At 61.8% G+C, this 56112-nt stretch carries 54 protein-coding genes and 3 pseudogenes (1 of these 57 only partly in view); 40 read left to right on the top strand and 17 right to left on the bottom strand.

Annotation, left to right across the window (positions count from 1 at the left end):
- The 9 genes from CXK91_RS06950 to CXK91_RS06910 form a co-directional block, all read left to right on the top strand.
- Positions 1-466, top strand: partial view of a GMC family oxidoreductase gene (locus CXK91_RS06950; protein WP_103455439.1) — the 3' portion only. It extends 1112 nt beyond the left edge of the window; the window shows 466 of its 1578 coding nt (coding positions 1113-1578); its start codon lies beyond the left edge, outside the window; it ends in the stop codon at positions 464-466.
- Positions 467-490: 24 nt separating this feature from the next.
- The gene (locus tag CXK91_RS06945) at positions 491-1480 is read left to right on the top strand and encodes a thiamine pyrophosphate-dependent dehydrogenase E1 component subunit alpha (protein ID WP_103455438.1); all 990 of its coding nucleotides are present in this window, start codon (positions 491-493) and stop codon (positions 1478-1480) included.
- Positions 1481-1725: 245 nt separating this feature from the next.
- Positions 1726-2796: a 2,3-butanediol dehydrogenase gene (locus CXK91_RS06940; RefSeq protein ID WP_103455541.1), complete on the top strand. Its 1071-nt coding sequence runs from the start codon at positions 1726-1728 to the stop codon at positions 2794-2796.
- A 13-nt stretch (positions 2797-2809) separates the two neighbouring features.
- Positions 2810-3832, top strand: coding sequence for an alpha-ketoacid dehydrogenase subunit beta (locus CXK91_RS06935; RefSeq protein WP_080950569.1), 1023 nt, complete (start codon positions 2810-2812; stop codon positions 3830-3832).
- Positions 3833-3837: 5 nt separating this feature from the next.
- Positions 3838-4071: a lipoyl domain-containing protein gene (locus CXK91_RS06930; protein ID WP_023444395.1), complete on the top strand. Its 234-nt coding sequence runs from the start codon at positions 3838-3840 to the stop codon at positions 4069-4071.
- A gap of 2 nt (positions 4072-4073) precedes the next feature.
- Positions 4074-4775: a 2-oxo acid dehydrogenase subunit E2 gene (locus CXK91_RS06925; RefSeq protein ID WP_103455437.1), complete on the top strand. Its 702-nt coding sequence runs from the start codon at positions 4074-4076 to the stop codon at positions 4773-4775.
- Positions 4772-5539, top strand: coding sequence for a lipoate--protein ligase family protein (locus CXK91_RS06920; protein WP_103455436.1), 768 nt, complete (start codon positions 4772-4774; stop codon positions 5537-5539). The genes CXK91_RS06925 and CXK91_RS06920 overlap by 4 nt, the downstream gene beginning before the upstream one ends.
- Positions 5540-5920: 381 nt before the next feature.
- Entirely contained in the window at positions 5921-8053 is a 2133-nt protein-coding gene (locus CXK91_RS06915; protein WP_103455435.1) for a PQQ-dependent dehydrogenase, methanol/ethanol family, read from the top strand.
- A 159-nt stretch (positions 8054-8212) separates the two neighbouring features.
- Positions 8213-9481 carry a carbohydrate porin gene (locus CXK91_RS06910; RefSeq protein ID WP_103455434.1) on the top strand — a complete coding sequence of 423 codons (1269 nt, stop codon included), beginning with the start codon at positions 8213-8215 and terminating at the stop codon, positions 9479-9481.
- A gap of 60 nt (positions 9482-9541) precedes the next feature.
- On the opposite strand, the gene CXK91_RS06905 is transcribed toward CXK91_RS06910, so the two are convergent.
- Both CXK91_RS06905 and CXK91_RS06900 read right to left on the bottom strand, forming a co-directional pair.
- Positions 9542-10129 (bottom strand): glutathione S-transferase family protein, encoded by a 588-nt coding sequence (locus tag CXK91_RS06905; protein WP_103455433.1) that lies wholly within the window; start codon positions 10127-10129, stop codon positions 9542-9544.
- Positions 10126-10554: a VOC family protein gene (locus CXK91_RS06900; protein WP_103455432.1), complete on the bottom strand. Its 429-nt coding sequence runs from the start codon at positions 10552-10554 to the stop codon at positions 10126-10128. Before CXK91_RS06900 ends, CXK91_RS06905 begins: the two co-directional genes overlap by 4 nt.
- Before the next feature lie 113 nt (positions 10555-10667).
- On the opposite strand from CXK91_RS06900, the gene CXK91_RS06895 reads away from it, so the two are divergent.
- On the top strand, positions 10668-11570 hold the full coding sequence (locus CXK91_RS06895; protein ID WP_103455431.1) for a LysR family transcriptional regulator: 903 nt from the start codon (positions 10668-10670) through the stop codon (positions 11568-11570).
- Positions 11571-11721: 151 nt separating this feature from the next.
- Here the strand turns inward: CXK91_RS06895 and CXK91_RS06890 are convergent, their stop codons facing one another.
- Positions 11722-12102: a winged helix-turn-helix transcriptional regulator gene (locus tag CXK91_RS06890; protein ID WP_103455430.1), complete on the bottom strand. Its 381-nt coding sequence runs from the start codon at positions 12100-12102 to the stop codon at positions 11722-11724.
- Positions 12103-12259: 157 nt separating this feature from the next.
- On the opposite strand from CXK91_RS06890, the gene CXK91_RS06885 reads away from it, so the two are divergent.
- From CXK91_RS06885 to CXK91_RS06855, 7 genes and pseudogenes are all read left to right on the top strand, one after another.
- A complete protein-coding gene (locus CXK91_RS06885; protein ID WP_103455429.1) occupies positions 12260-12721 on the top strand; it encodes a nuclear transport factor 2 family protein in 462 nt (153 codons plus the stop codon).
- A gap of 55 nt (positions 12722-12776) precedes the next feature.
- On the top strand, positions 12777-14033 hold the full coding sequence (locus tag CXK91_RS06880) for a multidrug effflux MFS transporter (protein ID WP_103455428.1): 1257 nt from the start codon (positions 12777-12779) through the stop codon (positions 14031-14033).
- A gap of 244 nt (positions 14034-14277) precedes the next feature.
- Positions 14278-15186, top strand: coding sequence for an ABC transporter substrate-binding protein (locus tag CXK91_RS06875; RefSeq protein ID WP_103455427.1), 909 nt, complete (start codon positions 14278-14280; stop codon positions 15184-15186).
- Complete coding sequence (locus CXK91_RS06870; RefSeq protein WP_103455426.1) at positions 15186-16187, top strand: FecCD family ABC transporter permease; 1002 nt, start codon at positions 15186-15188, stop codon at positions 16185-16187. The genes CXK91_RS06875 and CXK91_RS06870 overlap by 1 nt, the downstream gene beginning before the upstream one ends.
- The gene (locus CXK91_RS06865) at positions 16184-17242 is read left to right on the top strand and encodes a FecCD family ABC transporter permease (RefSeq protein ID WP_103455425.1); all 1059 of its coding nucleotides are present in this window, start codon (positions 16184-16186) and stop codon (positions 17240-17242) included. Before CXK91_RS06870 ends, CXK91_RS06865 begins: the two co-directional genes overlap by 4 nt.
- The gene (locus CXK91_RS06860; RefSeq protein WP_103455424.1) at positions 17239-18078 is read left to right on the top strand and encodes an ABC transporter ATP-binding protein; all 840 of its coding nucleotides are present in this window, start codon (positions 17239-17241) and stop codon (positions 18076-18078) included. The genes CXK91_RS06865 and CXK91_RS06860 overlap by 4 nt, the downstream gene beginning before the upstream one ends.
- A gap of 97 nt (positions 18079-18175) precedes the next feature.
- Positions 18176-18664: pseudogene (locus CXK91_RS06855) on the top strand (LysR substrate-binding domain-containing protein); the annotation flags it as partial.
- 61 nt (positions 18665-18725) lie between these two features.
- On the opposite strand, the gene CXK91_RS06850 reads toward CXK91_RS06855, so the two are convergent.
- From CXK91_RS06850 to CXK91_RS06840, 3 genes are read right to left on the bottom strand one after another with little or no spacing between them, the layout of a single operon-like run.
- Complete coding sequence (locus tag CXK91_RS06850; RefSeq protein WP_103455423.1) at positions 18726-19172, bottom strand: cyclophilin-like fold protein; 447 nt, start codon at positions 19170-19172, stop codon at positions 18726-18728.
- Between the two features lie 16 nt (positions 19173-19188).
- The gene (locus tag CXK91_RS06845; RefSeq protein ID WP_181003921.1) at positions 19189-20418 is read right to left on the bottom strand and encodes an MFS transporter; all 1230 of its coding nucleotides are present in this window, start codon (positions 20416-20418) and stop codon (positions 19189-19191) included.
- Between the two features lie 17 nt (positions 20419-20435).
- Positions 20436-21464, bottom strand: a complete 1029-nt coding sequence (locus CXK91_RS06840; RefSeq protein ID WP_103455422.1) for an alpha/beta hydrolase — start codon at positions 21462-21464, stop codon at positions 20436-20438.
- A gap of 181 nt (positions 21465-21645) precedes the next feature.
- Here CXK91_RS06840 and CXK91_RS06835 point away from each other — a divergent pair, with 181 nt between their 5' ends.
- Entirely contained in the window at positions 21646-22539 is an 894-nt protein-coding gene (locus CXK91_RS06835; protein WP_103455421.1) for a LysR family transcriptional regulator, read from the top strand.
- 185 nt (positions 22540-22724) lie between these two features.
- The gene (locus tag CXK91_RS06830; RefSeq protein ID WP_103455420.1) at positions 22725-23117 is read left to right on the top strand and encodes a VOC family protein; all 393 of its coding nucleotides are present in this window, start codon (positions 22725-22727) and stop codon (positions 23115-23117) included.
- 79 nt (positions 23118-23196) lie between these two features.
- Here CXK91_RS06830 and CXK91_RS06825 read toward each other — a convergent pair whose 3' ends face one another.
- The 6 genes from CXK91_RS06825 to CXK91_RS06800 form a co-directional block, all read right to left on the bottom strand.
- Positions 23197-24423 carry a c-type cytochrome gene (locus CXK91_RS06825; protein ID WP_103455419.1) on the bottom strand — a complete coding sequence of 409 codons (1227 nt, stop codon included), beginning with the start codon at positions 24421-24423 and terminating at the stop codon, positions 23197-23199.
- Positions 24420-26183, bottom strand: a complete 1764-nt coding sequence (locus CXK91_RS06820; protein ID WP_103455539.1) for a GMC family oxidoreductase — start codon at positions 26181-26183, stop codon at positions 24420-24422. The genes CXK91_RS06825 and CXK91_RS06820 overlap by 4 nt, the downstream gene beginning before the upstream one ends.
- A 5-nt stretch (positions 26184-26188) precedes the next feature.
- Positions 26189-26929: a gluconate 2-dehydrogenase subunit 3 family protein gene (locus CXK91_RS06815; RefSeq protein ID WP_103455418.1), complete on the bottom strand. Its 741-nt coding sequence runs from the start codon at positions 26927-26929 to the stop codon at positions 26189-26191.
- Positions 26930-27376: 447 nt separating this feature from the next.
- Positions 27377-29050 carry a gamma-glutamyltransferase gene (gene ggt, locus CXK91_RS06810; protein ID WP_103455417.1) on the bottom strand — a complete coding sequence of 558 codons (1674 nt, stop codon included), beginning with the start codon at positions 29048-29050 and terminating at the stop codon, positions 27377-27379.
- 208 nt (positions 29051-29258) lie between these two features.
- Positions 29259-29960, bottom strand: coding sequence for an SDR family NAD(P)-dependent oxidoreductase (locus CXK91_RS06805; protein ID WP_103455416.1), 702 nt, complete (start codon positions 29958-29960; stop codon positions 29259-29261).
- Between the two features lie 17 nt (positions 29961-29977).
- Positions 29978-31285: an ABC1 kinase family protein gene (locus tag CXK91_RS06800; RefSeq protein WP_103455415.1), complete on the bottom strand. Its 1308-nt coding sequence runs from the start codon at positions 31283-31285 to the stop codon at positions 29978-29980.
- A 433-nt stretch (positions 31286-31718) separates the two neighbouring features.
- On the opposite strand from CXK91_RS06800, the gene CXK91_RS06795 reads away from it, so the two are divergent.
- The 8 genes from CXK91_RS06795 to CXK91_RS06760 all read left to right on the top strand — a co-directional run bounded on the left by CXK91_RS06795 (position 31719) and on the right by CXK91_RS06760 (position 38503).
- Positions 31719-33245, top strand: coding sequence for an ATPase domain-containing protein (locus CXK91_RS06795; RefSeq protein ID WP_103455414.1), 1527 nt, complete (start codon positions 31719-31721; stop codon positions 33243-33245).
- Positions 33229-34926 carry a response regulator gene (locus CXK91_RS06790; protein WP_181003920.1) on the top strand — a complete coding sequence of 566 codons (1698 nt, stop codon included), beginning with the start codon at positions 33229-33231 and terminating at the stop codon, positions 34924-34926. The genes CXK91_RS06795 and CXK91_RS06790 overlap by 17 nt, the downstream gene beginning before the upstream one ends.
- Positions 34927-34991: 65 nt before the next feature.
- A complete protein-coding gene (locus CXK91_RS06785; protein WP_103455413.1) occupies positions 34992-35495 on the top strand; it encodes a GNAT family N-acetyltransferase in 504 nt (167 codons plus the stop codon).
- 98 nt (positions 35496-35593) lie between these two features.
- Positions 35594-35983 carry a GFA family protein gene (locus CXK91_RS06780; protein WP_103455412.1) on the top strand — a complete coding sequence of 130 codons (390 nt, stop codon included), beginning with the start codon at positions 35594-35596 and terminating at the stop codon, positions 35981-35983.
- Positions 35984-36003: 20 nt separating this feature from the next.
- A complete protein-coding gene (locus CXK91_RS06775) occupies positions 36004-36540 on the top strand; it encodes a GrpB family protein (protein WP_058063992.1) in 537 nt (178 codons plus the stop codon).
- Positions 36541-36645: 105 nt separating this feature from the next.
- Positions 36646-37326 (top strand): hypothetical protein, encoded by a 681-nt coding sequence (locus CXK91_RS06770; protein ID WP_103455411.1) that lies wholly within the window; start codon positions 36646-36648, stop codon positions 37324-37326.
- A 241-nt stretch (positions 37327-37567) separates the two neighbouring features.
- Complete coding sequence (locus tag CXK91_RS06765) at positions 37568-37975, top strand: RidA family protein (protein ID WP_103455410.1); 408 nt, start codon at positions 37568-37570, stop codon at positions 37973-37975.
- Between the two features lie 12 nt (positions 37976-37987).
- On the top strand, positions 37988-38503 hold the full coding sequence (locus CXK91_RS06760; RefSeq protein WP_103455409.1) for a DUF523 domain-containing protein: 516 nt from the start codon (positions 37988-37990) through the stop codon (positions 38501-38503).
- Here the strand turns inward: CXK91_RS06760 and CXK91_RS06755 are convergent.
- The 3 genes and pseudogenes from CXK91_RS06755 to CXK91_RS06745 all read right to left on the bottom strand — a co-directional run bounded on the left by CXK91_RS06755 (position 38436) and on the right by CXK91_RS06745 (position 40374).
- Positions 38436-38872, bottom strand: a pseudogene (locus CXK91_RS06755) (hypothetical protein). The gene CXK91_RS06760 and the pseudogene CXK91_RS06755 sit on opposite strands and share 68 nt — an antisense overlap.
- 44 nt (positions 38873-38916) lie before the next feature.
- Positions 38917-39075 (bottom strand): annotated as a pseudogene (locus CXK91_RS22890) (YggS family pyridoxal phosphate-dependent enzyme); the annotation flags it as partial.
- Positions 39076-39126: 51 nt separating this feature from the next.
- Positions 39127-40374 carry a benzoate/H(+) symporter BenE family transporter gene (locus CXK91_RS06745; RefSeq protein ID WP_103455408.1) on the bottom strand — a complete coding sequence of 416 codons (1248 nt, stop codon included), beginning with the start codon at positions 40372-40374 and terminating at the stop codon, positions 39127-39129.
- A 510-nt stretch (positions 40375-40884) separates the two neighbouring features.
- Between CXK91_RS06745 and CXK91_RS06740 the strand changes: the two genes are divergently transcribed.
- The 9 genes from CXK91_RS06740 (at position 40885) to CXK91_RS06700 (ending at position 48911) form a co-directional block, all read left to right on the top strand.
- Positions 40885-42384 (top strand): PLP-dependent aminotransferase family protein, encoded by a 1500-nt coding sequence (locus CXK91_RS06740; RefSeq protein WP_103455407.1) that lies wholly within the window; start codon positions 40885-40887, stop codon positions 42382-42384.
- Positions 42385-42739: 355 nt separating this feature from the next.
- A complete protein-coding gene (locus tag CXK91_RS06735) occupies positions 42740-43720 on the top strand; it encodes an isopenicillin N synthase family dioxygenase (RefSeq protein WP_103455406.1) in 981 nt (326 codons plus the stop codon).
- A complete protein-coding gene (locus CXK91_RS06730; protein ID WP_103455405.1) occupies positions 43713-44462 on the top strand; it encodes an alpha/beta fold hydrolase in 750 nt (249 codons plus the stop codon). The genes CXK91_RS06735 and CXK91_RS06730 overlap by 8 nt, the downstream gene beginning before the upstream one ends.
- Before the next feature lie 50 nt (positions 44463-44512).
- On the top strand, positions 44513-45490 hold the full coding sequence (locus CXK91_RS06725) for an ABC transporter substrate-binding protein (protein WP_103455404.1): 978 nt from the start codon (positions 44513-44515) through the stop codon (positions 45488-45490).
- A gap of 4 nt (positions 45491-45494) precedes the next feature.
- Positions 45495-46298, top strand: coding sequence for an ABC transporter ATP-binding protein (locus CXK91_RS06720; protein ID WP_103455403.1), 804 nt, complete (start codon positions 45495-45497; stop codon positions 46296-46298).
- Positions 46285-47079, top strand: coding sequence for an ABC transporter permease (locus CXK91_RS06715; protein WP_103455402.1), 795 nt, complete (start codon positions 46285-46287; stop codon positions 47077-47079). The genes CXK91_RS06720 and CXK91_RS06715 overlap by 14 nt, the downstream gene beginning before the upstream one ends.
- Positions 47080-47115: 36 nt before the next feature.
- On the top strand, positions 47116-47586 hold the full coding sequence (locus CXK91_RS06710) for a nucleoside deaminase (RefSeq protein ID WP_103455401.1): 471 nt from the start codon (positions 47116-47118) through the stop codon (positions 47584-47586).
- A 121-nt stretch (positions 47587-47707) separates the two neighbouring features.
- Entirely contained in the window at positions 47708-48445 is a 738-nt protein-coding gene (locus CXK91_RS06705) for an SDR family oxidoreductase (protein ID WP_103455400.1), read from the top strand.
- Between the two features lie 10 nt (positions 48446-48455).
- Positions 48456-48911, top strand: coding sequence for a carboxymuconolactone decarboxylase family protein (locus CXK91_RS06700; RefSeq protein WP_103455399.1), 456 nt, complete (start codon positions 48456-48458; stop codon positions 48909-48911).
- A gap of 1 nt (position 48912) precedes the next feature.
- Here the strand turns inward: CXK91_RS06700 and CXK91_RS06695 are convergent, their stop codons facing one another.
- Entirely contained in the window at positions 48913-49833 is a 921-nt protein-coding gene (locus CXK91_RS06695) for an AraC family transcriptional regulator (RefSeq protein WP_103455398.1), read from the bottom strand.
- A 249-nt stretch (positions 49834-50082) separates the two neighbouring features.
- Here CXK91_RS06695 and CXK91_RS06690 point away from each other — a divergent pair, with 249 nt between their 5' ends.
- The 3 genes from CXK91_RS06690 to CXK91_RS06680 all read left to right on the top strand — a co-directional run bounded on the left by CXK91_RS06690 (position 50083) and on the right by CXK91_RS06680 (position 53750).
- Positions 50083-51639 (top strand): ABC transporter ATP-binding protein, encoded by a 1557-nt coding sequence (locus tag CXK91_RS06690; protein WP_103455397.1) that lies wholly within the window; start codon positions 50083-50085, stop codon positions 51637-51639.
- A gap of 12 nt (positions 51640-51651) precedes the next feature.
- Complete coding sequence (locus CXK91_RS06685) at positions 51652-52758, top strand: ABC transporter permease (protein ID WP_103455396.1); 1107 nt, start codon at positions 51652-51654, stop codon at positions 52756-52758.
- Between the two features lie 65 nt (positions 52759-52823).
- On the top strand, positions 52824-53750 hold the full coding sequence (locus CXK91_RS06680) for an ABC transporter permease (RefSeq protein WP_103455395.1): 927 nt from the start codon (positions 52824-52826) through the stop codon (positions 53748-53750).
- A gap of 948 nt (positions 53751-54698) precedes the next feature.
- Here CXK91_RS06680 and CXK91_RS06670 read toward each other — a convergent pair.
- Complete coding sequence (locus CXK91_RS06670) at positions 54699-55424, bottom strand: SIMPL domain-containing protein (protein ID WP_103455537.1); 726 nt, start codon at positions 55422-55424, stop codon at positions 54699-54701.
- 465 nt (positions 55425-55889) lie between these two features.
- Here CXK91_RS06670 and CXK91_RS06665 point away from each other — a divergent pair, with 465 nt between their 5' ends.
- Positions 55890-56069, top strand: coding sequence for a periplasmic nitrate reductase, NapE protein (locus CXK91_RS06665; RefSeq protein WP_103455394.1), 180 nt, complete (start codon positions 55890-55892; stop codon positions 56067-56069).
- The last annotated feature ends 43 nt before the right edge of the window (positions 56070-56112 follow it).

Genomic DNA, 56112 nt, shown 5'->3' with positions numbered 1-56112 from the left:
GTTCACCTCGCGGATGGAAAAGTACAACCACATGTCCGGGGTCTGGCTGTGCGGCGAAGACCTGCCGCTGGAGAACAACCGCATCACCCTGCATGACAGCGAAAAGGATCAGTACGGCCTGCCGATTCCGGTGGTGACCAAGAGCGATCACCCGATGGATGCCGCCATGCGCAAGCACGGCGTTGCCGCCACCGCCAAGTGCTATGAGGCCGCCGGCGCCACCGACATCATCGAGCTGCCGCCCTACCCGGCCAGCCACAACATGGGCACCAACCGCATGAGCGCCAAGGCCCGCGACGGCGTGGTGAACAAGTGGGGCCAGAGCCATGACATCCCCAACCTGTTCGTCTCCGATGGCAGCCAGTTCACCACCAGCGGCGGCCAGAACCCCACCCTCACCATTGTCGCGCTGGCCCTGCGCCAGGCCGAGCAGATCGGCCGGCTGCTCAACGAACGCGCGATCTGACCATAACCTCAAGGGAGTCCACCCATGACCCAGCCCAACAACTCGCAGCGCCTGTGGATGTACGAGCAGATGCTGACCAGCCGCTACATGGAGGAATCCATCGAGCGCATCTACATGGAAGGCAAGACGCCGGTGTTCAACATGGCCAAGGGGCCGATCCCCGGTGAGATGCATCTTTCCAACGGCCAGGAACCCTGCGCCGTGGGTGTCTGCGCCCACCTCGATGCCGGCGACATCGTTACCGCCACCCACCGCCCGCACCACATCGCCGTGGCCAAGGGCGTGGACCTCAACGAGATGATGGCCGAGATCTTCGGCAAGGCCACCGGCCTGTCCGGCGGACGCGGCGGGCACATGCACCTGTTCGATGGCCGGGTGAATTTCTCCTGCTCGGGGATCATCGCCGAGGGCATGGGCCCGGCGGTCGGCGCGGCGCTGTCGCGGCAGATGCAAGGCAAGCCCGGTGTGGCCGTGTCCTTTATCGGCGAGGGCGCGGCCAACCAGGGCGCCTTCCACGAAACGCTGAACCTCGCCGCGCTGTGGAAGCTGCCGGTGGTGTTCGTCATCGAGGACAACGCCTGGGGCATCTCGGTGGCCAAGGCCAGCGCCACCTGCATCGCGCAGCACCACGTGCGCGCGGCGGCCTACGGCATGCCTGGCGTGTTCGTCGAGAACAACGACCCGGACGGCGTGTTCCGCGCCGCCGGTGAAGCCATCGAGCGCGCCCGTGCCGGTGGCGGCCCGACCCTCATCGAGATCGAAACCTACCGCCTGGCCGGCCACTTCATGGGCGACGGCGAAACCTATCGCCCCGAAGGCGAGAAGGACGGCCTGATGAAAAAGGATCCGATTCCCGGCTACCGCCAGCGCCTGATCGACGAAGGCGTGATGAGCGAAGCCCAGGCCGAAGACATCGCCGCACGCGCCCGCGGCCGCATCGACGAAGCCGTGCAGTTCGCCCGCGAGAGCCCTTATCCGCGCCCGGAAGAAGCGCTGGAGAAGGTCTTCGTGTAGTCCCGCGAACCGTGACCGTGGCTCAGATAGCGCGCGGCGTTGGCGGGTTGCTCCCGCTCAAAGCGTCAAGAGGCTCGCGCCGAGGGCAGCCCACCCACAGAAGCCAAGGCCAGCACCAACCGCTTCTGTAGGAGGCGCGCCCCCGCGGCGATGCAGGCCGCGGGTACCCAACGCTCCGGAGTGAGCTCGCAAACATGTCCCAGCCAGAACAACAAGAGGAACGCCCGATGAACATTCAAACCACCATGACCGCCGCCGTCTGGCACGGCCGCAAGGACATCCGCCTGGAACAGGTCCCGCTGCCCGGCGCACCAAAGCCAGGCTGGGTGCAGATCCGCGTGCACTGGTGCGGAATCTGTGGCTCCGATCTGCACGAATACCTCGCCGGCCCGGTGTTCATTCCGGTGGATGCGCCGCACCCGCTCACCGGCATCAAGGGCCAGTGCATCCTCGGCCACGAGTTCTGCGGCGAGATCGTCGCCACGGGTGAAGGCGTCGAGGGCTACGCGCCGGGCGACAAGGTCGCCGCCGATGCCTGCCAGCACTGCGGCCAGTGCCGCTTCTGCAAGACCGGGCAGTACAACCTCTGCGAGCAGCTGGCCTTCACCGGGCTGATGAACAACGGCGCCTTCGCCGAATTCGTCAACGTGCCGGCAGAGCTGCTCTACCGCCTGCCGGAAGGCTTTCCGCTGGAGGCCGGTGCGCTGATCGAACCGTTGGCCGTCGGCATGCACGCGGTGAAAAAGGCCGGCAGTCTCTTGGGCGAAACCGTGGTGGTGGTCGGCGCCGGCACCATCGGCCTGTGCACCATCATGTGCGCCAAGGCCGCTGGTGCCGGCCAGGTGATTGCCCTGGAAATGTCCGCGGCGCGCAAGGCCAAGGCGCTGGAAGTCGGTGCCAATCGGGTCATCGACCCCAGCGACTGCGACGCCATCGCCGAAATCAAGGCGCTCACCGGCGGCTACGGTGCCGGCGTCTCCTTCGAGTGCATCGGCCACAAGGCCACCGCAAAGCTCGCCATCGACGTGATCCGCAAGGCCGGTCGCTGCGTGATGGTCGGCATCTTCGAGGAACCCTCGGAGTTCAACTTCTTCGAGATCGTCGCTACCGAGAAACAGGTAATCGGCTCGCTCGCCTATGCCGGCGAATTCGCCGATGTCATCGCCCTGATCACCGACGGGCGCATCGACGTCACGCCGCTGATCACCGGCCGCATCGGCCTGGACAACATCCTCGAGCAGGGCTTCGAGGAGCTGGCCAACCACAAGGACCGCAACGTCAAGATCATCGTCAGCCCCACCGCACTGGCCGGCTGAGCAGGAGAACCCCATGACCACAGCAGTAAAGGAAAGAAAGCTCACCGTCGCCCGCGCCATGGCCGAAGCCGTGGCGCAGGAGATGCGCCTGGACCCGAAGGTGTTCGTGATGGGCGAGGACATCGGCCAGCTCGGCGGCGTATTCGGCAACACCCGCGGGCTGTATGACGAGTTCGGCAAGACGCGCATCCGCGACACGCCGATCTCCGAGACCGCCTTTATCGGTGCCGCCGTGGGCGCTGCCTCGGACGGCATGCGGCCGATCGTCGAGCTGATGTTCGTCGACTTCTTCGGCGTCTGCATGGACGCCATCTACAACCTGATGGCCAAAAACACCTACTTCTCCGGCGGCAAGGTGCCGGTGCCGATGGTGTTGATGGCCTCCACCGGCGCCGGTTACTCGGACGCCGCCCAGCACTCGCAGTGCCTGTACGGCACCTTCGCCCACCTGCCGGGCATGAAGGTCGTGGTACCGAGCAACGCCTACGACGCCAAGGGCCTGATGACCGCGGCGATTCGCGACGACAACCCGGTGGTGTACCTCTTCCACAAGTCACTGCAGGGCATGGGCTGGCTGGGCACCGAAAAAGGCGCCACGGTGCCGGTGCCGGAAGAGCCCTACATCGTCGAGATCGGCAAGGCCAAGACGGTGCGCGAGGGCCGCGACGTCAGCCTGGTCAGCCTCGGCGCCGGCGTGCATCACGCCCTGCGCGCCGCCGCGCAGCTGGAGAAGGACGGCGTCAGCGCCGAGGTCATCGACCTGCGCAGCCTGGTGCCGCTGGACCGCGAGCACGTCATCGCCTCGGTACGCAAAACCGGCCGGCTGATCGTCATCGACGAGGACTATCACAGCTTCGGCGTCAGCGGCGAAATCATCGCCAGCGTCGTCGAGCACGACATCGGCATGCTCAAGGCGCGCCCGCAGCGGGTGGCCTTCCCCGACATCCCCATCCCCTTCACCCCGGTCATGGAGCAATGGGCCCTGCCCAACGCGGACAAGATCGTGGCCGCCTACCACGCCATGCATAAGGAATGACTTTTATGAGTACCCCCATCGTGATTGCAGACGACCTCTGGGAAGGCGACGCCGAAGCGGTGATCACCTCCTGGCTGGTCAGCGACGGCGCCGAAGTGGCCGCCGGTGACCTGGTCGCCGAGGTCATGTCGGAAAAGGCCCAGTTCGAGATCGAAGCGCCGGCTGCCGGCGTGCTGAAGATCATCGAGGAAGAAGACGCGGTGATCGCCAAGGGTGCGGTCATCGGCCAGGTGGAATAGCCATGACTCGACTGGAACTCCTGCCCGAGCGCGCGCCCGAACGGGTGCCGCTCAAGGGCATGCGCAAGATGATCGCGGCGAAGATGCACGAAAGCCTGCAGACCACCGCGCAGCTCACTCACCACAGCGAATGCCGGCTGGATGCGCTGAAAACCCGTCGCGCCGAGCTAAAGGCCGAGGGCAGCGCGGTGTCCGTGCAGGACCTGTTGCTGCTCAAGGTGATCGAGACGCTGCAGGCCCATCCCGGCCTCAATGCCACGCTGGAAGACGAGGTGATCCACCAGCACGCGGCGGTGCATCTGGGCCTCGCCATCCCGCTGCCGGGCGATCTATTGGTCGCCCCAGCGCTGTTCAACGCCGAACAGCTCGATGGTGAAGGCTTGTGCCAGGCGCGCAAGGCGCTGGTGGACAAGGCTCTGGCCGGCAAACTGTCGGTCAAGGAGCTGACCGGCGCCACCTTCACCGTCTCCAACCTGGGGCTGTCGCGGGTGCATCACTTCACGCCGATCCTCAATCCGCCACAGGTGGCCATTCTGGGGGTCGGTGGCATTCAGCGGCGGCTGGAACTCGGGCCGAGCGGCGAACTGGTGGAAGTCGAGTGGATGGGCCTGTCGCTAACCTTCGATCACCGCGCCGTTAATGGCTCGCCCGCGGCGGAGTTTCTCGATGATCTCTGCCGGCGCATCGAGGAGTACGCGGCATGAACGGCGTCGCCCGGTTCAGCGTGGGCGCCGGCCTGAATGCCGAGCGGGCCTTGTTGCAGCGCGTCTGCGACGGCCTGTTCGACTGCCAACTGCTGCTCTGGCGCCCCACCGGCCAGGCGCTGGTGATGCCCGGCAGCTTCGAGCGCCGGCCCGGTTTCGCCCTGGCCAGCCAACGCTGCGCGGCGCAGGGCTGGCCGATCCTGCTGCGCGACACCGGCGGCGAGCCGGTGCCGCAATCGTCTGCCGTGCTCAACATCGCCCTGGCCTGCGCGCTGCCTAGCGGCGACGAGGTCGGCAGGCGCATCGACATCGCCTATGAACGGCTGCTCGAACCCCTGGCACTGTGGCTGGCGGAGAACGGCCTCAAGGCCGGTGTAGGCGCGGTGCCGGGCGCATTCTGCGACGGCCGTTTCAACCTCACCCTGGAAGGCCGCAAGCTGGCCGGCACCGCCCAGCGCTGGCGGCGCAGCCGCGATGGACGCCCCGTGGTGCTGGCTCACGCCGCGCTGCTGATCGAAGACTGGCGCGAGCCCATGGCCGACGTGGTGAACCGCTTCTACCACGCCTGCGCCAGCGACCTGCGCTGCCAGGCCGCGAGCCATCTGGCGCTCGCCGAGCGACTGGCCGATGCCTGGGCAACCGCCACAGCCCTGCCCGAGTGCTACCAGCGCGTTCTCGCCTGGCAGGGTCTGGAACTCGGCGCCCGCGCCAGCAGTTATCCGCCCGAAGGCCTCGCCGCCGGACGGCGCTCCCCCTTGCTTTGAATAACAACAACACGGCAGGCCATCCGGCCCGGCCATGCATCGGAGGAAACACCATGAGGCATCCCCCTTCCCTGCTCCAAGGCGGCACCACCCAGCCAGCACGATGTACAGAACTCTCTGCGGAGCCTTACCGCAGGGTCGCAACCACCACTAACGCTGGCAACTAACGCGCAACAAACCGGACCTGCAGTTATTGCAGTTTAAATAACAAACCTAAAAAGCAGTTATATACGCGCACGTCATGTTGCCCGCTATTACAGAGCGCAACACAGGAAGTCGTTTTTTAAAAAAAAAAATAAATACCAGCAGAGCTTTACCCGCGAATGCTCGTTTGAGGGATGCCTGAAGCGAGAAACAACCCTAAACAAGGAAATAATAAAAATGAAATTCAAACAGTCGAATTTAAGGGTACAGATAATCATGGCGGCCTCGCTTCTTGCGATAACGTCACTGCACGCATCAGACAGAGTCATTACCGACAAGGAACTGTCTGACGAGTCGAACACCACTGATTGGCTGGCTTACGGGCGAACACACTCCGAACAGCGATTCAGCCCACTCAAAGACATCAACGTAGAGAACGTCAGCGGGCTCAAGCCTGAATGGTACGCGCCGCTGCCGGATCGCTCCGATATCGTCGGAACACCTTTGGTCGTCGATGGGGTCATGTACTACGTTGGTGAAATGAACAGAACACGTGCATTCGATGCACGCACGGGCAAGATGCTTTGGGAATATGACCCTCAAGTTTCCAAGGAGATCATCGACAACAACATGAAGAAGGTCTTCTGGAAGCACAGCCGAGGCCTTTCAACATACGGGGACAAGTTATTCATCGCCACATGGGATGGCCGCCTGATTGCAATCAACAGAAAGGACGGCAAGGAAGTCTGGCAGACCCGAACCTTCGATCACGACCAGCCGTTGAATATCACAGGTCATCCCAAGGCCTTCGATGGCAAGGTATTTGTAGGCAATGGCGGAACGGAACTTGGCCCGATGCGCGGTTATGTGACCGCTTATGACACTGAAACGGGCAAACAGGTTTGGCGTTTCTATATCGTCCCTGGCAACCCTGCCGATGGATTCGAGGATGCCGCTCAGGAAATGGCCGCCAAAACCTGGACTGGCCGGTGGTGGGAAAACGGCGGCGGCGGCAATGCCTGGCATGGCTGGACGTACGACGAGAAATACAACCAGCTCATCTTCGGGACAGGCAACGGTGGGCCATGGAATATCAAGGTGCGTAGCCCGGACGGCGGCGACAACCTGTTCCTGTGTTCTGTCGTGGCTGTAGATGCGGATACGGGCGAATACAAATGGCACGTCCAGACTGCACCAGGCGACACCTGGGACTACAACTCGAACATGGACATCGTGCTGGCCGATCTTAAAGTCGATGGCAAGGATGTTGATGCGGTATTGCATGCGCCGAAGAACGGCTTTTTCTATACGATTGACCGCTCGAACGGCAAGGTCCTGTCTGCTGAGAAATTCACGGACGCCAACTGGTCTACCAAGTATGACCTGAAAGAACAGCGCCACATTGTTGCGGAAGACGCTAGATATCCTGATGGAGAGAAGAATATCTATCCTTCGGCATTCGGTGCTCACTCATGGCATGCGATGTCTTATAACCCCGAGTTGAATCTTGCCTTTATCCCCACCAACCATTTAGGCAACACCTTCAAGGACGATGGCAAGGATACGAAGCCTGGCCACAAGATGGCGAGCCACAAGCTTTACTTGGGGTTGACCGGTTGGGAATTGACCAAGGACCCACATGAGTCACGGGGCTCCCTACAGGCATGGGACCCGGTCAAGAACAAGCGCGTGTGGCAAGTAAACCAGAAGAGCCCATGGGGTGGCGGAACCTTGACCACAGCCGGCAACCTGGTTTTCCAGGGCCAGCCTGATGGCATGTTGAAAGCCTACGATGCCCGCACTGGTGACGAGCTTTGGTCCTATGACGTGGGTCTCGGCATCTCTGCGCCACCGATTACCTACAAGCTGGATGGCAAGCAGATGGTTTCCCTGCTGGTGGGTCCTGGTGGTGCATTGGCCTCCAACTTCGGCGGCTCCGGTGAACTGGGCTTTGAAAGCCATGGCTGGAAATATGGTGTGCATGAGCGCCGCATCATGACCTTTTCGCTTGACGGAAAAGCGGTTGTTCCAGAACAGCCTGCACCGCAACTTGCCAAGCCAATTATCGATGAGAAGTTTGAGGTCGATGCCAAAAAGGCAGAGGCAGGCGCGGGTGTCTTTGCGGAGAACCTCTGTGTTGGCTGTCATGGCGCCGGAGCTGTTGCGGGTATGAAAGCACCCGATCTGCGGGAGTCGCCGATATTGCTCAAAGGCAGTGAGAAGGCGTTCGAGAGTGTTGTGCGCGGTGGCGCGTTACTTGCCAACGGCATGCCCAAGTTTCCAGATTTGACAGATGCAGAGCTGGAAAGCATTCGCCATTTTGTTCGTCGGCAAGCGCGCGATGGTGTGAAGTCTGGCGGCGGACATTAAGCGGGGTCCAATCGCCAACTAAACACTTGAACCAATAACGCCTACATAGCCAGGCGTTACCACTGAGCAGAAACGCACGCGAATACCGTGAATGCCCATAGGCATTGCGGCTAACGGTATTCGCTGCACCCGCACCGTTACATCCGAAGGATCAGAACAATGACAACAAGCCTGCGCTTCGGCAGCGGCGTTCTCGCCGCCTGCCTGTTCACTTCTGCCCACGCGGCCGAGTATTCACCCGATCAGTTCCTCTTCGGCGACTGGAACGGCAGCCGTACCCGCCTGCATGAGGCCGGCGTCGACCTGCAGATCACCTACGTCAACGAACTGGCCTGGAATACCCAGGGCGGCGATGACCACACCGGCACCTACTCCGATCAGCTGATGTTCGACGCCGCGCTGGACCTGGAAAAACTGCTCGGCTGGTCCGGCGCCGGTTTCCGCTTCAGCGTGGTCAACCGCAACGGCGAGAACCTCAACGCCGAGGCCGATCTCGGCGTCCTGCTGCAACCCCAGGAAATTCACGGCTACGGCAGCGTCACCCGACTGGTGCAGTTCTATTACCAGCAAGCACTGCTGGACGACCGCCTGCTGGTCAAGCTCGGCCGCCTGCCCATGAGCGGCGAGATCTTCCCCTTCGCCTGCCCGTTCCAGAATCTCGGCTTCTGCGGCACGGTGCCCGGTTATGTCACGCCGAACTGGTTCACCTGGCCGATCAGCCAGTGGGGCGCCACCGCGCGTTACCAGCTGGACGCAGAGTGGTCGCTGCAGACCGCGCTTTATCAGGTCAACCCGCGTTTCACCGAGCGCGAGCAGGGCCTGAATTTCGGCAGCCCGTCGGGCACCACCGGCTACCACGCGGTTGCCGAACTGGGCTGGACGCCAACCTTTTCCGGTCAACCCGGCGCGTATCGTCTGGGCCTGTGGCGCAATACCGGCGACTTCGAGGACATCTACCGTGACGCTGCCGGCCGGCCGATGGCGCTTTCCGGCGCGCCAGCCGCCGAACACGACCAGGCCACCGGCGGCTATCTGATGGCCGAACAACAGATCTGGCAGAGCAGCGCGGTCGGTGAGCGCCGTTTGAAACTGTTTGCCAACTTCATCCAGTCCGACCCGGACGTGACCTATATCGAGCGCGTCTGGCAGGTAGGCGGCATCCTCTCCGCGCCCTTCGCCTCGCGCCCGAACGACGAGCTCGGCCTGGGCCTCGGCCGCCTGGAGATCAACGACGACGCCCGCAAGCACCTGCGCGAACAGGGCGAGCCGGTACCGGACGTGGAATACCCTGCCGAACTCTACTACCGCGTCGCCCTGACGCCGGCCATCTCGCTGACGCCGAACATCCAGTACTTCCACCGCCCCGGCGGTTTCGACGATGCGAAGGACGTGATGGTCGTAGGGCTGAAGACGGTGGTCAGCTTCTGACCGGCGCTGCAGTGGCGGCCCGGCTCACCGGGTCGCCTGTCGACAATGGGTGCCTGCGCGCTATGGCTTGGGCAGATACCCCGGCAACGCTTCCAGCCGCTCTATCCAGCGGGCGACGTGGCTGTACGGCGTGAGATCCACATCCCCTTCCGGCGCCAGCACCACGTAGGGGTAGACCGCGCAATCGGCGATGGTCGGCCGGTCGATCGCCAGCCAGTCGTGGCGCTGCAGATGATCATCCAGCAGCTTGAGCACCGCTGGTGCCTTGGCCAGCGCCGCGGCCTTGTCCAGCGGATAACCGAACTTCTGTACCAGCCGCGCCGCATTCAGGCTCTGCTGGATCTCGTTGGCGGTGAAGGACAGCCACTGCACGATCTCCGCCTGCCCACGCGGGTTGTCCGGCCACCACGCCAGGCCGCCGTAAGTACCGGCGAGGTAAACCAGAATGGCCTGCGAGTCGCGGACGATATACCCGCCATCATCCAGAATCGGCAACTGCCCCAGCGGGTTCAGCTCGGACAACGGCGGCTTCTTGTGCGCGCCATTGGCGAAATCCACGGCTACCAGTTCAAGATCGATGTTCGCCAGCGCAGCGAACAGCCGCACCTTGTAGCAGTTGCCGGATGGACCCAGGTCATACAGTTTCATTGCGCGCCTCCTCTGATGAGCTGATTGAATTCCAGAACGTTGCCGTCCGGGTCGCGGATGAACAGCGCGATCCGCCGCGGGCCGATGGGATGCGGCCCCTCGGTGATGACGATGCCCTGCGCTTCGAGCCAATGCTGGAGCGCCGCGAGGTCATCGACGATAAAGGCCGGATGGGTCATGCCAGGCCGCTTGACCGGCGCATCCAGCAGTACGTTGTGCGCATCAGCGGCACGCGCACCGTTGAAGATCAGGTTGATGCGCACGCCATCCGGGCTGAGCATTTCGTTCGCCTCGAACAGCAGAAAGCTCGCGCTCTCGACGAAGCCAAGCGCCTGGTAGAAGGCCATCGCCCGCGGCCGGTCGCTGACACGAATGCCGATGTGGTCATAGGCGAGAATGCGGGCGGGACTGGCTGACTGATTCATGTGCGAAACTCCAGGAGACCTCAGTCCCTGAAGTGTCAGCCGCCCTGCGGGTTTCACCTATGCCGTGAGCCTGACAACATCTATGCAGCAATCGCACAAATCCCGGGGTGGCAATGGACAAGCTCAAGGCAATGGCCAACTTCGTTCGCATCGTCGACAACGGCAGCCTGAGCTCGGCCGCCGATGCCACTGGGCAATCCGTGGCATCGGTAGTGCGCTCACTGGCCGCGCTGGAACGCCACCTCGGCGTGCGCCTGCTGAACCGCAGCACCCGGCGCATGGCCCTCACCGACGAGGGCGCGGAATACCTGGCCTGGAGCCGGCGCATGCTGGCGGACTTCGCCGACATGGAGCAGCGCCTGGAGGCCAGCGACGGCGCCGTCCGCGGTCTGCTGCGCATCACCGCGCCAATGGAGTTCGGCCAGCGTTACGTCGCGCCGCTGGTGAACGAATTTCTCAAGGAACATGCAGAGATCCGGGTGGAGCTGAACCTAAGCGACCAGATCGTCTCGCTGCTCGACGAACGCCTCGACCTCGCCCTGCGCATCGGCCACCTCCCCGACTCGGCCATGGTCGCCCGACAGATCGGCAGCACCCGGCTGGTCACCTGCGCCAGCCCCGACTACCTGAGCACCGCCCCCGCCATCGACACCCCGGCAGCACTCAAGGACCACGCCTGCATCCTCTTCGCCGCCCAGGGCCGCCTTTGGTACTACCGCCACGGCGAGAAGGAACAGGCTGAAGAAATCACTCCACGCCTGACCTGCAACCAGATCCGCACCGCCAGCTTGGCCTGTGTGCAAGGCCTAGGCATCACGCGGCTGATGCACTATCAGGTGGCAGAAGAACTGGCTGACGGTCGGCTGGTGAGAGTGCTCGAGGATTACGAACCGAAGGATCTGCCGATCCAACTGGTCTACCCGCACGCCTTGCAGCTGTCGCCAAGGGTGCGGGCATTTGTGGAGTGGGCGTGCCCACGATTGGAAAGAGTGACGCCGCGACCAACTCGGGCATAGAGATCGCTGCGCCCATGCGCGTGGTCAAGCGCAAGCGACAACAGAGCGCCCCGAGCGCCATGGACCACAATGCCAGGACCTGTATTGCAGCCCACGTGCATTCGTCACTCCCCTCGCCGCAGCTCCGCAGAGTCAACCCAATTACGCGATGCTAATGCTCTGGCTCGCTCAAGCGAAACGCGCGACGTGACCGGCAAATTTGCACATGGTGGGTATCAGCCCATTCCACCAGTGCCTGCATGGGCTCGAGAAAGCCGCGCCCGAGATCGGTAAGACTGTATTCGACACGGGGTGGCACCTCGGCAAATAGGGTCCGTCGTAAATAACCGTCCATTTCCAGGCGCTTGAGCGTGCGCGATAGCATCTGTTTGGAAATATCACCAATCTCGCGATTCAGTTCATTGAAGCGCAGCGTCCGCTCTGCCAGGGCTTCGAAAACGAGATAGCTCCATTGATCGCCAATGCGGTCCAGTACGTCTCGGATCGGGCACGGGTGATCGAGGGCTTCACTGTCTTGCTCTTCATTGCTCATCGCACTTCTCCGCGAGTGATAGCTGGTCACTTTTGAGTGACCAGGTGCTCATCAGTTGACTTCTTGTTAGGCAATTCTTAAGCCCGTAGCATCACGGTCTACTAATCATACCTAGCCTTGAAAAGACACGCCGACACCATCGAGAAGGACCGACTTCATGCTTCGTTCACTGATGATCACTTTGCTCCTCACGGTCGCCTCGGCAACCGCATTTGCCGCTGGCTCGGATAGGCGGGATCTAGCTGCCGAAGAGGCTAATCGAACGCTGGTCATCGATTTCTACAACCAGTTTTTCAATCTCCATCAGGTCGAACAGGCCGCGCGGGCAATTGCGCAAGACTACAAGCAGCACAACCCAGACGTACCCGACGGCAAAGCGCCCTTCGTAGAGTTCTTCACTGGATTCTTCAAGGAGCATCCCGAGTCGTGTGCCCGCATCGTGCGTAGCGGTACGGACGGCGATCTGGTGTATCTGCATGTGCACTCGACAGTGGGACCGGATGACCTGGGCCAGGCCGTAATCGATATCTTCCGGGTTGAGAACGGCATGATCGTTGAGCATTGGGACGTCATACAGGACGTGCCTGCCGAGGCAGTCAACGACAACACGATGTTTTAACCGCCGGACCTCATGCTAGCGGCTGCCTTCCTGGCAGCACCGAAGGAATAAACCGATGACGAGTGTAACCAGGGCCAACGCGTTGCCCATTGGCCTGCCGTTGATAGTCCTGCTCGCCCTGCTGACGGCGCTGGACGCGATGGCAATCGATATGTACCTGCCAGGAATGGCGGCGATTGCCGACGACTTCGCTATCTCACCGGGACGGGTGCAACAGACACTTTCGATATTTCTGGCTGGATTGGCTATCGGCCAGGCGGTGTATGGTCCCCTGCTGGATCGCTACGGCCGGCGGCTGCCTCTGCTGCTGGGCATCGCCATCTTCGTGGTCGGGTCAGTTATCGCCGCTTGTGCGCCAACCGTGGAATGTCTGCTCGCTGCGCGCTTTTTACAGGCTATCGGAGCGGCGGCCGGGCTGGTCGCGCCGCGGGCAATCATCGCCGACACCTGCGACATAACGTCTTCTGCTCGGGTTTTTTCACTTCTGATGCAGGTCATGATGATTGCGCCGGTCATCGCTCCCATGCTGGGCGGCCTGCTTTTGATTCAGGGCAGCTGGCGGCTGATTTTTTGGGTGCTCGCGGTATTGGGCGCTATCGGCCTGGTTTGGGGGCTAAAGGCTTTACCCGAGTCCTTGCCGATGGAGCGCCGCGTGCCTATCAGCGCAGCGAGCGTGCTCCGCGGTTATACACGGCAGATGCAAAAAGGCGGCTTCATGCTTTACACCCTGGCGGGCGGTTGCGTAATGGCATCGCTGTTCAGCTACATCAGCAGCGCCGCGTTCGTTTTTACCGACCATTTTGCGCTGAGCCCAACGGTCTTCAGTTACCTGTTCGCCACTAACTCGATCGCGCTGATCCTCGGGGGGACCCTTTCCTCGGTTCTGCTCACCCGGGGTGCGGCGCCGCTACGTGTAACCCTTGGTGGGCTGGTACTGCATACCCTGGCTGGCGGCGTGCTTTACCTGCTGGTATTGGAAGGCATCGCTACGCTCTGGGTTTACTCGATGCTGCTGGCTCTGGCAGTCGGCGCACTGGGATTGATTCTGGGGAACATCGTAGCCCTCACCATGAGCATCAGCGGCGCGCAAGCGGGCGTGGCTTCAGCCCTGATGGGAACCTTGCATTACCTGGTGGCCGCGGTAGTGGGCTACCTCTCGAGCCTCTTTACGCAAGGCCCGGCAGTCATGCCTCTTGTGGTTGCGCTGTGCGGGGTTGCCGCAATCGCACTTGCACTCGCAGCGCAACGCATGACGGCCCGACAAGCAGAAAAGGCCGACCACTACGAAGGTGAAGTGTCGCCGCATTGTTAGGGTCCTGGTTTGAGCAACGTCAGCGGCATGGACATGAGTCGTGTCGCTGGCACGCCCACATTCATTCAGCACTGACTCAAACCGGATCACTTGATCTGCCGGTAGCCGCTCTGTCGAAGATTTACATTCGGCAATGAACGTAATACTCGCAAATGAGAGCCATTACCATTAAAGTACGCCACGTTTTTGCTGGTGGCTCACTTGGCAGCAACCGCCGTCGTTTCTTCAGTTTGGAGTCAAACCGATGCCTCAGATTTCCATCCGCTTATTGGCTGGCCTGGTATTCGCCACGCTATTGTCTTGCGCGCAGCTGCAGGCTGCCGAACGTATCGTCGAGGGCGCGTACGGGCCCGTGAAGCTCAGCGGCTCCCCCCAGCGCGTGGTTGCGCTCGATGAAAACGCGCTGGATGTAGCGCTCGCACTGGACGTCAAGCCTGTGGGCGCCCTGGCCAGCCGAGGTGGCACGGATATACCGGAGTACCTCAAGGCCAAATCCGGGAAGATCGCCATAGTCGGCAGCGTTCGCGAACCCAATCTGGAAGCGATACTCGTCTTGCAGCCAGACCTCATCCTCGCGCCGTCCGAACTGCCTAAAGCGCAATACGACAGACTCAGCCTGATCGCTCCAACCATCGTGCCTAAAGGCGGTTCGTTCCAGGATTGGCGCAACGTCAGCGGTATCTACGCCCAGGCGTTGAACAAGCAGGATGAGGGAGCAGCACTTGCGGAAGAAATCGATACCCGCCTTGCCGATCTACGTGAGCGCCTGCCCAGCCATCCACAGGTCAGTGTTATTCGCTGGAACCCCCAGGGCCCCTTCATCATGTCGAGCCGACTTTTTGTCGGCCAGCTGTTGGATGCCATCGGCCTGAAGCCAAACGAACTGTCGACCCAAACGAAGAAACCGCATACGGACATCCTCAGCCTGGAAAATCTCAACAAGGCCGACGCCGATTGGATTTTCCTCGCCACGCTCAATAGTGATGGTCGGAAAGCGCTTGAAGAAGCCCGCAAACAGCCGGCATTCAATCGTCTGGAAGCGGTTAGAAGCGGGCGTCTAGTATCGGTAGACGGTCAGATATGGAGCAGCAGCGCCGGGTATCTCGCTGCGCACCATATTCTCGACGATGTGGAAAAGGCGCTGCTTGACTGATGCGTAGTGGCCGGCTTCCATTGCCCCGCGCGCTGGCAATCACGGGCATCTGCCTTTTGCTGCTGTGTCTTGCCAGCCTGATCTTCGGGGCGGGCGACGTCAGCGTGTCACGCAGCCTGCTCGCCCTCTCGGGCGGGGCCGATGAGCAGGCTCAGTTCGTCGTATACGATTTGAGATGGGCTCGCACCAAGCTGGCATTGCTCGTTGGTGCGGCGCTTGGTGCCGCCGGCTTGCTGCTGCAATCAGTAACACGCAATCCCTTGGCCGAACCCGGTCTGATGGGCGTGAGTGCAGGCGCCTCGTTCGCGGTCGTGCTAGCCATTGCGCTGGGTGCCAGCGCTGCCTCGCTCAACCTGCTGGTTGCAGTCGGAGGCGCGCTTGTAGGTTGCGTGCTGGTCCTGCTGGTGACGCAGATGCGCGGGGTGGGTGAAGACCCGGTCCGCCTGGTACTTGCAGGAGCAGCGTTCTCCGGCCTGCTCATGGCGCTAAGCAATATGCTGCTACTCCAGGACCAGCGAACCGCAGACGAAATGCGTTTTTGGGTAATCGGCGCGCTGGCCGGTCGACCCCTTGATACCTTTATCTGGAGTCTGCCTGGCCTGATTGCCGGCCTCTTGCTCGCCCTGCCACTCATCCCTGCGCTGGCCGCACTGTCGCTGGGCGAGCGCGTTGCAAGCGGGCTGGGCCATCACCCGCAGATAACGCGCCTGATTACGCTTCTGGCTGTGGCCCTGCTCGTCGGCACGGCCACCGCGGCGGCCGGACCGATCGGGTTCGTCGGCTTGGTAGTGCCTTTCATCGCACGGCGTCTGGTAGGCACCGATGTGCGTAGAACCTTTGCGCTCGCGATTCTGATAGGCCCGTGCATCGTGCTGTTCGCTGACGTTCTGTCTCGCCTGGCGGTACGGCCATATGAGCTTCCGGTGGGGGTCATCACCGCTTTTGTCGGCGCGCCCATTTTAATCGCCGTGGTGCGCAGCCACAGATTGCCGACGTTATGAATCAAGCCTCCTCCATATCGGTGTCAGACAACTATTGCCTGCTGCGACTGGCTTCGTTGTCCTTCCTCGTCCACCGGCGCAGCATGCTGGTTGGCGCCTGCCTGTGCCTGGCACTGATTGTGACTGTGGGCTGGCTGCTCGCGGCGGGTTCGCCTGGGCTAAGCCAGTGGCAAGCACTGCGTGCTGTCTTTGGTGAAGGAGAGCCGATGCATCTGCTGCTCGTCCGTGAGCTGCGCCTGCCCCGCATCATTGCTGGCTTGCTGAGTGGGGCGGCACTTGGTGCCGCGGGCTGCCTGCTACAAACGTTGGCGCGCAACCGCCTGGCGACACCCGGAGTCATCGGCATCGACGACGGCGCAACCGCCTTTGCCGTTGCCTCTATCGTTGCGATTCCAACCAGCATCGCGCCGTCGATGCTGGCCCTGTCCGGTGCGGCCACGGCCGCAGCCCTGACCTTCGCTCTGGCAATGGGCTCAGGCGCGCGGGGTTATCGTTTTATCGTCGTAGGTATCGCCATCGGCGTGCTATTCGGTGCACTGACAAACCTGATGCTGGCGCGTACCGATATCGATGCCGCCAACGCCGCCTACCCATGGACGGTAGGGAGCCTCAACGCCCGCCCTGCCCAAGCAGTGTTTCTGTTGGGCGTGGGCCTGGCAATCGGCCTGCCCGCAGCCAAGCTGCTGACCCGCTCCCTGGCGCTTATGCGATTCTCCGACAACGTTGCCATCGGCCTCGGCACCCGCTTGCGTCTGATGCGAGTACTGACGCTGATACTAACGGTATGGCTTACCGCCTTGGCCGTCGCGGTGGTCGGCCCGGTCGGGCTGATCGCCCTGGTCGCACCGGAGATGGCACGTTACTTATGCCGACAGCACGGAGTGCCGGTAATCAACGCAGCCCTGAGCGGTGCGCTACTGATGGTCATTGCCGACTGGGTGGGGCGCACCCTACTCGCCCCAATCGAGATCCCGGTAGGCATCATCATGGCGATAGTCGGCGGGCCGTATCTGATCTGGATCTTGCTACGCCAACCTTCTCGGACCCTTTCATGAGCGAACTTCCCAGCATCCTCGTTGAACGAAACGCCATCGACGTTCGGTTGGAGGCCAGCGACCTCTGCATGGGCTACGGTGGCGCTTCGGTAATCGAAGGACTCGACCTGCTATTGCCCAAGGGCAAGGTAACGGCAATCGTGGGCCCCAACGGCTGTGGCAAGTCCACCCTACTCGCCGGCCTTGCGCGCCTGCATAAACCCAGCAGCGGCGCCGTGCTGCTTAACGGCAAGGCCATCACACAGCTGCCGACTCGAGAAGTGGCGCAGCAGCTGGCACTGTTGCCACAGGAAGCCAGTGCGCCGGATGGGCTTACCGTCGCCGAACTGATCCGCTTTGGTCGACAACCGCACCAAAGGCTGCTCCAGCAATGGAGTGAACACGATCAGGTTGTAGTTGACGCCGCTCTGCATGCCGCAAATTTGACCGAATTGGCCGATCGCCCTTTGCAGTCGATGTCAGGGGGCCAGCGCCAGCGAGCCTGGATCGCCATGGCCATCGCGCAGGACACGCCGTTGCTGCTGCTGGATGAACCTACTTCAGCGCTCGACCTCGGCCATCAGATTGAAGTATTCGAACTGATTCGCCAGCTCGCCGCAGCGGGCAAAACCATCGTCATGGTCGTGCACGACCTCACGAGTGCCTGCCGATACGCCGATCACCTGGTCGCCATGAACGCTGGGCACATAATCGCAGAGGGCCCACCTGAAACGGTCGTTACACCGGGCTTGGTGGAGACCCTCTACGGTGTGAAATGCACGCTGTTGCGCGACCCCATGCACGGCACCCCGATTATCTCGGCCGTCACACGATTGGCAGGTCCTCCAACAGCTTGATGCTGATTGCGGCGGATACCTGAAGGTGGAGAGGCTGCGTTTGGCCAAAAGCGGTAGGTTTTTATCCGCTAATTAAACCTGTGCCCTGATCCGCGGCGAACGCCTCGACCTCGCCCTGCGCATCGGCCACCTGCCCGACTCGGCCATGGTCGCCCGGCAGATCGGCAGCACCCGGCTGGTCACCTGCGCCAGCCCCGATTACCTGAGCACCGCCCCCGCCATCGACACCCCGGCAGCACTCAAGGACCACGCCAGCATCCTCTTCGCCGCCCAGGGCCGCATTTGGTATTACCGTCACGGCGACAAGGAACAGGCCGAAGAAATCACTCCACGCCTGACCTGCAACCAGATCCGCACCGCCAGCTTGGCCTGGGTGCAAGGCCTAGGCATCACGCGGTTGATGCACTATCAGGTCGCCGATGAATTGGCTGATGGTCGTCTGGTAAGAGTGCTCAGGGATTACGAGCCGAAGGATCTGCCGATCCAACTGGTCTACCCGCACGCCTTGCAGCTGTCGCCAAGGGTGCGGGCTTTTGTGGATTGGGTTTGTCCCAGGTTGGAGAGGGGTATGCCGGGGTTGGGTTAGGGTGGCGGCTGACTGCTATCGGCCAAAAGCGGGCATTCACTCAGCTGGCTTCGCGCCGCTCCTAGTTCACAGAGAAGTGAATAGTCACATCGACCCGGCCTAGAGCTTCGGCTAGCTCATTGGGGCTATCGACACGACCAATCCGGGTGTAGGAGTAGGTCGACTCAAACGTCCGGTAGAAAATCACCAGCGTATCCGTGCCATACAGCATCAGATCACCATTGCGGATCGTGCCGGGCGTTACTGCGCTGGCTGGCAGCCGCTGCGGCAGGCTTGCATATTTCTCGTTGGCGTTGAGTTCGCTCATGTCCAGGGTAAGGGGTAATAGCTGTGCAAGTGCCCGTGAGGTCTCGCTATCGTCCAGGGTGATTGCGAAGCGGTGTTCGCCAACGGTCATCCACATACGATCCTCCTTCAGAGTTGTCTCCGCGAATGCGCAGCCACTGAGCATTAACAACAGGCAGAGCCGGACGCCCGAGAGGCAGAAATGTTGGCTGAGCTTATTCATCTCGAAGACTCCCCCCTCAACCTGGCTGGCCCGTCTGCGCACGCATGGCCAGAACGGTAAGGGCTGCGCCAAGCAGCAGAATGGCTGCACTTGCAGTAAAGGTGCTCTGGTAGCCGCTGTTGTCGAACAACCAGCCGCCCAGTGTTGAGCCCGATGCAATGGCTAACTGCACCACTGCCACCATCAGCCCACCACCTGCGTCGGCATCATTAGGCAGCGCTTGTGCAATCCAGCTCCACCAGCCAACAGGCGCTGCCGTGGCCATCAGCCCCCATAGGCCCAGCAATATCGCCACCGGAACGACCCAGCTACCGGCAGGGATCAGCGCGAGGGCAATAACCGCCATCAGCACTGGAATAGTAAACAACGTGCGATACAGGCCCTTTTTCAGTAGCGAGCCGATGAACAGCGTTCCACCCAAACCGGTTACGCCAATAACCAGCAGGATCAATGACAGCGAAGTAGCATCGACCAAGGTCACCGTTTCGAGGAAGGGCCGGAGGTAGGTGAACAAAGCAAACTGCCCCATGAAGAAGGCTCCGCAAGCCGCCATGCCGAACGCCGCCGAGCGAGTCCCAAGCAGCCTGAAAACACTGGGTGCAGGACTCTTTCGCACCTGGGCCCTCATACTCGGAAGGCTGAGCCACTGCCAGACTAGTGCGACGAGCGCTACCGGCACCAGGCAGAGGAACGCCCCACGCCAACCGATTACCGAGCCCAGGTAGCTGCCCAGCGGCGCCGCGATCACCGTGGCCAAGGCGTTGCCACCGTTGAAGATGGCCAGCGCCTTGGGCACCTGATCATCGGGCACTAGGCGCATGGCCGTGGCTGCCGACATTGACCAGAAGCCACCGATGACCACTCCTAGCAATGCTCGTCCCACCATGTAGAGGGTGAAGCTCGGCGCGAGCGCTATCACCACGCCGGAGATCGCCATCAGGCCCGTCAGGATGAGCAGCAGCATCTTGCGATCCATGCTCCCGGCCAGCCAGGTAATCGACAGGCTGGTCAGCACGGCGAACGCACCGGAGATGGCGATACCTTGCCCTGCAACGCCTTCGCTGACCTGAAGATCCGTTGCCAGTGGCGTCAGCAGACTGACGGGCATGAACTCCGAGGCGATCAGGGCAAAGACGCAGAGCGTCATCGCCAAGACCCCACCCCAGTGACTGGGGCGGGAAAGCGGCTGGTCGGTGGCGATGGCGATGGCGATGGCGCCTGGATGGTCGGCAAGTTGGCTAGTCATGGTGCCTGCCTGGCCGATCACTTCAGGGCGTTCTGGAAGAACTGGGTGAGCTTGTCGAAAGGAATCAGATTCACCCGGTCATACAGGTCGACATGCCCAGCGTTGGGGACGATGAAAAGCTCCTTGGATTCGCCGGCCAAGCGGAAGGCTTCTTCGCTGAACTCGCGCGAGTGAGCGCTCTCGCCGGCGATAAAGAGCATCGGGCGCGGGGAGATTGTCTCGATATCTGCGAACGGGTAGAAGTTCATGAACTTGATATTGCTGGTCAACGTCGGGTGGGTAGTCAGCTCTGGGCTGGAGCCCGCCGGAGTGAACTCGCCTCGCACAGTGCGATAGAAATCGAAGAACTCACGCTGGATTGGGTGGGTATCGTCCGTCAGCTCATGCACGGTGCCGCTGGTGTACTGAGTCTTGCCGTCGGTGAACTCCACGTAACGCTGCTCAGCTGCTGCGGCGATTGCCAGCTTGCGCTGCTCCAGCGTTTGCGAATGCTTGAGGCCGTCGCGATTGGCCGCCCCCATGTCATACATACTGACAGTTGCAATCGCCTTCATGCGCGGGTCGATCTTGGCCGCACTGATGACGAAGCTGCCGCTCCCGCAGATGCCCAGCACACCGATGCGCTGCCGATCCACGAACGCCTGGGTGCCGAGATAATCGACGGCTGCACTGAAATCTTCCGCGTACATGTCGGGGAGAACGGCGTTGCGCGGGCTACCCTCGCTCTCGCCCCAGAACGACAAGTCCAACGCCAAGGTAACGAAGCCTTGCTCCGCCAGTTTTTGGGCATACAGGTTGGAACTCTGCTCCTTCACTGCCCCCATGGGATGCCCAACGATGATAGCCGGGCTGCGTGCGGACTTACTTACGCTCTTGGGGATGAACAGATTGCCCACCACCTTCAGCTGGTACTGGTTGTTGAAGCTGACCTTCTCCATGGTCACCTTGTCGCTCTTGAAGAAATTGTCTGCACCGTTGGACATGTCGGCTCCTAGAGCTGTGAATGAGCTGAGCAGAAGACCCAGCGCCAAAAAAAGTCTGTTCATGGGATCGTCCTCTCACGGGTTGAAGACAATCGTCGAGCTGGCTCTGGCGATTGCGTGGGCCCGCTCGCGTATGAAGACGCAAGGGGGGGAGAGAACATTGTCGTGAAAGAGTTAGTCTTTGATTAGCTAATGAATACTTAAAGCCGCTATAAGCTCTTCTACTCAATCAGAGGATAGGCACATGCCTCGGCATAACTTCAACGACCTCCAGGCCTTCGTGACAGTGGCTCGTGAAGGCAGCTTCACGCGCGCAGCAGCGCACCTGGGCGTTACCCAGTCGGCGGTCAGTCAGGTGGTGTCTGGGCTGGAGGCACGGCTACAGATTCGCCTGCTCACACGCACCACCCGCAGTGTTTCGCTGACGGATGCTGGTGAACGATTAATGGAGGCTATCGGCCACCGCTTCGATGAAATCGAAGCCGAGCTGGATGCCTTGACCGAGCTACGCGACAAACCGGCGGGCACGGTGCGTATCACCTGCGGTGACAACATCATCAAGACGACCTTGCTGCCCAAGCTGATACCCGTCCTGGAGGCCTTTCCGGATATCAAGCTCGAATTCGATATCAACTACGGCTTCCGTGACATCGTGGCTGAGCGTTTCGATGCTGGCGTGCGCTTCAGCGGGACGGTGGCTCGGGACATGATCGCGGTGCCCATCGGCGGCGATCTGCGCATGGCAGCAGTAGCAGCCCCCAGCTATTTCGTCGAACACCCTATCCCCACGCACCCTAATGATTTGGCTGCGCATCGCTGCATCGATATCCGCTTCCCAACCTATGGTGGAGTGGATGCCTGGGAGTTCGAGCGCAAAGGCAAAAAGCTGAGGGTGAGGGTCGAAGGGCAACTGGTGTTCAACACCACGACCCATATTGCGGACGCCGCCGTCGGCGGCTTGGGAATCGCCTATCTACCCGAAGACGAGTTCGCCCCCCACCTTGAGGAGGGCCGGCTGATTCGTGTGCTGGAGGACTGGTGCGAGCCGTTTTCCGGCTATCACCTCTACTATCCCAGTCGTAGACAACCATCGCCTGCATTCGCGCTCGTGCTCGAAGCGTTGCGAGTAACGAGGTAGAGCCAAAACGACGGATTGGCTGAACATCTTGTCCTCGATGTCCGCTTTTGGCCAAAAGAGGCCGCTGCTCGACCAGTCGAACATCAGGGCCCATCGCCCAACCCACCATTGCCCCCCCTCTTCATCCCAATGCTAGAGTGCCTGCTCCATACCCGCACAACTCCAAACCACCTAGCGAGGCCCCCATGCTCAACCATGTAATGGTCGGTTCGAATGATATTGAACGGTCGAAGCGGTTCTACGATGCCGTGCTCGGCGTACTCGGAGCAGGCGAGCCGATTCGCAACGCCGCGCCGTCCGGGCACACGCGTCTGTTCTATCGCCACGATGGCAGCCTGTTCGGTGTCACCGAGCCCATCAACGGTGAGGAAGCGACCGTCGGTAACGGCGGCACGATTGGTTTCAAGTGCAGCTCAGCCGAGCAGGTCAAGGCATTTCACGACGTAGGCGTCGCCCACGGCGGCACCACCTGTGAGGAGCCGCCGGGACTGCGCGAAACCAGCCTCGGCGCGTTGCACCTCAGCTATGTACGGGACCCTGACGGCAACAAGCTGTGCGCCATCTACCGCCCGCAGTAATCTCCCCCTCTCTCAACGCCGCACGCCCCATGTGCGGCGTTGATCGCTCTTAGTCCGCTGCACCAAACCAGCGAAAGGCTCACTGACTTTGCAGCGCCTCGCGCTGCTTGCGCACCTCATCGGCGCTGACTGCCGAGGCCGCATTGCCCCAGCTGTTGCGCACATAGGTGAGCACGTCGGCAATGTTTTCGTCCGAGAGATTCCAGGCGAACGATGGCATGGCCGGGCCAGTAGGTGCGGCATCCGTACTGCCAGCTCTATTCCCGGCGAGTACTACGCGAATCATCGACACCGCGTTGCGCGCATTCACCAGCGGTGCATTCGCCAGCTTGGGAAATAGCGTCGGAATGCCCTCGCCGTCCGGTGTATGGCACGCCGAGCAGCGATCCTCATAGAGACTGCGTCCTGCTCGCATGACCGGATCTTTAGCGTCCAGCGGCTCGGGCTTTTCGTGCTCGTGGTCGAGGTCTTTGAGATAAACCGCCACGGCCTTCAGGTCCTCGTCGAGCCAGTACTGGGTGGATTTCTCCACCGCCTCGGCCATCGGCCCGGAGGCTATGTCGTAACGGTTGGCGCCGGTCTTGAGGTACTGCACGATGTCATCCTCGGTCCAGTCGCCCAGACCGACATGCGCCGCATTGGAGATGTTCGGCGCCATCCATCCCTGCAACTCGCCGCCTTTGAGCGTGCCATCGCTCTTGTCGCCGCCGATGAGGTTTTTTGGCGTGTGACAGCTGCCGCAATGCCCGAGCCCCTGCACCAGGTACGCGCCGCGGTTCCATTGCTCACTCTTATCCGCGTCAGGCTGGAACTCGCCCTCGGTGAAGTTGAGCCAGTTCCATGCCTTCATGCTCAAGCGCACATTGAAGGGAAACGGCAGCTGGTTGGTTTTCACCTCGTTCTGCACCGGTTCTACGGTGCGCAGGTAGGCCCAGAGCGCGAAGTTGTCTTCGCGCGTGACCTTCGTATACGCAGCGTAGGGCATGGCCGGATAGAGCTGCTTGCCGTTGCGCCCGTGGCCGCGGGCCATGGTGTCTAGGAAGTCTTCGAAGGTCCAGCGACCGATACCGGTTGCCGGATCAGGCGTGATATTCGCGCCCAGCAGCTCGCCAAACGGCGTTTCAATCGCCACCCCACCCGAGAATAGAGGTTTGCCCGGCAATGTGTGACAGGCAGTGCAATCGCCTAGCGTGGCGATGTACCGACCTTTTTCCACCAGTTCGTAGCCGTCCGGCGCGGTGACGGCGTAGGCGCTGACACTCGTCGCGGCCAACAATGCGAGACCGACGTTCAAGAGAGGCTTCATACGCTGATCATCTCCCCGGGACGTTTGAGGTAGTAGGTCCGGATCGCATGCGCCGCCTTGAATGCCAACGCGCCGACGGTGCCCGTTGGGTTGTAGCCAGGGTTCTGCGGGAACGCCGATGCGCCCACCACGAACAGGTTCGGCACATCCCAGACCTGCAGATGCTTGTTCACCGAACTGGTGGACGGATCAGCCCCCATGATGAAACCACCGACCACGTGCGAGGACTGATAGGAGGTGTTGGACCACGGCCCTTTGCGCGGGCTGGCGAACATCATTTTAGGATTGAGCGCCTTGGCGATCTCCGCCGTCTTGTCAGTCACGTACTGAGCCATGCGCAGGTCGTTGTCGGTGAAGTCGAAGGTAATACGCAGAAGCGGTCGACCGTGCGGATCGGTGAAGTGCGGATCCAGCGAAAGGTAGTTGTTGCGGGAGCTGTAGTTGCTCGCTTCACAACCGATGGACATGCTGTTGGCGTAGCACTGCACGGTAGCCTTCTTCCACTCCGAGCCCCACTTGGGCGTTCCCGGCGGCACCGGGCGGGAATTAATGGGCGCGGCGCCTATGGGCGTCACACGCGTGCTGCCTCCGCCGACGAAACCCAGCCCGGCGTGATCGAAGTTGTCGTTGTTGAAATCGTCGATTCCCATGCCGATGGCGCCGCCACCGATGAAGGGGTTGAAGTTCTTGTCATCGAAGAACAGCTGCACGCTGTTGGCCGTCTGGTACGCATAGTTTCGCCCGGTGGTGCCGGTGTTGCTTACCGGGTCGTAGGGCTGACCAATGCCTGACAGCAGCATCAGGCGAACATTTTCGAAGGTGAATGCGGCGACCACGACGATGTCCGCCGGCTGCTCCCATCTGTCGCCGTTTGCATCCACGTAGACGATGCCAGTGGCGCGCTCGCCGGTGCTGTCCTTCAATACCTCCAGCACTTCGCAATGGGTCTTGGCGGTGAAATTGGGCATGCGCGTCAGAGCTGGCAGCACATTGATGATCGCGCTGGCCTTGGAATAATTGGCGCAACCGTAGTTGGTGCAGAACCCGCAGAACGTGCACGGCCCCATCGTCACGCCGTACTGGTTGGTGTAGGCCTGCGAAGCCAGCGCCGAGGGCACCGGGAACGGTGTGTAGCCCATGTCCCGTGCAGCATTGGCGAACAGCACGGGAGCAAAGGTCTGCTTGGTGGGCGGGTTGGGGTACTCTCTGGACCGGGGCCCCTCGAACGGGTTACCACCTTCGACGACCTTCCCGCCGATGTTGCCGGCCTTGCCGGAAACCCCAGCCACACGCTCGAAGGCGTCGTAGTGAGGCTCCATTTCTTCCCAGGTGGTGCCCCAGTCCTGCAGGGTCAGCCCCTCGATGGACGCTTCACCGTAACGCTCGACCAAGTGGCTCCTGAGGCGAAAATCTTGCGGCTGAAAGCGAAAGGTGATGCCGGCCCAGTGGTTACCCGCCCCACCGGTCCCGTTGCCGGGATGGAAGGAGCCCCAGGTGCGCATCGGCAGTGCGGTTTCGCTTGGCTTGTTGCGCATCGTGCAGGTGTTCTGGCGGGTGCGCAGCATCAGCTCCTGGCGAATCACGTAGCGCAGTTCGTCGGTCACCGAGGCGATATTGAAGTCACTCGCGGTATCGCGCCAGGCACCCCGCTCGAATCCCACGACCGTCAGGCCTTCATCGGCGAGTTCCTTGGCGATGATCGACCCGGCCCAGCCGAGCCCTACTACCACTACATCGGTCGCAGGCAGTTTCTTGGCCATGTTGCTCATTCCTTGCGGCTCCACGAGGAGCTGCCAACGATCGACAGCGGTATCAGATTCAGCTTCTCGTTATGCCGATCGATGTAGGGGCGGTAGTCGTAACGGGCACCGGGAAAGCCGAGCATTTTCCAGCTGACCATGTCGCGATTGCCGCCATAGATCGGGTCCGCAAAGAAACCCTCCATGGTGTTCTGCAGAATCTGCTCGAAGAACACCTTCGACTCGATGCCTTCGAAGGTGATATCGCCGCTCTCCATCTTCTCGAGCACTTTGTCGCACTGGCCACTTTCCAGTTCGCTGAAGCGCTTGCCGAATGTCGCCTGACAATATCTGCCCAACTGCTCAAGACCGACCCGGTAGCGCTCGGCAGGCACCAGCTCCGAGGTCGGTTCGATCCCGGGCACGAACGGGCCGTACTGATAGAGCCGCTCATAGCGGCCGTAGTGGCCGGTCAGCTGACGGTCGATGAACACCGCGCAGCCCGCTTCTTTGCCACTGACTGAAAGATCGTCAGCGGGGATAAGACGCTCGACAATCGCCTCCACCTCACGGGCTTCCTCAAGGGTGAAGAATTGCCAGCCCTTGGCCTCGTAGTGAAGCGGGCCGTTATGGTCGAAGGGCAGCCACTGCGGTACGCCGTTGATGGTGACGGCTTTCGCGGTCGCCGCGACCCCGGCCGCCACGGTGGCTGCTGAGGCCGCCAGCAGCTTGCGCCGGGTCAATCCGTTGGAGGGATTTGTAGACATTTCGACTCCTCATGAACCAATGGACCGGGTCACGCGGCTCCGGGCAGTGCAGCGCATGGCACCCGGAAGCAGGATGCAAAAGCACTGACCGACCAGGCGTTGTACTCATCAGGACGCAGTCGTCGATCGCTTGAGCCTCAGCGAGCTGACCTCATGTCGAATCGACTGCCTTCCGGACGCATTGCGCTGCACAAACTTCGCAACAAAATAAAGCGCTATGCCCACGGAACCCTTATCCCAAGCTCGGACAGCCAGACGCCGAATGACGTTCAAAACGAATAGCTAGAGCGGTTGTAGACACTGACTGAAATGATCGGCGTACCCGACTCGACGTGAGTCTTTTCGGTATCTCCGTCGAGTGCGAGGGACAAACGCGATGCGCCGCGCCCGCTGCGGCGCATGACGTTTCACAAGAAGGCAGCGATTCCCTTCGCGTGCCCTTCCCCATCAAGGCTTGACGACCATCCCCACGCCACGACCGCGCGGGTCTGAGCCGGTCTGCAGGCGCGTGCCGTCGACGCGTATCGCCTGGATATCACCCATCAGCCAGCCCTGATCCTCCAGCGTGTAGCCCATGGCTTTCAGCTTGTCGGCCACCTTGCCGGTCAGCGGTGCATGGGCGTCGTAGTAGATGGTGTCCTTCGGCAGCAGCTGATGGTGCACGCGTTGCGCGGCCACGGCTTTTTCCAGCGGCATGTCGAAGTCGTAGACGTTGTTCAGCACCTGGAAGATCGAGGTGAAGATGCGCGAACCGCCCGGTGTACCGAGCACCAGGCTGACCTTGCCGTCACGCGTGACGATGCTCGGGCTCATGGAGGACAGCATGCGCTTGCCTGGCTCGATGGCATTGGCGTCGCTACCGACCACACCGAAGGCATTGGCGACGCCCGGCTTGGCACTGAAGTCGTCCATTTCGTTGTTGAGCAGGAAGCCGGCGCCCTTGACCACCACACCGCTGCCGTAGTCCAGATTGAGGGTGTAGGTGTTGCTGACCGCGTTGCCGTCGGCATCGACGATGGAGAAGTGAGTCGTCTGCCTTGGCTCGAGGCCCGGGCGCACCTTCTCGGTCTCGGAGATGGCCGTGGGATTGACCTCGGCCGCGCGCTGCTTCAGGTAATCAGGCGCTGTCAGCTTCGCGACCGGCACGTCGGAATAGTCCGGGTCGCCCAGGTAGTCGGCACGGTCGGCAAAGACGCGTTTCTCGATTTCCGCGAGCAGGTGGATGTAGCGTGCCGAGTTCAGTTCGACGCCCTTGAAGTCGGCGGCGCGCTGCTCCTTCATGCCGATCAGCTGCGCCAGGGCGATGCCGCCGGAGCTTGGCAGTGGCGCGGTGTAAAGGCTGTTGCCCTGCCAGTCGACACGCATCGGCTCGCGCCATTTGACGCGGTAGGCGGCCAGGTCCTCCTTGCTGATCAACCCGTCGTCACGCTGCATCTGTGCAACCAGCAAGTCGGCGGTTTTGCCTTTGTAGAAGTCATCGGGCCCCTTGTCGGCGATGCGCTCCAGGGTCTCGGCCAGCTCCGCCTGGCGGAAGGTGGAACCCGCCTTCATGGCGCCGAAGTAATCCTCGAAATTGGTCGTACCCTTGAACAGGCCGAGGGCATCGTCGCGGTACTGGTATTGCTGGTCGGCCACCGTGAAGCCTTCGCGGGCATAGCCCACCGCCGGGGTGATGAGCTCGCTCCAGGGCAACTTGCCGAAGCGCTGGTGTGCCTCCCACATGCCCAACACGGTGCCGGGCACGCCGGAGGCTCTGGCGCCGACCAGGCTCAGGTTCTCGATCACCTCGCCCTTGTCGTCGAGGTACATGGTCTTGCTGGCGGCCTTGGGCGCGACTTCCCGGTAATCGAGAAAGTACGGCTTGCCCTCGATATACAACGTCATGAAGCCACCGCCGCCGATGTTGCCCGCCTCGGGGTAGGTGACTGCCAAGGTGAAGGCGGTCGCCACCGCGGCATCCACCGCATTGCCGCCCGCCTTGAGCACCTGCGCGGCCACCTTGGCGCTGTACTCGTCGGGGGCTGCGACCGCCCCGCCTTCCAGAAGCGCGCCGTGGGCGATGTGGCCCGTGGCGGTGATAGCCACGGCTAGGGTCAATCTGCTGATCTGAAGCAAACGCATCGTGCTCATCCTTATTGTTGTGATTGCCGCCGCCCCGGCGATGGCCTGGGCGGTAATCATCAACATAGACAATCAAGGCGAGGCGTCGGTGCACAAAGGTTCCTGCGGGCCGCGCGGGTTGGCTGTAGCGGCGCCTAACTGCGTGCTGGTCGGACTCCTTCCACGCAAGACGACAAGCGATGCCGTTTCCTGCCAGGCCTGCTCGGCGCTACCACGGCAACCCCTCCCCGCTATACGCATAAAACCCACCGCTGGCCTCCGGCCCCAGGCTATCGATCACCCGCAACAGATCCTGCGCTGCTTCGCTGGCGGGGCGGCCGATTTCGGTTCCGCGAAAAGGCTGCGAAAGCCGTGAGTTAACCGTGCCCGGATGCAGCGCCAGCAGCACCGCATTCGGCTGGTTGCGGCGGACTTCGATGGAGGCGGTCTTGATCAGCATGTTCAGCGCGGCCTTGGAGGCGCGGTAGCTGTACCAGCCGCCGAGGCGGTTGTCGCCGATGCTGCCGACCTTGGCCGAGAGCATGGCGAGTGCGCCGCGGTGGCGGTCGAGCTGGCCGCTGAAATGACGCAGCACCAGGGCCGGGCCGAAGGTGTTGATCTGGAAGGTGGCGAGCAGCTGCTCCTGGTTCAGATCGGCCAGGCGTTTCTCCGGCGTGAAGTCGGCACCGTGCAGCACGCCCGCGGCGTTGATGATCAGATGAAATGGCCCCTGCCCCGCCACGCTCGCCGCGGCCTGTTCGATGCTGGCGGGAACGGTCAGGTCCAGCGCCGGCTCGGACGAGCGACTCAGGGCGATGACCGACGCGCAGCGTGGATCGCTGCGCAAGGTATCGACCAGCGCGGCGCCGATGCCACCGGATGCGCCGATGACCAGCGCGCGAAACCCTTCGGGAAATGACTCCAACGGCATGACGATCTCCAGCAGATTTACGGTCGACAGACGCCCGCTTCACTACGCCAACGCGCGATATGTTCGGCGAGCAGGTCGGCGATGGGCAGGCAGGCGCCGAGCCGGTAGAGGTTCCAGTAGTGGCCTTCCAGGGTGCGATTGATCAGCAAGGTGCCGGAGGCCGGTTGCAGGCTGCCGAGTGCGGACATCATCAATGGGAACAGCTCGGACAGCCGTTGATGCAGCGCCGCCTCGCGGAAATACCATTGCGCGCCGGGTTGCAGCAGCGGGTGCAGCATCAGGTGGATGCTTCGATACAGCCCGTGCGGCGGCGTGCTCCCTGGCTGGCGTCCGCCCAGGGCCTGAAAACCCGGCTCCAGCGCCTCGCTGGAGGTGCCACGCAGTGCTTCGAATATCTGTACGTAGCCGGCCAGCAAACGCGGTTCCAGGCGCAGTACGCTGCCGAAATCGTAGATCACCAGCTCGCCGGTCTCTGTCCAGGCGAGGTTGCCGGGATGCGGATCGGTATGCAGCCGTTGCAGGCCGAACGCCTGCTCGGCCAGCCATCCGCAAAGGGTTTCAGCCAGACCTTGACGCACTTCCGCCGGGGCCTGATCGACCTCGGCCATGGAGCGGCCCGGCAGGTCTTCCAGCACCAGCACGCCGGGCCGGCAGAGTTCAGCGGCGGCATAGGGAATGCGGATGCCCGGCCAGCTTTCGAAATGTTCGCGGAAGGCTTCGAGATTGGCGCGCTCGGCGTCGTAGTCGAGCTCCTCGGCGATGGCCCGTTGCAGCTCGATGTAGACGGCATCAAGACGCGCGGGCGGCGTCCCGAACAATCGCCCCAATGGCATCAAGCGACGCAGCTGACGCAAATCGGCATCGCAGATGGCGCGGATGCCGGGGTACTGGACCTTCATGATCAGCGCCCTGCCCTTCCGGTCCCGGGCGCGGTGCACCTGACCCAACGAGGCGGCCGCGGCTGGCTCCGGCTCGATCAACTCGAACAGTTCATACAGCTTGCCGTCGTAGAGGCGCTGCAGATTGGCTTCCAGTGCGTTGAACGGCAGCGAAGGTACCTGGTTCTGCAAGCGCGCCAGGGCAGCGCTGATCGGCTCGGGCAACAGGTCCTGCCATTGCGAGGCCTGCTGACCGAGCTTCAGCACCGGCCCCTTCATCTGCCCAAGCGCATCACCGAGCAGTTCGCCGACAGGAGCCCAGTCGATACGCGCCTTGCCCGGCGTGATGCGCTGCACCAGCAGGTTGCCGGCAATGCGCGCGCCGGTGCCGCCTAGTTGCAGAAAGCGGCCCAGCGCTGAAGCCGATGGACGAGAGAATCGAGACATGCCAGCAACCTGTGAAGGCAAAGGCCGATCATGGGCCAGCCCGCGCCGTGAGCCAAGGTTCAATGGTTGCAGTCTGTTGCGCAGCCACTCGCTCAAAGCACCACAAGTAAAAACAAGCGAAGCGGCTATTGGCGGGGCTTTGCGGCTAGTTATGCCCCTTCAGATCAACGCTCACACCGACCTGCAAAGCGCCCCCATGCGGAACGGCATCACGCAAGATGAGTCGGATTAAGTGACTGTGCCGCCCAGCTATCGCCTGTCCAAAGCACGAATTTAGCGTGCATTTCGTTGCACTTGGTGATGATTTGAGCGGCTTATAGCCCAACCTGCCTACAAGGCTGCAATGGGCGTGTTCCCTCCTGGTTTCGTCCTGACATGGACGCACAGGTGCGGGAACGAAGCACGCAGCGGAGCCTGCGTTAAGGAGAATGGAATGACCGAGTCTACTGATCTTCCCTTCCACCCGGATGACGAAGCCCCTCGCATCTCAACCGGCAGCCAGGGGCTCGATGACATCCTCGGCGGCGGCCTGGACCCCTACCGCATGTACCTCTATGAGGGCAGCCCGGGTTCGGGCAAGACCACCATCGCGCTGCAGTTCCTGCTCGAAGGCGTGCGCCAGGGCGAGCGAGTGCTTTATGTAACCCTGTCTGAAACCAAAGCTGAACTGGAGCTGGTGGCCAAGCGTCATGGCTGGACGCTCGAGGGCATTGATGTTTTCGAACTGATCTCGCCAGAAACCAGTCTCGATCCCGAGCTTGAGTTGACCGTATTGCATCCGGCAGAAATGGAGCTAAGCGAAACCACCCAGCAGGTATTCGATCGCGTCAGTGAAACGAATCCGACAAGGGTGATCTTCGACAGCCTCTCGGAAATGCGCCTGCTTGCGCAGAGCCCGCTGCGCTACCGCCGACAGGTGCTTGCACTCAAGCACTTCTTCACCACACGCCATTGCACGGTCATCCTGCTCGACGACCAAACCTCGGAGATAGGCGACCTGCAGTTGCACTCGATCTCCCACGGCGTGGTCATGCTGGAGCAGCTGGCCATTGATTACGGCGCCGAACGCAGGCGCCTGCGCGTTATCAAGATGCGCGGTATCCAGTTCCGCGGCGGCTATCACGACTTCGCCATTCGCAAGGGTGGCCTGCAGATCTACCCGCGCCTAATTGCCGCTGAGCACCATTCATCATTTTCCGGTGAGCTAGCCTCGTCCGGCAACCCCGCGCTGGACAAGATGCTCGGCGGCGGGCTGGAGCGCGGCACCAATGCGCTGCTGGTTGGCGCTGCGGGCGTCGGCAAATCATCTCTGGCATTGAGCTATGCGGTGGCAGCCTGCAAGCGCGGCGAGCAAGTTGCCTTCTTCGTCTTCGACGAAAACATCGCCACCTTGCTGGCGCGCGGTCGCGCGCTGGGCCTGCCCATGGAGCCTTGGATCGAACAGGGGCTACTGCATCTGCAACAGGTCGATCCCGCCGAACTGTCGCCCGGCGAGTTCACCGCCGCAGTGCGTCAGAGCGTGGAAGTCAGGGGCGTCAATCTGGTGATACTGGATAGCCTCAACGGTTATCTGCACGCGATGCCAGACGGCCGATTCCTGATTCTGCAGATGCACGAGCTGTTGAGCTACCTGGGCCAAAAAGGCGTGATCAGCATCATGGTGCTGGCCCAGCATGGCCTGGTCGGGCCGATGGATACGCCAGTGGATATCAGCTACCTCAGTGATGCGGTTATCATGCAGCGCTATTTCGAGCATGCCGGCGTCGTTCGCCGGGCTTTGTCGGTAGTGAAGAAGCGCAGCGGACGGCATGAAAATACCGTTCGGGAATATCGCCTCAGCGCCTCTGGCCTTGAGGTGGGGCCACCGTTGAGCAACTTCAGCGGTATCCTATCGGGCACACCGGAATACACCGGTGATGCGACTCAGCTACTGACAGACGAGCATGACGACGCCCACTAAGCGAGAAAGTCCGATCGTAGTCGTTTATGCCCCCATCGGCCGGGACGGTCCCGCCTCGGCCGAACTGCTCAGCCGCAGCGGCATGGATGCCGTTGTCTGCCACAGTGTCGATGAAGTGCTGCACCGCGCCGAAACCGACGCAGATGCTGTGTTCATTGCGGAAGAAGGCCTGTTTGGCAAGGATCTGGAAGGGCTTGCAGCCTGGGTCGACCGGCAACCGCCCTGGTCCGACTTTCCTTTCGTGGTGCTCACCAGCAAACATGAACAACCCGCTGTCGCTGCGTGGCGCCTGCGCATGGTCGCTGCGCTGCGCAACGTCTCTCTGCTAGAACGTCCCGTACAGAGCATTACTCTTACCAGTGCAGTAAAAGCTGCGCTGCGTGGGCGGCATCGCCAATACGAGGTCAGAGCACTGATAGAAGCGCGAGAGCGCGCATCGCATGAACTCGAAGCGCTGGTGGTCGAGCGCACCAGCGAGCTGGAAAAGGCCAACCAGGAGCTGCGCACGCAGATGGCCGAGCGCGCGCAGATCGAGGAAACCCTGCGCCAGGCGCAGAAGATCGAAGCCATCGGCCAGCTCACCGGTGGCATCGCCCATGACTTCAACAACCTACTGATGGTGATCTCCGGCGGCCTCGATATGCTCGACCGCCGCGCCGACCCCGAGCGTCGCGAACGGCTGATGGAGGGCATGCGTCAGGCAGCGCAACGTGGAACCGCCCTCACCAAGCAGTTACTCGCCTTCTCCCGGCGCCAGTCCCTGGCTCCTGAGGCGGTGGACCTGGTGTTGCGCATCAGCCGCATGCGCGAGCTGCTCGATCGCAGCCTGAGCGGCGATGTAAAAGTGCGTGTACGGTTCGCGCCGAACCTCTGGCCAGTCGAAGTGGACCCAGGCGAGCTGGAGCTGGTCATTCTCAACCTGGCAGTTAATGCCCGCGACGCGATGCCCGATGGCGGCTCGATCCTGATCGAAGCGAGCAATGCACCAGGCGAAGCTGTATTGGGAATTACCGGCGACTTCGTCCGCCTCACAGTGACCGACTCGGGCACCGGGATTCCGGAGGATGTTCGCACTCGGGTATTCGACCCTTTCTTCACCACCAAGGAAATCGGCAAGGGCTCAGGCCTCGGGCTCGCGCAGGTCTACGGCTTCGCCCGGCAATCCGGCGGCACGGTTTGGATCGAGAGTGAGTGCGGACGCGGCACCAGCGTGATCATGATGCTGCCCCGGTCGGCGCGCACGCCCGACCTGCCAATTGGTCACCTCGTCGACGATACCGCTGCCGACGCTTCAGTCGGTACTGTGTTGCTCGTGGATGATGATGAAGAAGTAGCCTCGCTGGTCGGGGAAATGCTCGAGCATCTCGGCTATCGCGTCACCCATGCCGCCAGCGCTACCGATGCGTTAGGCACGCTGGCGAATGAATGCAAAGTGGACATCGTATTCTCCGACGTGATGATGCCCGGCGGCATGAATGGCGTTGATCTGGCCAGGGAAATCCGCACCCGAGCCCTGGGTGTTCCCGTGCTGCTCACCAGCGGCTACGCCGAAGCTGCGCAGAAGTCCGCAGCTGCCGAAGGCGTGCACGTACTGGCCAAACCCTACCGCCTCGAAGAGCTGGCAACAGCGTTGCGCGAAGCTATCGAGGGGGCCGGCGCGGCCACCAGCGGTTTTGGATAACCGCCCTTTCTGTCGTCCCTTCTTCTGGTGTTAGGCTGAGCCACCGCACCTACGGAAGGCCCCAGATGGACAGCACATGTACCACGTACTACCTCGAGATGGCGTCGGCAAATGAACTCCGGTCCAAGCCGTTGCCTGCTGAACTTCAGATCATCGAATGCGAAGTGCCTCAGCCCGAACTCAACCGTTTCCTATACCAGTTGGTGGGAAAGCAATGGGGCTGGAGTGACCTGGATGCATGGAGCATCGCGGACTGGCAGGCGCTCGTCGAACAACCCGATCATCGAACCTGGGTCGCCTATTACAGAGGCGCCATCGCCGGCTATTACGAGCTGCATCAGGCGGACGATTTCAGCGTGGAGATTCGGTACTTTGGGCTGGCGCCGCAGTTTCTGGGCAGAGGTTTCGGTGGGCCATTGCTGAGCCATGCAATCGAGAGCGCCTGGGCCTGGCCGGAGACCCGGCGAGCCTGGGTACATACCTGCACCCTCGACCATCCTGCAGCACTTGCGAACTATCAGGCGCGCGGCTTTCGCATTTTCAAACAAGAGACGACGCTGCTTGACTGAGCCAATCGGCTGAGGACCGATAAATGCGCCAACGAGAGCGGGACAGCGGCCGATTACCCCGTCGAACGGCCGCCTATTTTTGAACGGAGCGCCACAGATTGACCGAGTCTTTTCAAGGCAGCTGCCTTTGCGGCGCCGTGAGATACGAGACGCTTACCCCACCAAAAGCGGTGAGCCACTGCCACTGCCAGCAATGCCGCAAAAGCCATGGGGCCGCGTTTGCCAGTTACGGCAGTGTCCCGCGCAGCGACCTACGCATCTGCGCGGGCATGGCGCACATCTCGGCCTTTCGATCATCCGAATCGGTAGTACGTCAATTCTGCAGCCGCTGCGGTGCTTCGCTGTTCTGGTCGAGAGATCATGGCGAGTATTCGGATTGGGTCTCGATAGCACTGGGCACCCTGGACAGCGCCTTTACACCAACGAAGCAAAAGCACATTCATCTGGAATCCAAAGCCCCGTGGTATGAGCCTGGTAACCGCAGATAGGGCCTCGTAGAGAACCAGTCATGACCGAAGAAGAATCGCTGCTTGCGGCCATCCATGAAGAGGTAAAGCTGCACGCTTATCAAGCCTCCTGGCCTCGGGCGTACGACCTGGAGCGTGATCGACTCCTATCTCTGTTTCCTGGCATCTTCCAAGACATTCAGCACATTGGTAGTACCGCGGTCCCTGGGCTCAGTGCCAAACCAATCATCGACATTCTTGCTGGCGTTGAGTCCATTACCATTGCTGAACGACTGGCCCTACCGCTATGCACCTCCGGCTACACCACTTCTTCGGAATTCAACGACTCCCTGCAAGATCGCAAGTGGTTCATGCGCTGGGCGAACGGGCACCGGACCCATCATCTTCATCTTGTCGTCCACGACAGTTGTGTCTGGCATGAACGGCTTGGGTTTCGCGACGCCTTAAGGGCCAGCCCAGCGCTTGCCGCCAGATATGCATCACTGAAAAAGGCCCTGGCGGCAGCGCACTACAAAGACCGGGAAGCCTATACGGATGCTAAAACTGACTTTATTCGCACCGTCTTGCACAAGACCTGATGAACGATCGGGACATGACCATCCAATATGGCCTGCAGACAGGGCAGACCAGTTGAGTCTCCAGGCAAGCACACTGCTTCCGTAAAGAAATTAACGAGCCTCTGAATGAATAGAATTGCCCTCTTGATCCTACTGGTATTCGGAATGTCTGCCGTAGGGCAAGCAGCGCCGCGAATCGCAAAATCGCCTACCGATCTGGTCCCTGCTGGATATGTAGTCGTAGAGGAAGTCCAAGGCGACTTGAACAACGACGATAAAACGGACTATGTGCTGCTAATAAAGGGAACGAACAAAGAAAAGTTTTTTGACCACGAATACCTTGGAACATTGGATCGCAACCGCAGGGGTATCATCGTTGCTTTTGAAAATAACGGAGAATATCAACTTGCCCTGAAAAACCTCGATTGCTTTTCATCTGAGAATGAAGACGGCGGTGTTTATTTCGCTCCAGACCTCAGCATAAGTGTTCACAAAGGAAGTCTATTCATCAGCTATGGCCATGGCAGATACGGTTATTGGTCTTATAATTTTCGCTATCAGAACTCAGATTTCGAATTGATCGGCTACGACAGCAGCCAAAACCGCGGACCTCTGATTGAAAGAGAGATCAGCATAAACTTCCTGACCAAAAAAATCCTGACAAGAGAAAACATAAATCAGGATGCGAAAGGCGGTGACGAGCGCTTCAAGGAAACCTGGAAAAGATTTACGCTGCCAAAGCCAATTAAGCTAGAAGAAATTACTGATTTCGATGAACTCTATATAGAGCGCCTGATTGAATCATAAAAACATACAACACAAAGTTTTGATACCAGCTGTGCTGATCCAGCTTACTAGCACGTTATGAATCCACCAGACACACGCATCGCCATCAATATCGAGCGTGCGAGTCGTTACCGGCAGCAGTCGATCTGGCTTATCTGCCACTCGTCGCGCCACAATCTGGCCTGACGGCGACAGATTGAAGATAGCCGGTCATCGTGCCACCGAGGGCAAATGCCTTCGCCCCCGCAAACCAAGGAATCCTATGAAGGTCGAAACCATCTCACCAGCAGGCATGTTTGAACCGATCGGTCCGTATAGTCATATCGCCAAAGCCGGTCCTTTCATAACAATCTCCGGAACACCCGGTGTCGACCCTGCAACGTCTCAGCTCGCTGGGGACGACGCGTATAGCCAGGCTAGGCAAATCGTTCGGAACCTACGGTCCATGCTTGCCGAAGTTGGTGCATCACTCAGTGACGTGATGCATGTTCATGTGTTTCTGAAGCAAGTTGAAGACTTCCAAGAAATGAACCGCGCGTACTTGGAAGAGTTCGGCGCCCATCAGCCGGCCCGCACAGTGATCTGTATTGCTGACTTGCCAAAGGAAGGGGCTCTGATGACCATGAACCTGACGGCCTTCGCTCAGCTTGACGGCAATCACGGCGTATAACCGGGAAAGATAATGAGAAAAATACTAGTCAGCTCATGCCTCGCCGGAGAAAAAGTAAGATACAACGGTGGCTGCCTGAACATCGCTGACCAGAGTAAGGACTGGTTGAATAGTAATTTCGAAATCATGCGCTATTGCCCTGAGGTTGCATCAGGCCTGCCTACGCCGAGAGCCCCAGCTGAAATTGTGACCGGCACGGGAAAAGACGTCCTGGATCAAGATTCGCAGGTTATTGCAAATGACCGGATTGATGTCACCGATTACTTTTTACGCGGCGCTAAGCTGACTCTTGAGTTCTGCAAGGTGCATGGAATCAAGTATGCGATTCTGGCGGAATCGAGCCCTTCGTGTGGCAGTTCTACAATCTACGACGGGACATTTACAGGCACAAAAATTCCAGGCCGAGGTGTTACCACAGAACTTCTGGAACGCAATGGCATCCAGGTTTTTAGTCAGCACACTATTGCGCTGCTAAAGACACGGGTTGAACAGAGCGATTTTTGTAGAACGTCTCCTCTTGCCCCTTGAACAAAATCAGACCACCCCGTGGACCCCGCAGGGTCTTGTGCGTGATGCTGGTGACCACATTGGCATGCGACAAGGGGTCCGGATATTCGCCTGCGGCCACCAGGCCTGCAACGTGGCCATGCCGATCCAGAAGATAGCCCCGACCTTGTCGGCAATGGCCCGCATGCGCGCCCAGTCCTTGTACCGAGAGTAGGCCGAAAAACCACCGATCAGCATCTTCGGTCCAGTTTCCAGGGCGATACGTTCCATCTCGTCGTAGTCGAGCAAGCCTGTCTTCGGGTCAAGACCATAAGGAACGATTTTGTAATGACGGCCCGAGAAATTCGACGGGTTACCGTAGGTCAGGTGGCCACCCTGGGCCAGGTTCATGCCCATCACCGTATCGCCTGGATTGATCAAGGCCAGGAATACCGCGGCGTTCGACTGGGCTTGCTGTCCTCGCCGGAGGTATTGGACTGGACGAGCACATCGGGCTGACGCCCCTCGATGTGCAGGCGTCGATCCAGGACCTCGGCCACTCGCAAGCTGTCTAGTGCCTGAAACTCGCTGGCAAAACGCGCCACCTGCTTGGCCTAGTTGATGACGCTCATGCAGGATGACGTGCTCGTCTTGCCGAGCGAGCATCAGTGGACTCCTTTGCTCGTCACAACAGCGTCGGCTGCCGGGCTGGCCGCCCCCTCGCGACGTGGCAAACGACCATTGAGCAGAGCGTACGCCGCCAGGCCGATCAACAATCCCCAGAACGCCCCTCCGATTCCCAGCAAGGTAATGTTCGCGGCGCACGCCAGAAAGGTAATCAGCGAGGCTTCGCGGGATTTGACGTCAGCCATGGCGCTGGCCAGGCTCGCGCCGATAGTGCCGAGCAGGGCCAACCCGGCGAGCGCTGTAATAAAGGCGGCCGGGAGCGCCATAAACACAGCGGCCAGGGTCACGCCGAAAACCCCGACAAGGATGTAGAACACGCCTGCGGCAACCCCGGCGATCCAGCGCTTGGACGGATCCTCCGAGGCTTCCTTGCCGGTGCAAATGGCTGCCGTGATGGCGGCGATGTTGAAGGCGTGAGAACCGAAGGGTGCCATCAGCAATGAGCCAAGCCCCGTAACCGTCAGGATGGGGTTGGCGCTGGTGCTGAAACCATCGTTGCGCAGCACCAGCATACCCGGCATGTACTGGCCGGTGAGGGTAATCAGGAACAGCGGCAGCGCCACGCTGAGCAACGCATTGAGCGAGAACTCGGGCCGAGTGAATAACGGTGCCGCAAATTGCAGCGACAGCCCCGAAAGATCTACACGCCCCTGCGTCAGCAGAAACCCCAGCCCCAGCATCAGAATGCCTACCACCGCGTAGCGCGCCGTGAAGCGTTTGAGCACCACATAAGCTGCAATCAGCAAGCCGACCAATACGGGATCAAGGCTCATGCCAGCAAACGCGCCGATTCCGAACTGCAGCAGAATTCCGGCCAGCAGCGCCGCAGCCACTCCCGGCGGAATGAGGCGGACAACCTTCTCAAAGCAGCCGGACACACCCAGCAGCACGAAGGCAGCAGCCGAAATGACGTACGCACCGACTGCCTCGGCGTACGGCGTGGTGGACAGCGCGACTACCAGAAAGGCCGCAGCGGGTGTCGACCAAGCGGTAATGATCGGCTCACGGTTCATCCAACTGAGTAACAGTCCGGTAATCCCCACACCAATCGACACCGACCACACCCATGACGCCGTCAGCTCCGGGCTGAGCCCGGCGACCTTGGCGGCCTGGAAGACCAGGATGAACGTGCCGCCATAGTTGACGATGACTGAAACCAATCCGGCGACAATCGGATGCAGAAGGTCGCGTAGACGCAGGGGCGACGCGGAAGCTGACGAGGGCATGTGCTTTGTTCCTTGCAAAACGAAGTGATAGGCCTGGTGTAATAGGTGATTTATAACTTCAAAATGGCCTGCCATGCCCGTACGCTTCAAGCCTAAACACCAGACCACTTATCGCGGGTAGCGGTTTTTCAAGCATCCCAGGCTTCAGCTATGCACGCGGGCAAAACCCTTAACGAATCGGCCACAGCCTCTGCGCTCGAGCGAAACCAAGCTATAGGGGTGGGTCCGCATCCTGCTGACCGAAACGTGCCGCTTGAGCGCGTATAGCCTGGCCTACTCGCACACACAAAATCTTGTTCAGCACAGCGTCGGCACGGCACGAACGGCACGTTATTGATCGAACGAGACGGCGCTTGCACGCGGTCGCGGTAAACCTGAATAACCCTTGTTCCAAATTGCTCGCAGCGTGGGTGCTCGCTCGCCTAGCGCAAATGCTGTGGTGAGGGGGCGAAGTCCATGAATAGACTGGCCCGCCTTCAAGCGTTTATTTATTGAGATCAGGCAGACCGCATGGCAAAAGCATTCGAGCTGGAAACCCTGACAATGCGTCTTAACGATGCTGAGTTTCAGCTGCTGGATCTACACCAGCGAATTCAGCGCGCGCTGCGTGCTCTGATCCTCGAAGGCGCCCTTGACCCAGGCCTGAAACTTCCCGCGACCCGGGTGCTGGCCAAGTCACTCGGGGTTGCCAGAGACACTGTGGAAAATGCCTACGTACAACTGCATCGGGATGGCTTTATCGTCAGGCGCGAGGGCTCTGGCAGTTATGTCTGTGAAACCGTAGGTACCGAATTGCGCGGCGCAGCCCGGCGGCGCATCAAGGCGCAAGAAGTCAAAAGCAGCCAGGCATTGCCGGGAACGGGGTTGAGCCAGCGGGGGCGGATGATTTTCGACAGTGCCGGTGTGAACGACCAGCAGGTGATCAAGGCGTTTGCCACCGGGCTGCCCGAAACCCGCACCTTTCCGACCGATGTCTGGACACGCCTGCAACGTCAGGTGATGAAAGACCATCGCACCAACGTGCTGTTGCATGGCGACCCGCAAGGCGCCGAGCCGCTGCGCAAGGCCATCGCTACCTACTTGAACCTCGAGCGCGGAGCCAAATGCTCTCCCGACCAGATTTTGGTGCTTAGCAGCACTCGCCAGGCACTCTTTCTGTGTGCGCAATTGCTGGTCGACGCCGGCAAACCGATCTTGTTGGAAAACCCGGGCTACTTCGGTGCCAAGAAAGCCTTTGAAACCGCCGAGGCCAAGGTTCTGCCTATTGATGTCGACGAAATGGGGATACGCACCGACCTGCTGCAGGCCGACCGTAGCGGCGCCAACTGTGTCTATGTCACGCCTTCGCACCAATACCCCACTGGCGCTACTTTGCCGCTGGAGCGGCGTCTCGAGTTGATCAACTGGGCAGCGGAAAAAGGCAAGTGGGTCATCGAAGACGACTACGACAGTGAGTTTCACTACGACGGGCAGCCAACCGCGTGCGTACAGGGCCTGGACAAATACCAGCGCACGCTCTACGTCGGCACCTTCAGCAAGACCCTCTATCCCGGTTTGCGAATGGGCTACATGGTACTGCCCCACGAACTGGTCAAAGCCTTCACCTACGCGCGCAGCATGATCGACGGGCACACGCCACAAGTCCTGCAACTGACCTTGGCCCGCTTCATGGAGGACGGCCATTACAACGCCCATGTCCGAGCCATGCGCAAGCTGTATGCCGCGCGCCGTTCGATCATGCTCGACGCGATCGGCGAGCATCTGAACGGTGTTGTTACGGCGTTGCGCCCTCCTGGTGGACTACAAATTCCGTGCGTGCTGCACGACGGATGGCTCGAGAACGACACCATCCAGCAGGCGGCTAGCGTGGGTATCCAGCTTTCTGGATTGAGTCGCCTGTACGCAGGTGAGCAGAAGAAACAAGGCTGGCTATTGGGTTACGCGTCATTGACCGCTTTTGAAATCGAAACGGCCATGTTGCGCCTGGCCAATGCGTTGAAGCCCCGCTAGGCCAGCTGCAGAGAGCTAGCGGCTCAAGGCGTAGCTCAGCAGCAGGCGTCGTACCTAAGTACGAATCGCGCGCGGCACAGCCACAAAGAAAATTTCGGGCGGCCAACGGTTGCACTACGCCCCATAAAAGTGCGAACGACTCAGCTCTAGCCTGGATCGTATGCTCCTAGACAACCCCCGCGCTCCCTGGCGTGAGCACCAATTGTGCTCATCTTCCGCCCCTAGATGAGGCAGCCGCCCCCGCTGCCGAATCGGCATCACCTTGCTCGATATTCTCTGCTTCTGCGCACAGCCAGACGACCAGATACTGCGCTCGCCGAACGCCATTTTGCGGTCGGCGAAGCAGGACTAACACATGAACGATGCCCTTTGTGCCCGCCATCTCGAAGCCGCCGCGCTGCCGCTGATCGATATCGCCGGGCTGTTTTCTCCCGACCTTGCCGAGCGCACAGCCGTGGCCGAACGCATCGGCGCCGCCTGTCGCGAGGTCGGCTTCTTCTGTATTGCCAATCATGGTGTCGACCCGGTGCTGCAGCAGGCGGTGTTCAAGCAGGCGCGGGCGTTCTTCGACCAGCCGGAAGCAGGCAAGCGCGCGCTGGACAAGGTTTTCTCGAGGGCCAATCGCGGCTACGAGCCGTTACGCGGGCAAGTGCTGGAAGCCGGTGCGCCGGCCGATCTCAAGGAGGGCTTCTACATCGGCGAGGAGCTGGCTGAGGACGACCCGCGGGTACTGGCAGGGCGCTTCAACCACGGTGCCAACCAATGGCCAGTCGAGCTCGCGGACTTTCGCCCGACCATGGAGCGCTATCGCGATGAAATGAATGCCCTCGCGGCACGGCTGATGGGTGCCATCGCGCTGTCGCTGCAACTGCCGGAGGAACATTTCGCCGGCTTCTGCCGCGACTCCATGAGCACCCTGCGCCTGCTGCATTACCCGCCGCAGCCGGCCAATGCCGCGCCCGGCGAGAAGGGATGCGGCGCACATACCGATTTCGGCGGCTTGACGCTCTTGCTGCAGGACGAGAATCCCGGCCTACAGGTCTGGGATCGCCACAGCGGCAGCTGGATTCACGCAGCGCCCGTGCCCGGCACCTATGTGGTCAACCTGGGCGACATGATCGCCCGCTGGACCAACGATCAGTACCGTTCGACTCTGCATCGGGTGGCCAACATTTCCGGGCGCGAGCGCTACAGCGTGCCGTTCTTCTTCAGCGGCAACCCGGACCATCTGGTCGAGTGCCTGCCGACCTGCCTCGCGCCGGGTGAAGCCCCTCGCTATCCCGCCGTGACGGTTGAAGAACACCACCGCGAGATGTACCGGAGGACCTATGGCTGACATCGTCCTCATCCATGGGGCCTGGGCCGGTAGCTGGGTCTGGGATTCGCTGCAGGATGGTCTGCGCGATGCCGGACACAGACCCCACGCGGTTGATCTGCCAGGCAACGGCCACGACGACACACCACTCACCGCGACCTCGCTGCAGCGCTATGTCGAGCACGTCGGCGCACTGATCGAGACGCTGCCCGGCCCGATTCAGCTGGTGGCGCATTCCGGCGGCGGCGTCACCGCCACCGCCGTGGCCGAGCGTTACGCCGAACACATCACCGGGGTCGCCTATGTCGCCGGAATGATGCTGCCCAGCGGCATGGGTTTCGGCGAACTCTGCGCCGAACTGAGTCGCGACTTTCCCGAGGTTAGCGGCATCGGTCCCTATCTCGAAGCGGTGCCCGGCGGCAGCCGCGTACCCAGCGATGCCGCCTGCGCGGTGTTCTTCCACGATGCACCGGCACAGGTCGCCATCGTTGCAGCGCGCCGCCTGACGGTGCAGCCCGACGGCGGCCGCGACATCGCCGCGCATTGGAGTGCCGAGCGTTTCGGACGTCTGCCGCGCTTGTATATCGAAGCCGCGCAGGACCGCTCCGTGCTGCCACTGGTGCAACAGCGCATGCAGCAGCTGGTGCCTGGCGCCGAGCGGGTGGTGCTCGATTGCGGCCATGCGCCGCAACTGGCCATGCCCGGCGCGCTGCTCGCCGCGCTGGTGGATTTCTTCGCCTGCCATCCAAATCCGGTGCGCTGACCCGTTTATTGCATCGCGCTTATCACGCCGAACCTTCAAGGAGCTCCACCATGTTCAAGAAAACCCTGCTCGCCAGCGCCCTGCTCGCGCTGTTCAGCCAATCCGCCGTGGCCGCCGACAAGGTGCGCTGGCTCAACGACTGGTTGCCAGCCGGCGACAAGGCCGCGATCTACCTAGGTGTCGAGCAGGGCCTGTTCGCCGCAGAAGGCATCGAAGTGGAAATCGCCAGTGCCCGTGGTGGTAGCGACGTGGTGACCAAGCTGGCCACCAACAGCGCGGACTTCGGCTCTGCCGGCCTGGCCTCGCTACTGCAAGCCAAAGCCCAGGGCGAGGTGCCGGTGGTCGCCGTCGCGCCGATCTACAACAAGCAGCCGGACGCCTTCTTCACCACCGAAGGCTCGGGCATCAACAGCTTCAAGGACATCGTCGGCAAGACGGTGGCCACCCCGACCTTCTCCGCCTCCAACGTGGTCTGGCCGCTGCTGCTGGAGCGCAACGGCATCGACCCGGCCAGCGTCAAGCTGCTCAAGCTAGACCCCGGCGCACTGGCGCCGATGCTCGCCACCGGCAAGGTCGACGCCACCATCAACTGGCTGACCGTTGCGCCCGGCTTCGTCCGTGCCCTCGGCGAAGCGGACAAGACACTGAAAACCATCCCCTGGTCGGAATACGGCTTCGAGGGCTACGGCCTGTCGCTGGTGGCGTCGCAGCGCTTCGTACAGCGCAATCCCGAGGTCGCGAAGAAGTTCGTCAAGGCCTACCAGCAGGCGCAGAAGAACGCCATCGCCGACCCGGCTGCCGCGGCCGCCGCACTGAAGAAGATGGTTGCCGAAGTCGACGAGCAGCAGGCCGAGGAGCAATTCGCCGCCTCGGTACCGCTGATGCAGAACGAGATCAGCGCCGCCGAAGGCACCGGTTTCGATGCCAAACGCCTGGCCACCACCTGGGGGTGGGTCGCCAAGGCCCAGGGCATGGCCGTCGACAGCCTCGACCCGGCCAGCGCCATCGACACCAGCTTGAGCGAGTGATGCCATGAATGCCGCCGCCCCGCCCGCCACTCCGCGCCCAAACATCAGCTTCGACCGAGTCAGCCAGGTCTTCACCTCCTCCGATGGCAGCGAGGTGGTGGCGCTGGACAGCGCCAGTTTCGATATCGGCCGTCACGAGTTCATCGCGGTGCTCGGCCCCTCGGGCTGCGGAAAGTCCACGCTGCTGCGCATCCTCGCCGGGCTGGTACGGCCAACTCACGGCCAGGTCAGCATTTACGGCAGCCCGGTGGACGGCCCGCGTGACGAGATCGGCATCGTCTTCCAGCGACCGACCCTGCTGCCCTGGCTGAACATTCGCGACAACCTGACCTTCCCCATGCGCCATAAGTACGGTCGCGTCACCGCGCAGGAAATCACCCGCGGCGAGGAGTTGCTGGAACTGGTGGGGCTCGAGGACTTCGGTAACAAGCGTCCGGACGAACTCTCCGGCGGCATGCAGCAGCGCGCGGCGATTGCCCGGGCGCTGCTGCATGACCCGGAAATCCTGCTGATGGACGAGCCGTTCTCGGCCCTCGACGCCCTGACCCGCGACGAGCTGAGTCTGGAGCTGCTGAACATCTGGACCCAGCGCCCGAAGACGGTGCTGTTCATCACCCACTCGATTCCCGAAGCGCTGCTGCTGGCCGACCGCATCCTGGTGATGTCGGCGCGCCCCGGCCGTGTGCAGGAAATCATCGATGTCGACCTGCCGCGCCCGCGGTCCATGGAAACCCTCACGGAGCCGCGTTTCAATGAGCTCGCCAACCATATCCGCCGCAAAGTCTTCTCGCGCCATGACGCCCATTAAGCCCAAGGCACTGCGCCTGAAGGCGCAGGCCGACCGCTTCGCGCCCTGGCTCGCCCTGCTCGTTCTGCTGCTGGTCTGGGAAGCGGCCTGTCGCCTGCTCAAGCTGCCGAGCTTCGTGCTGCCCTCACCCAGCGCCATCTTCGCCGCAACGCAAAAGGTCGGTCTCGGCACGTGGGCCGAGCATATTTTCGCCACCCTGAGGGTGACGCTGATGGGTTACGGCCTGTCGATTCTGATCGGCATCCCGCTGGCCATCGCCCTGGCCTCTTCGCGAGTGATGTCGCGCACGCTGTATCCGCTACTGGTGATCGTGCAGTCCACGCCCATCGTCGCGGTAGCACCGATCATCGTGGTGGTGATGGGCGCTGGCGATCTGCCGCGGGTGTTCATCACCTTCCTCATCGCTTTTTTCCCCATCGTGGTGTCCTGCGTGACTGGCTTGCTGGCGACACCGGAGGAGCTGGTGGAGCTGTCGCGCTCGCTCGGCGCTTCCAAAGCCCGTGAGTACCGCAACATCCGTCTGCCCTATGCGATTCCGCACCTGTTCTCGGCGCTGCGCATTTCCATCACCCTGGCGGTGATCGGCGCGGTGGTGGCCGAGTTTGTCGCTGCGGAAAAAGGCCTGGGCTACTTCATCAACTTTTCCACCTCGATGTTCCAGGTGCCCCAGGCCTTCGCGGCGCTGATGATGCTGGTGGTAATCAGCCTGGTGCTGTTCCACCTGATCGGGCTGCTGCAGAAGGTCTTCTTTCCCTGGAGCCTGCCCAAGGGTGGGCATTGAAGCCCACCACCTCTTCATCTCAGTCTGGATAACGCCATGCCTCTCGACGATCTCGCCCTGCTGCGCAAAAGCTTCGACGTCGCCCGCCGCGCGCTGGAAAACGGCACCCATCCGTTCGGCGCCATCCTGGTCGGGCCGGACGGTGAAGTGCTGCTGGAACAGGGCAACGCCTACATGCCCGACCACGACATGACCGGCCACGCCGAGCGTGTGCTGATGACCCGAGCCTCGACCCGCTACACGCCGGAATTCCTCTCGCGCTGCACCATGTACACCTCCGCCGAACCCTGCGCCATGTGCGCCGGCGCCGCTTACTGGGTCGGGCTGGGTCGCGTGGTCTATGGCCTTTCCGAGCGCAGCCTGAAGGACATCACCGGCAACCATCCGGAGAACCCGACGCTGGACCTGCCTTGCCGCACCGTCTTCGAGGCCGGCCAGCGCAAGGTCGAGGTGCTCGGCCCGCTGCTGGAAGACGAGGCTGCCGCCCTGCACGAAGGTATCTGGTAAGCCCCGCCAGAATCAGGCAAGCGCCCGGCAGGATCGCCATAACACCGCAACCGTCCTCCATCGCAGTATTCGAACCACGGCGTCATCGACGTCGCCCGAATCAACCTGCGGAGGACAACCCATGTCGAACATCAACGGGAAAATCGTACTCATCACCGGCGCCAGCAGTGGCATCGGCGAAGCCACGGCGCGCCTGCTGGCGGCCCAAGGCGCAACGGTAGTGCTGGGCGCGCGACGCCTGGATCGGCTGGAAAAGCTTGTCGCCGAGATCGGCGAAAGCGGTGGCATTGCCGCCTGCCGTGCGCTGGACGTCACCAGCCGCGAGGACACCCAGGCCTTCATCGACTTCGCCGAACAGCGCTTCGGCCGCGTCGACGTGATCGTCAACAACGCCGGGGTGATGCCGCTTTCGCCGCTGGACGCGCTGAAGGTCGACGAGTGGAACCGCATGATCGACGTGAACATCCGCGGCGTGCTGCACGGAATCGCCGCCGGTCTACCGCTGATGCAGCGCCAGCGCGCCGGCCAGTTCGTCAACATCGCCTCCATCGGCGCCTACGCGGTGAGCCCGACCGCAGCGGTGTACTGCGCCACCAAGTATGCGGTGCGGGCCATCTCCGAAGGCCTGCGCCAGGAGGTCGGTGGCGATATCCGCGTGACTCTGGTTTCGCCCGGCGTCACCGAATCGGAACTGGCCGAGAGCATTTCCGACGACACCGCACGCTCGGCCATGGACGACTTCCGCCGCATCGCCATTCCGGCCGAAGCCATCGCCCGCGCCATCGCCTATGCCATCGACCAGCCGGCCGATGTCGATGTCAGCGAGCTGGTGGTGCGCCCCACCGCCAGCCCTTACTGAGGACGCCGCCATGACCCTTCGTACAGGCAACACACTGGCCGCGGCCTGCCTGGCCGTATTCGGATCACTGACCTTCGCCTCGCTGGAAGCCGCCGGCAACGAGCGGCATGAGCGTGGCATCGAGGTGATGGATCACCTGTCCGGCGGTGCCGGGCAACCGGTGCTTGAAGCGCTGCGCAAGGACTATCCGTTCCTCGCCGATGGCATCACCCAGTACGCATTGGGCGACGTCTGGGGGCGCAGTGGGCTGGATGATCGCACCCGTCAGCTGGCAGTGATCGCCGCCTTCGCCGCCCAGGGCAACCTGCAGTACATGAAGGTCCACGCCGGCTACGCATTGCGCCTGGGCGTCACCCGTGAGGAGCTGAAGGAGGTGGTGTACCTGACGACCGTCACCGCTGGCTTCCCACGCGCCATCGATGCCGCCCAGGCATTGCGCGAGGTGCCGGACCCAGCGTCGCGCTGAGTTAAGCCGTGCTGCGCAGTCGAGCCAAATCCTTCACCGGCGAGGCGCCGAACAGCCGGCTGTACTCGCGGCTGAACTGCGAGGGGCTTTCGTAGCCGACCCGGTAACCGGCGCTGGAAACGTCGAGCCCCTCGGCGATCAGCAGCCGCCGCGCCTCCTGCAGGCGCAGCTGCTTCTGGTACTGCAGCGGGCTCATCGCGGTGAGCGCCTTGAAACGATGATGCAGCGTCGAACTGCTGAGGTTGACCCGCTGCGCCAGTTCCTCGATGCGCAGCGGTTCGACGTAGTTGCGGTTCAGCCATTCGATGGCGCGGGTGACGCGATGGCCCTGGCTGTCGCGCACTGCGATCTCGTGCAGGTGGCGGCCCTGGCGACCGCAAAGCAGGCGGTAGAAGATCTCGCGCATGGCCAGCGGCGCCAGCACCGGAATGTCCTGCGGGCTGGCCAGCAACCGCACCAGACGCAGCGTGGCGTCGAGCAGCGGTGCATCGATGCGGTCCAGATAGACGCCACGCGCCGGCCCTTCGACGGGCTGGCCAAGCGGTCCGCTTTCGGCCACCAGGGTGGCGACCATCGCCGGGTCGATGTCCAGGCGGATGCACAGATACGGCTCGCCGGACGAGGCTTCCAGCACGCGACCGGCCACCGGCACGGTGACCGACACCACCAGATAGTGCAGCGCATCGTAGGTGTAAAGCTCGTCACCCAGCCGAACCTCTTTGCTGCCCTGCACGATGATGCACAGCGCCGGCTTGTGCAGCCCGTGCACCAGTTCGCTCGGCGCGCTGCAGCGGATCAGATAAAGGTCGTCGATGGCGGTGGGATGCATGCCGTCGTCAGCGACGATGCCGTCGATCAGTCGCGCCAGCGCGGCGCGCTGGGCAATCGTTTCCTCGGCGGAATGAAGGTCCATCTGGTTCATTGCAGGCAACCGTGGGAGCAGAAAGGAGAGTTAGCTTAGCAGCACGCCCGGCCTGCGGTCGCCACGCCCCACTGCAGTGCAGCGCAGTCACGGCGCCATAGCACGAAGCACCAAAGCGATGCACCGACTACCATCGTCCAGTGGCTAGCAGATGGCTCGACTCTCGCAGCCAGGGCGCACTTCAAATTCCTGACTGTCTGGCCAGCTTTTTGCTACACCCTGGTCATGAAAAATCCAGCGGACACCTCCATGCCCGAATCCCACACCGCACGCCTTCAGCTCCGCGGCATTACCAAGCAGTACCCAGGCTGCCTGGCCAACGACCGTATCGACCTTTCGATCCAGCCGGGCGAGATCCACGCCCTTCTCGGCGAGAACGGTGCCGGCAAAAGCACGCTGATGAAGATCATCTACGGCGTGACCCAGCCGGACGCCGGTGAAGTTCGCTGGCAAGGCGAGCGCGTGACGATGCGTGACCCATCCCAGGCCCGCGAGCGCGGCATCGGCATGGTGTTCCAGCATTTCTCGCTGTTCGAAACGCTTTCCGTGGCGGAGAACATCGCTCTCGCTCTGGGTGCCGAGGCCGGCACACCGAAGCAGCTGGAACCGAAGATCCGCGAGGTCTCGCTGCGCTACGGCATGCCGCTGGAGCCGCACCGGCTGGTGCACAGCCTGTCCATCGGCGAGCGCCAGCGGGTGGAAATCATCCGTTGCCTGATGCAGGACATCCGTCTGCTGATCCTCGACGAACCGACCTCGGTGCTCACCCCGCAGGAGGCCGACGAGCTGTTCGTCACCCTGCGCCGGCTGGCAGCCGAGGGCTGCAGCATCCTGTTCATCAGCCACAAGCTCAATGAAGTGCGCGCGCTGTGCCAGAGCGCCACGGTGCTGCGCGGCGGCCGGGTGTCCGGCGAATGCGTGCCCGCCGAATGCTCGGACCTGGAACTGGCGCGACTGATGGTCGGCGATGCCGAAGGGCTGGAAGCCGAATACCCGAAGAGCGAGGGCCGCGCGCCGTTCCTGCGGGTGGAGCGATTGTCTTGGCACAACGCCGATCCGTTCGGTGTTTCCCTTGAGGAGGTGGACCTGGAAGTGCGCGCCGGCGAGATCGTCGGCATCGCGGGAGTCGCCGGCAACGGCCAGGACGAACTGCTCGCCCTGCTCAGTGGCGAACAGCGATTGTCCGCCGGACAGGCCATGCGCATCCGCTTTCTCGGTGACGATGTCGCCCATCTGCGCCCCGACGCCCGCCGCCGGCATGGCATGGCTTTCGTGCCGGCCGAACGTCTCGGTCATGGCGCGGTGCCTAGCATGAGCCTGGCCGACAATGGTCTGCTCACCGCCTATCAGCAGACCGGCATGGTCGAGCAGGGCATGATCCGCCGTGGCAAGGTGCGAGCCTTCGCCGAGCATGTCATCCAGCGATTCGCCGTGAAGACGCCCGATGCACAAGCCCCGGCGGCGAGCCTGTCCGGCGGCAACCTGCAGAAATTCATCCTCGGTCGCGAAATCCTGCAACAGCCGAAGCTGTTGATCGCCGCGCACCCGACCTGGGGCGTGGACGTCGGCGCGGCAGCGGCGATCCACCGCGCGCTGATCGAACTGCGCGATGCCGGTGCGGCGATCCTGGTGATCTCCGAAGACCTCGAGGAGCTGTTCCAGATCAGCGACCGCATCGCTGCCCTGAGCGACGGCCGGCTGTCGCCACAGCGCGCCACCGCCAGCACCTGCCCGGTCGAAGTCGGCCGCTGGATGGCCGGCCAGTTCGATACCAGCGACACCCCTGTTTCCACCTCTGCCGCCTGACGAGAATCCATCATGCTGTTATCCCTGCAACCCCGCGGCGAGGCTTCACGGGCCATGCTCTGGTTCTCGCCATTGCTGGCGGCGCTGCTGACGCTGTTGAGCGGCGCCCTGCTATTCGCCCTGCTCGGCCACCCGCCGCTGGAAACCCTAAAGGTGCTGCTGATCGATCCGCTCGGCGACCTCTATGGCATCTCCGAATTGCTGGTCAAGGCATTGCCGATCCTGCTCTGCGCCCTCGGTCTGGCGGTGGTCTACAACGCGCGCATCTGGAACATCGGCGCCGAAGGTCAGCTGCTGATCGGCGCCCTGGCCGGCAGCGCCCTGGCGGTCAACATCATCGACTGGGACTCGCGCTGGGCATTGGCGCTGACCCTGCTGGCGGGCACCCTCGGCGGCGCCGCCTGGGCCGGGCTCTGCGCCTGGTTGAAAACGGCCTTCAACGCCAACGAAATTCTCACCAGCATCATGCTCAATTACATCGCACTGAACCTGTTGCTGTTCGCCGTGCACGGTCCGCTGAAGGACCCGGAAGGCTTCAACTTCCCCGAGTCGGCCATGTTCGGTGATGCCAGCCGGCTGCCCGAGCTGATCGAAGGCCTGCGCGTGCATGCCGGTTTCTACTTCGCCCTGCTGGCGCTGGTGGTGGTCTGGGTGCTGCTGCAGAAGAGCTTTCTCGGCTTCCAGATCAAGGTGCTCGGCCTGGACAAGCGCGCCGCCGGCTTCGTCGGTTTCCGCGACAAGAAGCTGGTATGGATCGCCCTGCTGATCAGCGGCGGCCTGGCCGGTCTGGCCGGTGTCGCCGAAGTCACCGGACCGATCGGTCAGCTGGTGCCGCAGGTGTCGCCGGGCTATGGCTACGCGGCGATTACCGTGGCCTTCCTCGGCCGCCTCAACCCCATAGGCATCGTCTTCGCCAGTCTGCTGATGGCGCTCCTCTATCTGGGCGGCGAGAACGCGCAGATGGCGGCCAACCTGCCGCAATCCATCACCCAGCTGTTCCAGGGCATGGTGCTGTTCTTCCTGCTCGCCTGCGACGTGCTGATCCTCTATCGCCCGCGACTGAGGCTGTGGGCGCGCAAGCCAGCACCGCTCAGCGCCAAAGAGGAGCCGGCTACATGATCGTCCGCACTCAACTCCACTCTTTTTCACCCACTGCTTGCCGCTTGAAGTTCGAGGCCTGACCAATGGACATGGATCTGCTGACTAATATCTTCTACGCCATGATCCGCACCGGCACCCCGCTACTGCTGGTCGCCCTCGGCGAGTTGGTGTGCGAGAAGAGCGGCGTACTCAACCTCGGTCAGGAGGGCATGATGCTGTTCGGCGCGGTGATCGGCTTCATCGTTGCCTTCGCCAGCGGCAACCTCTGGCTGGGCGTGCTGTTCGCCTGCCTGGCCGGCGTACTGCTGTCGCTGCTGTTCGCCATGGTGGCGCTGGGTTTCAACGCCAATCAGGTGGCCACCGGTCTGGCGCTGACCATCTTCGGCGTCGGCCTGTCGTCCTTTGTCGGCGCCAGCTGGGTCGGCAAGCCGCTGGCGGGCTTCGAGCCGATTGCCATTCCGCTGCTTAGCGACATCCCGGTGATCGGCCGCATGTTGTTCGCCCAGGACCTGCTGGTCTATCTATCCTTCGCACTGTTCGCGCTGGTCGCCTGGGTGCTGCTGAAAAGCCGCATCGGCCTGATCATCCAGGCAGTCGGCGAAAACCCCAACGCCGCCAGCGCCATGGGCCTGCCGGTGCTGCGCGTACGCACCCTGGCGGTTATGTTCGGTGGCGCCATGGCCGGCCTCGCGGGCGGCTACATGTCACTGGCCTACACGCCGATGTGGGCGGAAAACATGACCGCGGGCCGTGGCTGGATCGCCCTGGCTCTGGTGGTATTCGCCAGTTGGCGAGTCTCCCGCGTGCTGCTCGGCGCCTACCTGTTCGGCTTGGCCAGCATCCTCCATCTGGTGGCGCAGGGCCTGGGCCTGGCGATCCCCGGCAACCTGCTGGCGATGCTGCCATATGTGGCGACCATTCTGGTGCTGGTGCTGCTCTCGCGCGATGCGATCCGCACGCGGCTGTATGCGCCGGTGTCGCTGGGGCAGCCTTGGCAGCCGGGGCATTGATTTGTCGGGCCGGTTGGCCACGCGAAACTGAAGCGATTGGCGAGTAGGCTGAGAGCTTGGTTTCGCCCTGCTGGGCGAGTTCCTTTTGGCAATCGCCCCAAAAAGGAACCCAAAAAAGGTTCTTCGCATTTCATGGGGACAGGCTCCTTGACACCGGACTGGCAAGTTTGGGTGTTGCTGCCATTTGGTTTGGGCTTGCACATTGGTGATCAGGGCGCTTACCGAGTGTGCTGACACTTCTGGTTTCGCCCCCCGGCCAAGTCACTTGACTCGCTTCGCTCGCCCTTCGGGCCAGCCTGCGGCTGTTACTCCGCTACGCTCCGTATCTCGTTGCTCGCCGAGAAAGTAACCAAAGAAGAAGGGCACCTAGGCCTCCTGACGGGAACGGAGTCCGAGTTGCCTGGAAGATCGTTGATGCTTGCTTTGGCTTGGCTTTTTATTTCTGCACGAACCATCAGGCGACACCCAACGCCCCTTCAGGAGGGTGAGCGGAATCGTTGCGTAGGGGGTTGAGCCGCAGGGATGCGGCGAAAGGCTTAAAGGGCCATGGATGGCCCTTGTAAGCCGACCCCTGGAGCGGCGATGGAGCGAATGGACCCGGAGCGAAGCGCAGGGCCGGATGCAGGGGCAAGCGTTTTTGCTTACTTTTTTCGCGACTGAAAAAAGTGAGTCGCCCAGCAGGGCGAAACCAAGCATTCAAGCAGCTCGATAAACGCCAATGAAAACAAAACTTTCATTCAACACACCCAAACTTGCCAGTCCGGTGTCAATCCTTGCTTCCCCAAGAAAGCGCGATGAACCAAAAGTCTTGCCCCTGCCATCCGGGTCTCGCTACGAGACTTCCCTCATTCCATCGCTGCTCCGAGGGTCGCCGCGCAAGGGGACGCGAGGCAGGACGCCGAGCGAGAAACGAAGGCCGGCAACGACACCCAGCGCTCAGCCCGCTTCTCAATCCAACGTGTACTCAAACGTACTCACAACCCGCAGCCGTTTCCCCACGGTCCGTCCGCTGTCCATATCGCTGCCATCGTCATCGATCACCCGAATCACCCCCTGGTTGGCGTTCTTCAGGCGCCCCAGCGTGGCACCGGCATCATCGGCAAAACGGGTCGCCTGTTCACGGGCATTGCCGGTGGCAGCCTCCAGCAACTGCGGCTTGAGCTCATTAAACCCACGCAGCTGATAACGCGGTCCAGCAAAGCCGTTCATCTCGGTATCCAGCTGCACACCGGCCATGATCAGCGGATCGATGGCATTGGCCGCCTTGCCCACCGCATCGACGCGCTCGGACTTGACCAGCACCTGGCCCTGGCCGTTGAAGCGCAGCGCCACATCACGCGAGGCCCATTCGCGCGCCAGGAGATCCTGAACCTGCAACGGCCGCACCTCGAGTTCCTCATCGGTAAAGCCCTGCTCGCGGAGGAAGTCCAGTACCCGCTGGCGATCCTCGCTCAGCCCCTTCTGCACCTCGGCGAACTGATCGCCACCACGGCGAAAGCCCAGCGTCCAGACCGCGAAGTCGCTCTTCACGTCCATTTCCGCTAGTCCCTTGACCGTCACCGTGCGGTCGGCCATGCGAAAACGCTCCACGCCCTGCCCTACCGACCAGCCGGCAAACGCCACCGCAGCGGCAATCAATGCAGCCGGCAAAAAACCGATTCGTGCTGTAGTCACACGTTTCTCCATATATAGAAATGAGCGAATACGCATGCTACTCCAGCGCGAAGCGGTTGGAGCGCAATCTGCGTCGCAGTCTCAAAACTTGGCCATGCAGACAGCTACCGTCACACCATTTCCGGTTCAGAGGTCTTCACTATGAGAGCAATAGACGGTGAGAGGAGCCCCAGCAGCGACGCCCGATGACGTCGCTGGCCATCATTAGAAAACAATGCGCCACTGGCCTGATGGTCCACTGGGCGCGCGCGGACGTGTCAGAAAGGAAGTCATCCTATTCGGCGGGTAGTAGACGCTTGGGGCCGCCACGCAGGCTCATGAATACGAAGCGCGCAGCCGCGTCCTAGACGCTTTCGAGCCTGCCACCGGTCATCTGAATGCCCAAGGGCCTGCAAACAATCGAAACGAACGTTGCCGTATGCTTGTCTCCGACTAGACTCCCTATATGCCAGTCGGAGTAGAACAATGACAGTAACGCCGAATGACGCCCGCCCCACCGACACTTCGACAAAGCGCGACGAAACTCGCCTTTTCGTATTCCTGATCGTCTTTCTGTTTCCCATCCTTAGTGTGGTCCTGGTCAGCAGCTACGGCTTCATCGTCTGGATCGTTCAGATGATCTTCGGGCCGCCTGGGCCGGCGTAACACGCTTACTGCCGATCCATTCGGGCTCGCGCCCTGCTGCCAA

Origin of the sequence: Stutzerimonas stutzeri, assembly GCF_002909485.1 — a bacterium.
Lineage (GTDB): Bacteria > Pseudomonadota > Gammaproteobacteria > Pseudomonadales > Pseudomonadaceae > Stutzerimonas > Stutzerimonas stutzeri_AH.
This window is presented reverse-complemented; position numbering and strand designations above follow the sequence as displayed.

Coding starts and splice junctions, on each gene's coding strand:
- CXK91_RS06945 (WP_103455438.1), top strand. CDS start 491: ATGACCCAGCCCAACAACTCGCAGCGCCTGTGGATGTACGAGCAGATG.
- CXK91_RS06940 (WP_103455541.1), top strand. CDS start 1,726: ATGACCGCCGCCGTCTGGCACGGCCGCAAGGACATCCGCCTGGAACAG.
- CXK91_RS06935 (WP_080950569.1), top strand. CDS start 2,810: ATGACCACAGCAGTAAAGGAAAGAAAGCTCACCGTCGCCCGCGCCATG.
- CXK91_RS06930 (WP_023444395.1), top strand. CDS start 3,838: ATGAGTACCCCCATCGTGATTGCAGACGACCTCTGGGAAGGCGACGCC.
- CXK91_RS06925 (WP_103455437.1), top strand. CDS start 4,074: ATGACTCGACTGGAACTCCTGCCCGAGCGCGCGCCCGAACGGGTGCCG.
- CXK91_RS06920 (WP_103455436.1), top strand. CDS start 4,772: ATGAACGGCGTCGCCCGGTTCAGCGTGGGCGCCGGCCTGAATGCCGAG.
- CXK91_RS06915 (WP_103455435.1), top strand. CDS start 5,921: ATGAAATTCAAACAGTCGAATTTAAGGGTACAGATAATCATGGCGGCC.
- CXK91_RS06910 (WP_103455434.1), top strand. CDS start 8,213: ATGACAACAAGCCTGCGCTTCGGCAGCGGCGTTCTCGCCGCCTGCCTG.
- CXK91_RS06905 (WP_103455433.1), bottom strand. CDS start 10,129: ATGAAACTGTATGACCTGGGTCCATCCGGCAACTGCTACAAGGTGCGG.
- CXK91_RS06900 (WP_103455432.1), bottom strand. CDS start 10,554: ATGAATCAGTCAGCCAGTCCCGCCCGCATTCTCGCCTATGACCACATC.
- CXK91_RS06895 (WP_103455431.1), top strand. CDS start 10,668: ATGGACAAGCTCAAGGCAATGGCCAACTTCGTTCGCATCGTCGACAAC.
- CXK91_RS06890 (WP_103455430.1), bottom strand. CDS start 12,102: ATGAGCAATGAAGAGCAAGACAGTGAAGCCCTCGATCACCCGTGCCCG.
- CXK91_RS06885 (WP_103455429.1), top strand. CDS start 12,260: ATGCTTCGTTCACTGATGATCACTTTGCTCCTCACGGTCGCCTCGGCA.
- CXK91_RS06880 (WP_103455428.1), top strand. CDS start 12,777: ATGACGAGTGTAACCAGGGCCAACGCGTTGCCCATTGGCCTGCCGTTG.
- CXK91_RS06875 (WP_103455427.1), top strand. CDS start 14,278: ATGCCTCAGATTTCCATCCGCTTATTGGCTGGCCTGGTATTCGCCACG.
- CXK91_RS06870 (WP_103455426.1), top strand. CDS start 15,186: ATGCGTAGTGGCCGGCTTCCATTGCCCCGCGCGCTGGCAATCACGGGC.
- CXK91_RS06865 (WP_103455425.1), top strand. CDS start 16,184: ATGAATCAAGCCTCCTCCATATCGGTGTCAGACAACTATTGCCTGCTG.
- CXK91_RS06860 (WP_103455424.1), top strand. CDS start 17,239: ATGAGCGAACTTCCCAGCATCCTCGTTGAACGAAACGCCATCGACGTT.
- CXK91_RS06850 (WP_103455423.1), bottom strand. CDS start 19,172: ATGAATAAGCTCAGCCAACATTTCTGCCTCTCGGGCGTCCGGCTCTGC.
- CXK91_RS06845 (WP_181003921.1), bottom strand. CDS start 20,418: ATGACTAGCCAACTTGCCGACCATCCAGGCGCCATCGCCATCGCCATC.
- CXK91_RS06840 (WP_103455422.1), bottom strand. CDS start 21,464: ATGAACAGACTTTTTTTGGCGCTGGGTCTTCTGCTCAGCTCATTCACA.
- CXK91_RS06835 (WP_103455421.1), top strand. CDS start 21,646: ATGCCTCGGCATAACTTCAACGACCTCCAGGCCTTCGTGACAGTGGCT.
- CXK91_RS06830 (WP_103455420.1), top strand. CDS start 22,725: ATGCTCAACCATGTAATGGTCGGTTCGAATGATATTGAACGGTCGAAG.
- CXK91_RS06825 (WP_103455419.1), bottom strand. CDS start 24,423: ATGAAGCCTCTCTTGAACGTCGGTCTCGCATTGTTGGCCGCGACGAGT.
- CXK91_RS06820 (WP_103455539.1), bottom strand. CDS start 26,183: ATGGCCAAGAAACTGCCTGCGACCGATGTAGTGGTAGTAGGGCTCGGC.
- CXK91_RS06815 (WP_103455418.1), bottom strand. CDS start 26,929: ATGTCTACAAATCCCTCCAACGGATTGACCCGGCGCAAGCTGCTGGCG.
- ggt (WP_103455417.1), bottom strand. CDS start 29,050: ATGCGTTTGCTTCAGATCAGCAGATTGACCCTAGCCGTGGCTATCACC.
- CXK91_RS06805 (WP_103455416.1), bottom strand. CDS start 29,960: ATGCCGTTGGAGTCATTTCCCGAAGGGTTTCGCGCGCTGGTCATCGGC.
- CXK91_RS06800 (WP_103455415.1), bottom strand. CDS start 31,285: ATGTCTCGATTCTCTCGTCCATCGGCTTCAGCGCTGGGCCGCTTTCTG.
- CXK91_RS06795 (WP_103455414.1), top strand. CDS start 31,719: ATGACCGAGTCTACTGATCTTCCCTTCCACCCGGATGACGAAGCCCCT.
- CXK91_RS06790 (WP_181003920.1), top strand. CDS start 33,229: ATGACGACGCCCACTAAGCGAGAAAGTCCGATCGTAGTCGTTTATGCC.
- CXK91_RS06785 (WP_103455413.1), top strand. CDS start 34,992: ATGGACAGCACATGTACCACGTACTACCTCGAGATGGCGTCGGCAAAT.
- CXK91_RS06775 (WP_058063992.1), top strand. CDS start 36,004: ATGACCGAAGAAGAATCGCTGCTTGCGGCCATCCATGAAGAGGTAAAG.
- CXK91_RS06770 (WP_103455411.1), top strand. CDS start 36,646: ATGAATAGAATTGCCCTCTTGATCCTACTGGTATTCGGAATGTCTGCC.
- CXK91_RS06765 (WP_103455410.1), top strand. CDS start 37,568: ATGAAGGTCGAAACCATCTCACCAGCAGGCATGTTTGAACCGATCGGT.
- CXK91_RS06760 (WP_103455409.1), top strand. CDS start 37,988: ATGAGAAAAATACTAGTCAGCTCATGCCTCGCCGGAGAAAAAGTAAGA.
- CXK91_RS06745 (WP_103455408.1), bottom strand. CDS start 40,374: ATGCCCTCGTCAGCTTCCGCGTCGCCCCTGCGTCTACGCGACCTTCTG.
- CXK91_RS06740 (WP_103455407.1), top strand. CDS start 40,885: ATGGCAAAAGCATTCGAGCTGGAAACCCTGACAATGCGTCTTAACGAT.
- CXK91_RS06735 (WP_103455406.1), top strand. CDS start 42,740: ATGAACGATGCCCTTTGTGCCCGCCATCTCGAAGCCGCCGCGCTGCCG.
- CXK91_RS06730 (WP_103455405.1), top strand. CDS start 43,713: ATGGCTGACATCGTCCTCATCCATGGGGCCTGGGCCGGTAGCTGGGTC.
- CXK91_RS06725 (WP_103455404.1), top strand. CDS start 44,513: ATGTTCAAGAAAACCCTGCTCGCCAGCGCCCTGCTCGCGCTGTTCAGC.
- CXK91_RS06720 (WP_103455403.1), top strand. CDS start 45,495: ATGAATGCCGCCGCCCCGCCCGCCACTCCGCGCCCAAACATCAGCTTC.
- CXK91_RS06715 (WP_103455402.1), top strand. CDS start 46,285: ATGACGCCCATTAAGCCCAAGGCACTGCGCCTGAAGGCGCAGGCCGAC.
- CXK91_RS06710 (WP_103455401.1), top strand. CDS start 47,116: ATGCCTCTCGACGATCTCGCCCTGCTGCGCAAAAGCTTCGACGTCGCC.
- CXK91_RS06705 (WP_103455400.1), top strand. CDS start 47,708: ATGTCGAACATCAACGGGAAAATCGTACTCATCACCGGCGCCAGCAGT.
- CXK91_RS06700 (WP_103455399.1), top strand. CDS start 48,456: ATGACCCTTCGTACAGGCAACACACTGGCCGCGGCCTGCCTGGCCGTA.
- CXK91_RS06695 (WP_103455398.1), bottom strand. CDS start 49,833: ATGAACCAGATGGACCTTCATTCCGCCGAGGAAACGATTGCCCAGCGC.
- CXK91_RS06690 (WP_103455397.1), top strand. CDS start 50,083: ATGCCCGAATCCCACACCGCACGCCTTCAGCTCCGCGGCATTACCAAG.
- CXK91_RS06685 (WP_103455396.1), top strand. CDS start 51,652: ATGCTGTTATCCCTGCAACCCCGCGGCGAGGCTTCACGGGCCATGCTC.
- CXK91_RS06680 (WP_103455395.1), top strand. CDS start 52,824: ATGGACATGGATCTGCTGACTAATATCTTCTACGCCATGATCCGCACC.
- CXK91_RS06665 (WP_103455394.1), top strand. CDS start 55,890: ATGACAGTAACGCCGAATGACGCCCGCCCCACCGACACTTCGACAAAG.